The sequence below is a fragment of the Ningiella algicola genome (assembly GCF_028401415.2).
Lineage (GTDB): Bacteria > Pseudomonadota > Gammaproteobacteria > Enterobacterales > Alteromonadaceae > Glaciecola.
On sequence record NZ_CP171821.2, the window covers coordinates 1,845,204 to 1,902,874 of the forward strand.

Genomic DNA, 57,671 nt, shown 5'->3' on the forward strand with positions numbered 1-57,671 from the left:
AAAGATACGCATAAGGGCGTCGTCTAATGACAGGTAGAAACGTGATGAACCAGGGTCTCCCTGACGACCAGAACGACCACGCAGCTGGTTATCAATGCGTCGTGACTCATGTCGCTCTGTTCCAATAATATGGAGGCCACCGGCTTCGAGCACTGCGTCGTGTCTTTCTTGCCACTTGGCTTTTACTTTCTCGACTTTTTCTTCATTCGCATCTTTAAGCGCATCTAGCTCTACTTGAAGATTTCCGCCAAGCACAATATCTGTGCCGCGCCCCGCCATGTTAGTCGCAATGGTGACTGCACCAGGTAAGCCTGCATTGGCGACAATCTCTGCCTCCTGCTCGTGGAACTTAGCATTAAGGACTTTGTGTTTAATCTTCTCTTTTTTCAATATGCTTGATAAAAGCTCGGAGTTTTCAATAGACACTGTCCCCACAAGAGATGGCTGACCGCGTTCAACACAAGATTTTATATCTTCGATAATCGCTTCGTACTTTTCTTGTGCTGTGAGATATATTTTATCCGCACGGTCGTCGCGTATCATTGGTTTGTTGGTCGGAATCACGACCGTTTCAAGCCCGTAAATGGAGTTGAATTCAAACGCTTCTGTATCCGCGGTGCCGGTCATACCAGAAAGCTTTTCATAAAGGCGGAAGTAATTTTGAAAGGTGATTGATGCTAGGGTTTGATTCTCATTTTGAATCTTAACGCCTTCTTTAGCTTCAACTGCCTGGTGCAAGCCTTCAGACCAACGGCGGCCTTCCATTGTTCGCCCCGTGTGCTCATCAACAATGACAATTTCTTGGCCGTCTTTAACAATGTAGTCAACGTCTTTAGTGAATAACTTGTGCGCTCGCAACGCCGCATTTACATGATGAAGAAGCGGGATATTAGCGGCAGCGAATAATGATTCGCCCTCAGGGAGCAATTTTGCTTTTTGCAGAAGTTCCTCAACAAATAGCTGACCATTTTCAGTCAAATGTACTTGTTTACCCTTTTCGTCAACCGTGAAATGACCTTCGCCATGGTTGTCTTCTTCATCTTCCTTTTCTTGCTTTGTGAGCGAGGGAATAATCGTGTTTATCTTTTTATACAACTCAGAGCTGTCGTCTGCCGCACCGGATATAATCAGCGGCGTTCGCGCTTCATCAATCAGAATTGAGTCAACTTCATCGATGACGGCAAAATAAAGCGGACGCTGCACTCGATCGTTTGGACTAAATGCCATATTGTCGCGCAAATAATCAAAACCAAACTCATTATTGGTACCGTAAGTAATGTCTGCGGCATAGGCGCTTCGCTTTTCTTCTTGGCTGATCCCCGGGATATTACAACCCACGCTTAAGCCTAAATAACCAAACAGCTCTCTACTCCAATCGGCGTCACGCTTGGCAAGGTAATCATTTACGGTAATTACGTGAACGCCTTTACCCGTAAGTGCATTCAAGTATGTAGGTAAGGTTGATGTAAGTGTTTTACCCTCACCCGTGCGCATTTCGGCAATTTTGCCTTGATGCAGCACTAAACCACCCTTTAACTGCACATCAAATGGGCGCATGCCATAAACCCGCTTACTCGCTTCACGAACAACGGCAAAGGCCTCAACGATTAAAGAGTCAAGCGATTGACCATCTTCAAGACGTTGTTTAAATTCAGGAGTTTTAGCCTGCAAGTCTTCATCGCTTAGCGATTCGAAGTCCGCCTCGAGTGCGTTTATCGCTACGACTGATTTTCGAAGTTTTTTAAGTAAACGGTCATTGTGAGAGCCAAATACTTTTTTGAATATGCTTGCAAACATGCTGGGGATGATCCGATATTATGTGTCGATTAACACATGGGTTATAAAAAAGCCGTTATGATAGCAAATAAACTACCTGCATGACTAACTAGATGAGGTGTGAACAAAAAAAACCAACATATGAATGCATTTTATTTTATTCGTTTGTCTTATTGATAAATATATGGCAGCGGGTCAAGGTGCCTGCCGTGTTTAAGCACTTCGTAATGAACATGCACACCAGTAGACCGGCCAGAACTACCCATTGTTGCAATAGTTTGCCCTTTTGTAACGACATCACCTACTTTGACCTTAATCTCTTTATTATGACCGTATCTGGTCTTGTAACCGTTGCCATGGTCAATTTCCACTAAGTATCCATAAGCGGTACGCTTCGACGCCCAAACAACTATTCCGGCGCCCGTAGCAACAACATTGCTGCCCTCTTTGCCCGCAAAATCCACGCCCTTATGCATACTCACTTTTTCAGTGAGAGGGTGTTTACGCATACCATAATGCGACGAAAGCCAGCCTTTCTCGACTGGCCTTCCGGCTATTTTCAAATTGTATTCAACATTCAAGCCCAAGAGGATAGACTCAAGCGCTTCTAGCTGTTTAATTTTGTAATCCAGCGCTTTCGATGCTGTTTCTAATTTTTGCCTAAGCGGGAAGTCTGCATTAAGCTCACGTTGAATATCTTCATCCAAGACAAAATCTTCGGTCACAAGGTCGTTTTGTTCGGCTAAAGTTGCGCTCAAGGTATCCAAATAATGGAGTTTTGCCTGCATGTCACCGAGAATTGTGACCATACCGTCAACTTTTTCATCAGTGGCTTTTTGAAGCTGTGCCAGTAATCGAGCTTGCTCTTTGAGTCCGGTCGTAACGGTGTTTACACGAAGGTGATTTTCGTAAAGAGACTCGGTATGACGGCTTGATGCCAGAAGCATTACCGAAAGCAGCACACAGATACTAACCAAGCGCTTCATAGAGAAACGTTTGGCAATGCGAGTACTTCTTCCTTTGACTAAAATCGTGATTTTCATGTTAAATGACTAGAAATCCTATTGCTCTTCTCACTCGGCGATACATTCATTCGCCAAAAAATCTACGCGGCGTATCATCACAAACTTATTTGTGAAGCTATTTATGCCCGTGCATGCCTAAATATGCAGATTTTGTTCCACAAAATTATGCTTACAAACGCTGCTAAAAACCAAACACCTTAAACGACAAAAAGCGCCCATTTTTTCGGACGCTTTCAATTCTTTAAAATGAGCTTAACATCTAGGCAAATCTTGCACCCAAAGTTGCCACCGACTCAATGTACTTTATGGGCATACTTTCTTCGCTTTCAAATTCAACATATTCCCAAGCGTCTTTTGCTTCTAGAATCGCATTTAGCAGCTTATTATTAAGGCCATGACCGGTTTTGTATGCAACTAACTCCCCAATCAGATTATGCCCGCCCAAAAACAAATCACCCACGGCATCTAAAATCTTATGTTTCAAGAACTCATCTTGATAACGCAAACCCTCTGGATTAAGCACTCGAAATTCATCAAGTGCTACTGCATTATCCATGCTGCCGCCCAATGCAAGATTCATTGAATTCATCATTTCTAAGTCACGCATGAACCCGAAAGTTCTGGCTCGACTAACTTCATCAACATAGGAGTCTTTTGAAAAATCCAGTACGCAATGCTGCCTTGTTTGCGCAATCGCCGGATGCTCAAAATCAATCGCGAAATCGACTTTAAAGCCATTATATGGACGAAACTCTGCCCATTTATCGCCGTCTTCAACTCGGATTGTGCGGTTCACCTTTATGAACTTCTTCGGTACATCAAGTTCTTCAATGCCTGCGCTTTGAAGTAAAAATATGAACGGGCTTGCACTTCCATCAAGAATTGGCAATTCGTGACTGTCTACCTCAACAATAATGTTGTCGATACCCAATCCAGATAATGCGGAGGCTAAATGCTCTACGGTATGAATTGAATCGCCACTTTCATTTGTTATACAGGTACATAGCGTAGTATCTGCTACGTCTTTTGCATTTGCATGTATGTCAACTGCTGGCTCTAAGTCGATACGGCGAAAAATAATTCCGGTGTTAGCCGGCGCCGGCCGCAGAGTCATGCGCACTTTTCGTCCCTTGTGCAAACCTATGCCGGTTTCCGTAACGGCGGTCTTAATGGTTCGCTGCTTAAGCATGGAATATGCCTTCTGTAAAAGCTTGTCAAAAAAATTCGCGAGAGATTAACAGAAAACCCCCTGATCTTCAAGGGATTTTCAGATTTCAAGCACTTTTTAATGCCAGATGGACTGTTCAGACCAGTTAATCTGCTTGCCGACGCAAAAATGCAGGAATATCGAGATAGTCCTTTTCATCCGCCATCATCTCTTCTTCAGCCTTTTGCGGCTGTGCTGAGTCGACTACACCACTAAAGTTATCCGTACCTGTTGCTTTTTGAGGCACCCGCGAACCATCATTAACTAAAGTGATATCAGGCTTTCGTTCTGCACCTATCCCTGTTGCGACTACTGTTACACGCACTTCATCAGACATTTCTGGATCGATTACGGTCCCTACAACAACCGTTGCATTTTCAGATGCAAAGGCTTTGACGGCATTACCGATGGTTTCGTACTCGTCAATCGCGAAATCCATACCCGCCGTAATGTTGACTAAGATACCGCGTGCACCAGACAAATCAATGTCTTCTAGAAGTGGGCAAGCAATCGCTGCTTCCGCTGCTTCTTCTGCTCTGTCTTCGCCAGTACCTGAGCCACTGCCCATCATGGCTGTACCCATTTCTGACATGACCGTTTTAACGTCTGCAAAATCCACGTTCACCAAACCAGTACGGGTAATTAGCTCAGCAATACCCTGTACGGAACCGCGCAGAACATCATTTGCAGCGCTGAACGCTTGTAGTAAAGGCGTTCCGCGGCCCATGACTTTGAGCAGTTTTTCATTTGGAATGGTGATTAAGGAATCCACATATTTTGAAAGCTCTGTGATACCTTGCTGAGCGAATTCAGCGCGTTTTTTACCTTCAAATGGGAACGGCTTGGTGACAACAGCAACCGTTAGGATGCCCATGTCTTTTGCCAGTTTTGCAACTTCCGGCGCGGCACCAGTTCCGGTACCACCGCCCATACCGGCAGTAATAAAGACCATGTCAGCCCCTTCAAGGGTTTGACGAATTTTTTCTCTATCTTCGTGTGCGGCTTCGCGACCCACGTTTGGATCTGCACCTGCACCTAGGCCTTTGGTGAGTTCATTGCCTATTTGCAGCTTGACTGAAGCGGTTGAGTTTTTTAAAGCTTGAGCGTCGGTGTTCATAGCAATGAAGTCTACGCCTTCAATCACTTGCGACACCATATATTCAACAGCGTTGCCGCCGCCACCGCCCACGCCTACGACCTTTATGACCGCTTCGTCGCTTGGGTTATCCATCAGTTCGAACATGATAATTCTCCGATACCTAAATAGTCTGTGCGCACAGACTTATTATTAATTTAGCGCTTAAAGGTCCCCTAAAACTCACCTTTAAACCAACTTTGTATGCGTTTAAGCATGCTATCGTCATCACTCTTCGGTGATGCTTTCTTATTATTTGAATCTTGCTTCCCGTATTGCAAAAGCCCCACCGCAGTCGCGTAGCTTGGATCGTCTACGTACTCTGCAAGGCCTTTAACAGAATGAGGTTTTCCTACTCTTACTGGCATTTGAAAAACTTCTTCTGCAAACTCTACTGCTCCCTCCATTTTAGCAGTCCCGCCGGTAATCACTAGTCCGGCAGCTATTTGATCTTCTAATCCGCTGGCTTTAATTTGCTCATAGGCAATTTCGAGCACCTCATGATAGCGCGGCTCAATCACTTCGGCTAAGGTATGACGCGACATTCCTCTTGATGGGCGTCCGCCAACACTTGGCACTTCAATCGTTTCTTCCATACTTACCATATCTTTGAGGGCGCAGGCATAGTTGACTTTTATTTGCTCTGCGTTGTTCATCGGAGTTCTAAATATCTTCGCGATATCTCCGGTGATTTGATTCCCCCCCAAAGGAATTACGGCAGTATGACGGATTGCACCATCAGTATACATGACAATATCAACGGTACCGCCGCCAATATCAGCCACACACACGCCTAATTCTTTTTCATCTTCGGTGAGTACTGCATAGCTTGAAGCAAGCGCACTGAATATGGTTTTATCCACTATGAGATCACAATTCTCAATGCATTTCACCATATTTTTTGCCATGTCGTCAGCGCAGGTAATAATATGCGCCGAGGCGGTCATTCGCACGCCCGACATACCAATCGGATTTTTAATCCCTTCTTGAACATCTATGTTAAATTCTTGAGCTAGTACATGGAGCAATTTGCGTTCTGCTGGCATGGGCACAGAGCGTGCTGCATGAATCACGTTATCAACGTCATCTTGAGTCACTTCTTGATTATTAATCGGCACCATGCCCGTCTCGTTTTGACACTGTACGTGACGGCCACTAATCGACATAAACACACTGGATACATGGCAGTCGGCCATAAGCTCCATTTGTTCCATTGCGCTTCGCACTGACTGCACGACAAGATTAAGATCGTTCACACCGCCTTTTTCCATGCCGCGAGACTTGTGCTCGCCCACACCTACGATGCTAATGTCGCCATCAGGCAATATCTCACCCACCACAGCTTTGACCATGCTAGTGCCAATATCTAAGCCAACGATGAGATCTCTTTCTAACGCTTTAGACACGCTGAATAACCACCTTAATTGTTAATATTGTTTTCGGTTTCAGCTTGAGAAGTTGGGTCGCTTTCTCCCCACCCAACTGCCAAGCCTGTATCATACCGCAAATCCACGTAATTTATCGCTTTTTTTTCCTCTTTTAAAAGCGGGTAAACATCGATAAAACGTTGTAATCGCTTAATATATTCTTCACGCCCTAAATACAGGGTAATGTTACTTTTTAACTGTACCGTCCAGGCAAAGCGCTCACTAAGTACAAGCTGCGCAATGCTGTGATCTGCCGAGCTATTTTTTAATAGCGAACTCATATGCTGGTAGCCTTTCAATGCAGTCCCCTCGCTGCCTCCAGGCCCGAACAATACAGGCAGTTGCGAATCTGCTTGTTCATCTGTTGTTAACTTACCTGCAAAGCTGTCTGCATATTGATTTAGCAGAAGGTCATCATTCCATCTTGCTACCGCTTCTTGCTCAACTATGTGAATGTAAAGGCTACTGGGCCACCGTTTCCGAATGGACGCGCTATACACCCAAGGTTGTTGCTCGACTAAGTTGTGCACATGATTTACATCGATGGCAAAAAAGCTACCTTGATGTCTATCTCGAATGAGTGCCTCCAGTGTCATTGAATCGAGCATGTGCAGTTGCCCCGTAAACACAATGTTTTGAACCGGCAAACGCTGTTCATCTTGCAACCACTCATACGCCTTATAAGCGCCGAATGCCAATAAAGTCAGCACAATAAAAAATACGGTAAGTCCAATGGGCATTGGCACTTTTTCATAGTCTTGCTTATCATTTGCGTCTTCTAACTGGACGGGTAAAGCTGCCTTTTCAGAAGTCGCAAGCGCATGCTTACCCGAGCCTGTCTTTTTGCGCTTGTAGGCAGGCTTTTTGCGGTCGCTAGGCTCTATGGCGTCACCTATTGACATATTGTCATCCCAAGCGAGTGTCTGCATGGTCAAGACTCTGCTCCAATATCTTAATGACTAATTCTCCAAAGCTCATGCCAGCCTGTTTTGCAGCCATGGGGACTAATGACTTTTTCGTCATTCCCGGTACCGTGTTTGACTCCAGCAAGTAAAAAGTGCCGTTAGCGTGTTTCATTGCATCGACACGCCCCCAACCTCTTCCCGAAAGTGCTTCAAATGCGGTTAAGGATATTCGCGCAAGCTCCTGCTCTTGCGCAAGGCTTAAACCGGATGGACAAAAATATTCGGTGGTATCGGTTTTGTATTTGGCATCATAATCATAAAAACCATTAGGAGAGGTCATGCGAATTGCAGGAAGCGCTTGGCCATTTAAAATCGCTACTGTGTACTCGGGACCATCAATGTACGTTTCTACCAATACCGTTTCGTCATAATCAAAGGCTTGCTGAACAGCACTAGCAAGCTCATCAGCGCAAGATGCTCTGGCCATCCCGATGCTGCTGCCTTCATGCGAGGGTTTTACCATAACGCTGCCGCCCAAGTCGTTGAGAATGTGTTCACACTCACTAGCATTAAAGCTCTGCTTGTCTAATACCCTGTATTCCGCAGTAGGAATATGCCGCGCTGACCACACCAGTTTGGATAAGACTTTATCCATTGCCAAAGCCGAGCCCATGACGCCAGAGCCCGTGTAGGGAATCTTTAGCTGCTGCAAAGTCCCCTGGATCACGCCGTCTTCTCCGCCGCGTCCATGTAAAATGATAAACGCGCGGTTGAATTTCTCGTTGAGCAACTCATGTATCGCCCGTTCAGAGGGGTCAAATGGATGCGCATCCACGCCTTGTTCAATTAGCGCGCTTAGCACACAATGCCCTGATGCAAGGCTGACTTCTCGCTCTGCTGAATCGCCGCCCATCAATACAGCCACTTTACCAAAGCGCTGTTGGTTGAGTTTTTGCTGTTCGCTCAGACTCATTCTCGTGTGTCCCCATTGGCGTTTTGTTCAAGCTCAGTTTTAAGTTGCTGCGCTAGCTGACCGATGTTGCCAGCCCCCTGCATAAATAAGACATCACCCTCTTTGACAACGTCCGCTAAGATATGAAATAGATCTGGTGCAGAACCAACATATACAGGGTCCACTTTTCCCCGTTGCCTAATCGACCGACATAGTGCTTTACTGTCGATGCCGTCGATGGGTGATTCACTTGCAGCATAAATATCTAACAACAGTAAACAGTCAACTTCTGATAGCGCTTCTACAAATTCTTCATATAAATCCCGCGTGCGCGAATATCGATGGGGTTGATACACCATGACTAATCGTCGCTCAGGCCAATTGTTTTTTGCCGCTTTTATGGTCATCGCAACTTCGGTAGGGTGATGACCATAGTCGTCCATCAGAGTAATGTTGGTTGGGCCGGCTTTTTCACGCTCGACAACTGAAACGTCAAGATTAAAGGCGTAATCCCCCAAATGTTGAAAGCGTCGACCGATACCATCGAATGAGCTTAATGCGTCTAAAACGTCTTGATCGTTTATTCCCTCATCCCATGCCACAGCAATTGCCGCGCATGCATTAAGCACGTTGTGAATGCCAGGCAAACGTAGCGATACACTTAAGCGGCTGTCATCTGGTCGAGTTACCGTAAATCGACTTTGATTAACCGAATAAGACACATCTGAAATCACAAAATCGTTATGTGGAGCTAAGCCATAACTCAAGGTTTTACGCTCAACTTGTTTAAGCAAGGCTTGAATATTTTGGTCGTCACCGCACATAACCGCCAAACCGTAAAAAGGAAGATTGTGCAGAAACTCTAAGTACGCTTGCTTCATCTTGTTGAAGTCGCCCTCATAAGCTTCAAGATGATCTGCTTCGATATTGGTGATGACGGACACCGTTGGCTGTAAATGAAGAAACGACGCATCTGACTCATCAGCCTCTGCAATGAGATACTTGCTAGACCCTAATTTTGCATTTGTTCCGGCGCTGTTGAGCAAACCACCAATCACGAAGGTTGGGTCCAATCCTGCTTGGGAATAAATGGTGGCAAGTAGGCTAGTCGTTGTGGTTTTGCCGTGCGTACCGGCGATGGCGATGCCGTAGCGAAAGCGCATTAATTCAGCCAGCATTTGCGCGCGTCGAATGACTGGGATTCTTAATTGTGATGCACGCACAAGCTCTGGATTACTTGGGTCAATGGCACTTGATACCACAACAAGATCTGTCCCTTCAACATGCTTTTGATCGTGTGAAAACATGACCTCAGCGCCCAAAGAAACAAGACGCTCTGTCATCGCGCTTGCGTGTTTATCTGAGCCGCTGACTTGGTAACCCAGATTAAGCATTACTTCGGCGATACCGCCCATACCGGCGCCGCCTATTCCGACAAAATGAATCCTGTCTACCGCGCGCATTTTATGTTGGCTAGCCTGAATATTGGCATGTATTTCACGTTTCGCCGTTTGAGTTTTATTGCTTTTCGGCCTGTTAGGAGAATTCATGTGCACCCCCTTGCAACAAGGATACGCAGTAATCTGCAACCAATACGCTGGCGTCTGCCTTTGCGAGCTTTGAGGCTTTTTCGGCCATTTGCCGACGTGCTTCAATATCCGAAAGCAAGCCCTCTAGTGCATTCGGGAGTTCATCTTCTAATGTTGATTGTGGAATAATCATTGCCGCGCCCTGTGCACAAAGATTGGATGCGTTGATTGTTTGATGGTCATCAACAGCAATGGGCAGCGGAACAAAAATGGCCGTCTTGCCAGATATGGCCACTTCTGCCACAGTCAACGCGCCAGCGCGACAAATAACAATATCTGCCCACTCATAGGCTTGATGCACATCATCTATGAAATCTCTTACACTGACATCAAAGCCTTTTTCGATAAGCGGTATATAGGCTTTGTTAACTGGCGACTCTTTTGTTTTACCAGCCTGGTGCATAACTGCAAAATGATATTTATCGCTAAGCCTTATCAATGCTTTGGGTACGATTTCGTTAAGCGCCTGCGCACCCAAGCTGCCGCCCGTTATCAAAATGTTTGCTGATTTAGCATTCTCACTTTCACTTGCTTCCAGTTCAATCGCTGAACCCTTTTCGTTTTGCTGACTTAAGAAAGCACGACGGAGCGGGTTACCAACAAAAATGGTATTGCTGGGTGCTTTACTTTTTTCAGGATGAATAGTCACATCAAAACCGCACAAAACATGCTTAGCCAGTTTAGAAAGGTATCGGTTGGTCATTCCAAAGACCGCGTTTTGTTCATGCACTATTAAAGGAATGCCCAATGTATAAGCGGCTATCCCGCCCGGCCCACTTGCATATCCTCCCATTCCTAGCACCATGTCAGGTTGAAGTTCTTTTAGTATTTTTCTGGCCTGTAGTACAGCTTTAATCAAGCGAAAAGGCGTGACGAGCTTTCTTAGAATGCCTTTGCCTCTTAGCCCTGAAATATCTAAGAAATGGATAGCAAAGCCGTGTTTAGGCACGGTTTGCGCCTCCATTTTATCGGCGGTTCCAAACCAGTCTATCCGCCAACCGCGATCTTTAAGCTCTTGAGCAACAGCCAGACCCGGAAAGACGTGTCCGCCGGTGCCGCCTGCCATAATGACAATGTGAGGAGAATTACTTGTTATACATTGGTCGATGCTGTGCTCAGGCATGGCTTTCCCCTAAGCTTTCTTCTTTTTTACCGCTTGTTTTTGCTTTACTTGCGGATTTTGCTTTTGTTCGCTTTTGTCCTCGTGAAATAGCTTGGACACCATCTACTCGCATTTCAAAATCAATTCGAATAAGGATTGCCACCGCAATCGTCATAATGATGAGCGAAGATCCGCCGTAACTTACCAACGGCAAGGTTAATCCTTTGGTAGGCAGTATTCCCGAGCTAGCGCCGATATTGACAGCCGTTTGAAAGCTAAACCATACGCCTATACTGTACGCCAAGAAGCCGTCAAATGGGCGCTCGCTAGAAAGCGCTTTGCTTCCAATGCGAAGCGATATGATGACCATACCTAAAATCAACAAAAGCACACAGAGCACGCCGCTAAAACCAAGTTCTTCTGCCAAAATGGCAACGATAAAATCCGTGTGCGCTTCTGGCAAAAATTCTAATTTCTGTACGCTATTTCCAAGCCCTTGGCCAAACCATGAACCACGACCAAAAGCCATCAAAGACTGCGTTAACTGATATCCTGTCCCAAAAGGGTCTGCCCAAGGATCTAAGAAAGCCGTTATCCGCTTCATACGATATTCGGAAACAACAATCAACATAACCACCGCGCTTAAGCCAGCAAAAGCGACCGCAAAAAACTGCCATAATTTGGCACCGGCTAAAAACAAAAGCGCCATGGTGGTCGCAAGCATGACAATCACGGTACCAAGATCTGGTTGAAACAATAGCAATACAGCAAACACAAAAAGCACCGCAATTGGCTTAAAGAAGCCCTTCACATTTTCAGTCACTTGTTGGTAGCGGCGGACCATGTATCCGGCCAAGTAGCAAAAAAAGAACAACTTAGCTGGTTCCGCCGCCTGCACAGTGATAGGGCCTACTACCAACCAACGAGTGCTGCCATTAACGGTTCGCCCAACGAGCAATACGGCAATCAACAAGGCAATGGCAAGTAACAATAGGTAAGGATTAGCGACCCGCCAAAACTGCATGGGAATTCTTAGAACCACTAGACCACATATTACAGCAGCAACAATGTATACACCGTGACGCAGAGCAAAGTAGAAGGGATTATCGTGCAAACGCTCGGCTATTGGCATGGATGCAGAAGTCACAATAACAAAACCAATCGAAAACAAGGCGATGGAGATAAGTACCAATGCCAAATTATAAGGTCGTTGAATTTTATTGCTGGTCGCAGTGCTTTTAGCACCATCGTGTTTGCTTGAAAATAGCGCCGCGAGGGATTCAGTAGCTTGGCTCATGCGCACTCCCTCAACACGGCGTCTTTAAAACGCTCACCACGCTCAGCATAATTGCTGAACATGTCGATGCTCGCGCATGCAGGCGAAAGTAGAATAACCACATCGCCGTCAAGTTTGCTAGCAACATTCTGCGCGCTGTGAACTGCCTGTTCGAGTGATTGTACTTTTTTAACAAATGGCGAGAGTTGGACAAACTCATCCGCATCTTTGCCCAACACAAAGCAGGCCACAAGCAGTTGATTGAAGACCTCCTTTAGTGCTGACAAATCAGCACCTTTTGCATCGCCACCTGCAATCAATATGACTTGCCAACCTAATGATGTCGCGCAGTGTATGGCAGATACACATGCGCCGACATTAGTTGCTTTTGAGTCGTTCACGTAATGGATATTGCCTTTTTGGTGCACTATCTCAAATCGATGCGGCAAGCCTGTATAGTCTTTAAATACCTCTAGCGCAGGCTCCAACGGGACACCTAAAGCCTGATGAATCGCTAACACGAACTGCATATTCAACAGCGTATGCGCTAGCGCGAGCGGAACTTTGTCACTCGCTAATATTTTATTACCGTTAAGATAAATACCCTCTTTGTCACTTGAAAACTGATACGCAGACGCCTCTTGGCCATTTAGGGGTCGCGATGCACTGCTGACCCGCGAATTTACGGTAATTGGCGTCATGGCGGGCGAGCGAGCTGGTATGGTATTGAGGTCGTCTACATTCGTTACTGCAAACTCAGCCGAATTAAAAATACGATGCTTGGCTAATGCGTATGCATCAAAACTTCCGTGTCGGTCAACATGATCCTCAGTAATATTAAGGATGCAGGCAACTTTTAATGGTAACTCCCGGGTAATCGCCAATTGAAAACTAGATAGCTCTAACACGATATACTTCGCATCTTGCCCCAATAAATCGAGCACCGGAACGCCAAAATTCCCGCCTAGCAATACCTTACCTTTACCACAGGCTTGCAAGGTTTTCGAAAGCATATCTACCACAGTGCTTTTGCCGTTAGAACCTGTAATGCCAATACATTGCGCAGTATTAAATGCGGCAAAAATATCTAAGTCGCTTATCGTGCTTGTGCGATCGACTACGACCTTGATCGCATCGAGCTGAGGATTAACCCCTGGGCTAAGCACAACAAAATCAAAGCAATTGAGTTTTGTTGAATTGTCTAAAAGCTTGACTTGAAATCTAGATGCCATTGAATTGAATGATGCTTTAAATTCAATGCCTGCCAAAGACCTTTTGAGCACGTCGTCGCGATGCAACACTTTTTTATCAAATGCACATACATTTGCCCCAAGCGCCAGCAAAAACCTGACACAAGACTGACCTGTGACTCCCATGCCTACAACCGCAATTCGCTTATTGCAAAAGCGCGCGGCATTTGGGTGAGAAAATAAGTCTTGAGCGTACACGTATTTCTGCCCTATCTCAGCTTCAAGGTGGCAAGGCCAACCAGCACTAAAATCAAGGATATGATCCAAAAACGCACAATTACGCGTGGTTCAGGCCAACCTTTAAGCTCGTAGTGATGATGGATGGGTGCCATTCTAAAGATTCGTTTACCGCGCATTTTAAAACTGCCAACTTGCAAAATGACTGACAAGGTTTCAATGACAAAGATACCGCCCATGATAATCAGTACAATTTCTTGTCTCACTAATACCGCCAGTACACCAAGCGTAGCACCCAATGAGAGCGAACCTACATCGCCCATGAAGACCTGTGCTGGATAAGTGTTAAACCATAAAAAGCCTAAGCCCGCTCCGACAATTGCAGTACACACAATCACCAGCTCACTGGTAAGTGGAATGAAAGGAATGTTCAAATAGTCTGAAAAGTTCGCATTACCGGTCACATAGGCAAAAATTGATAGCGCACCGGCCACTAAAATTGTGGGCACAATGGCAAGGCCATCAAGCCCATCCGTTAAATTTACCGCGTTACTGGTGCCGACAATGGTAAAGTAGGCAACTACCATAAAAAAGATACCCAATTGCGGCAGTACATCTTTAAAAAACGGTACGATAAGAGAGGTCTCTTGGGGCAAAGTAGCGCTTGAGTACATGAAAAAGGCAACGGCTATGGCGATTGCAGACTGCCAAAAGTATTTCCAGCGAGCGATTAATCCTTGTGGGTCTTTACGCACGACTTTACGATAATCATCCACAAAGCCTAAAATACCATAGCTGACCACCACAAAAAGTGTGACTTGAACGTAGCGATTAGCTAAATCGGCCCATAGCAAACAGCTCGTTATAATAGCCGCGAGAATAAGCACGCCTCCCATAGTAGGCGTGCCTGATTTTGATAAATGACTTTGTGGTCCATCATCTCTTACGGTTTGTCCAATTTGCATGCGCTGCAACCACAAAATCATTCTTGGTCCAATTAAGATGGCGATCAAAAGCGCAGTTAAGGTACTTAAGATTGCTCGCAAGGTCAGATACGAAAATACGTTAAACGCACTTTCGAACTGAGTGAGCCATTCTGCTAACCAAATTAACATGGGTCAGACTCCTGTGCGTTTTTTCGTAGAGGAATGTCTTTTGAAGGTGCTTGCTCTGTATTAGAGGCAGGGATGTTCGCTTTATGAGCGTTGTCTAATTTGGCGATAGCATCCACCACGCGTTCCATTTTTGCGCTTCGAGAACCTTTTACCAATACATTAAGCGGCAACTTATCTGCGTTTACTGCAGCATCTAGCAGCACATTGAACTGCTTCATTAACGAATCGATATCGTCACAATGCATACCCGTTTCGGCAAAAATATCGCTGGCGTTGCGGCTGAAGGTGCCCACAGTGAGCAAGGCATCAACACCGCTTTGCTTGGCATATTCACCAATTTGCTTGTGATAGCTTAGGCTTTGGTCACCTAACTCTCCCATGTCGCCAAAGATGAAAACACGCGGCCCTTCGTAGGTCACTAACAAGTCAATGGCGGCCTTTACTGACGCGACATTTGCGTTGTAAGTATCATCTATTAGCCTAATATTAGTGCCAATACTGCTTACATTTAGCCGACCACTAACCGCTCGCATGTTAAATAGACCTTTTTGAACATCTTCCAGAGACGCACCAACTTGCATACAAAGCGCGGCACAAAGCACTGCGTTACCAATATTATGAGCGCCTGGGATCCGTAAACGAATGGCCACTTTTCCATACGGACTTACAAGCTCAAACTCACCACAGCCATCACTATTGATAAATCGATTTATCGCATGATAATCGCCTATCTCAGAGTCTGGAGAAAAGCTCACCACACGCTGATTATCGGTTTTGCCTTGCCAAAAGTCATAGAACTGGCTGTCGGTGTTGAGCACCGAAACACCGTCATCATTCAAGCCTTTAAAAATTTCGCTCTTTGCGCGAGCAACACCAAACAGGCTACCAAACCCTTGTAGATGTGAAGGTGCAGCATTAACTATCGTTGCTGCATCAGGCCTCACAAGCATCGTCGTGTAGTCAATCTCGCCTTGGTGATTTGCTCCCATTTCAACTACCGCGTATTTATGCTGGCGTTTCAAGGCTAGCAGTGTCAATGGAACGCCAATGTCATTGTTCAGATTACCGTGAGTTGCGAGTACTTTGCCTTTTTGCGCAAGCACCGAGGCAACCATCTCTTTTACCGTGGTTTTGCCACTGCTTCCGGTGATGCCAATCGTTTTTGGGTTTACCTCTTTACGAACGGCGGCTCCAAGCATACCCAATGCTTTGTGGGTATCGGCAACTTGAATCGAAGGTAAGGGGCAGTCAACAAGCTCACTGATAATCAGTGCACTAGCGCCCCGCTCTAGCGCTTTTATAACGTGATCATGGCCATTGAAATGTGGCCCTTTTAGCGCGATAAATACATCACCGGTTTGCAATGTGCGAGTATCGGTAGACACGGACGAAATCACCATATCCTTGACACTGTCTGTGTTAAGTGTGCCCTCTACGGCATTTGCTATCCAAGCAAGCGTCACGTCTATCATGCAATTGCTCCAGATAGGCTTTTGGGCGTGTTAGCGCACAAAGACATGGCAAATTTGCGCTCACTGTAATGAATGCGCTCACCTTGCTTTTCGATGTAATTTTCGTGTCCTTTGCCTGCCAATAGAATTAGGTCGTTGGGCGTACTTTGTTCATATGTCCATACAATTGCCGTTTTGCGATCGTGCTCTATGTGCACACTTAAGCTTGTATTATGCATTTGCATTTGCTCATCAATACCTTGCTTGATATCTGCGATAATGCTTTCAACCGACTCGTCTCGGTTATTGTCTTCTGTCAATGTAATGCTGTCTGAATACTGTGCAGCTACTTCACCCATAAGCTTGCGCTTCGCTTTATCGCGATTTCCTCCACAACCGAATACGCAGAACAATGTTCCAGAAGTATGTGCGCGGCTGGCTTTTAAAGCCTGAGCAAGGGCGTCAGGAGTGTGAGCGTAATCCACAATGAAGTTACCGCGAGACTTAGCGCCGACGAACAGCTCCATTCGACCTGCCACTCCAGAAAGCCTCTGAGACTGTTTGACCAACGCTGCGAAGTGTGACGCGCCATCGTCGCTAGCGGTTGGCAAGCTTTTTTGTACACTCTCTATTAAATGCGCACTAAGCGCCGCAAGATAATTTGCGACATTAAAACGGCCTAGTAAAGCCAGATTAATACGCGTACTTCCCCAAGTGCTTTCGAGCGTGAATTGCAGCCCATCTTTTGTGCATGATATATCGTTTGCCACACAGTAAAATTCTGCATCTGCTGGAATATTCGTTTTGTCAGTGGCGTACCACAGGCATTTTAGACTTGGTCTAGCGTGCGTTTGCCACACTTTCGACTGTGGATCGTCAGCATTCAAAATCAGATGCTGCAAAGTATCAAAATTCAATAAGCGCCTTTTTGCTGCTCCGTAAGCGGCCATGGATTGATGATAATCAAGATGATCCTGGCTTAAATTGGTAAAAATTGCGGTGTTGATATTGAGGCCTTGTAAGCGGCCTTGCTCTAGTCCATGAGATGACGCTTCTAGGCAATATGAGCCCACATCATGCGTCTGCAACAGCGCTAAAACCTTGTGATGCGTAATGATATCGGGCGTTGTATTGTTACTGTCTTCAATATGGTCTTGCCGATGCTGAGCATCTTGTTTCTCGTCATTAGAGAATGACTCGCTGCGCGCTAATATATTTAAGCCCAACGTTCCTAAAGATGCATTTTTCTCATGAAGCGCGAGACCTAACTGAGCATAAAACGAGGCAACTGAGGTTTTCCCGTTAGTGCCAGTGACCGCACAAATTCTGTTGCTCAGGCTAGTTTTTTGCGGATAAAGTTGCTGCAATAAATCAGGCAAGAGTTGCTTTAAGTCCGATTTCACTAAGACTGCACAAACTCGCTTGCCCTTGCTATCAATGCATTGACTTAACACGCTGCTACTGACAGGTTTTTCACATAAAATCAGCGAACATCCATTTTTGAGTGCGTCTTCGATATAGTCATATCCGTCGCCCACAGCACCCTTTAGCGCAATAAACGCAGTACTCTTGCTGGCTTGCCTGCTGTTCAGGCTAATGTCATTAACGTGCTTGACACATTTTGACATTCCCGCAAGCCTTGCTTGATCGACCAACAACAGTAAAGCAGCGCTTAAATTTTCTTGAGAAAAGCGAATCGCCGATAAATTATAAGATGCTTCTCGCTTATCCATCCCCATGCTATTGTCCCTCACTAGCATGAGCTTGAGCAGTTAAAAGCGCCGCAGAATCGCTGCTGTTGTGCCCATTTGCGTTGTTGGATGCCGTCTGTGACCGGCGGGGTTTAGCCGAATTCGCATCAACGGCACTCACCGCGTCTGGGGCAATATTCAGCATATGCAATGCGCCAGACACAATTGATGAAAATGTAGGCGCCGCGGTGTCGCCCGCATAATATTTATCACCGCCAGGTTCATTAATTAACACTACAACTGCAATTTGCGGATTCGATACGGGTGCAACCCCTGCGAAAATATTGACGTATTCCTCGCCGTATCCGCCTGCCACTGCTTTTCGACTGGTGCCTGTTTTACCTGCAATGCGGTATCCAGGAACAGCCGCTTTGGTGCCTGAGCCGCCTTTTTGCGTGACGGTCTCCATCATTTCAAGCACCGCATACGCGTTTTCTTCACTTAGTACGCGTTCTGGCTGCTCAAAGGTATCCATACCTTTGATAATTTTAAGCGGCATCTTCATACCACCATTTGCAATAGTGGCGTACATTCGCGCAAGTTGTGCGGTGGTAACCGAAATGCCATAACCAAACGACAGCGTTGACAGTTCGAAGTTAGACCAACGCTGGCGTTCGTGAAAGATACCGTTAGACTCGCCAATCATGCTAGTGCCTGTGTCTGACATCAATCCCATGTTGTAATAAAGGTCCATCAGAAACTCTTTTTTGACTGACAAAGCAAGTTTAGACGTGCCCATGTTTGAAGACTTCTGGATTATTTGAGTCAGCGATATTTCCCCAAGGTTACGCGAGTCTGATATGCGACTGCCGCCCATGCGCGTCCAACCCGGATTAGTATCAATAATGCTATCTTTTTGAGCCGTGCCGAACTCCAGCGCAGCCAGCACTGCCAGCGGCTTCAACGACGAGCCTGGCTCATAGGCATCGGTGATTGCGCGATTACGCACTCGGAAACTTTTAACAGAATCTCGATTATTTGGATTGTAGGAGGGGGTATTTGCCATTGCCAGCACTTCACCACTGTGCACATCAACTATAACCACTGATGCTGACGTGGCCTGATATATCATGGTGGCTTCTTTGATTTCTCGGTATGCCAAGGCCTGAATGCGCTGATCAATCGTCAGCGTCAAGTCCTGTGCTTTTTTACCAGACTCCTGTTCAATAATTTCGATTTGCCGGCCTTGTCCATCTCGGCGGATTTTGCGCTTATCAGGCGTACCTGTCAGGTATTCATTATACAAACGCTCGATGCCCTCTAAGCCTTTGTCATCTACATCGGTAAAGCCGATAACGTGTGCTGAGACCTCACCCGATGGATAATAGCGTTTAGACTCTTCCCGCAAATACACGCCAGGGATCGCAAGTTTGTCGACAAAACGCGCCATCGCGGGCGTAATTTGACGCTGCAAATACACAAATCGCTGTTTTGGATTATCGACTCGGTCAACAAGTCTATCTAAGTCAGTTTCAAGCACATCGGCGAGGGCTTTCCAGCGCCTAACGTCATCAAGCGCGCCTTTGTCATTGATGATTTTTGGGTCTGCATAGATGGCCTGCGCGGGCACTGACACTGCAAGCTGTTGACCGTGTCGGTCGGTAACCAAACCACGATAGCTCGCGTTGTCTCGCACTCGCACCGTTCGATTATCCCCTTGTTCAATCAAGCGATCTGGCTGAATCACTTGTATAAAGGCCGCACGCGCTGCTAAACACACAAACACGGTAATGACACAAAACAAAACGACATAAAAGCGCCACTGCACTAACGCAGGAGACACCTTGGCCTTCGCTTGACGCTTTTTGTTCGTTTTAGCGTTTGCGCGTTTACGTCTGGGTTTTTGAATGGTTGCAGCGACTGTCATTAGGGTTTCACCCTAACGAGTTTTTCGTCCGCTTGCGTTGGACGGCGCATGTCGAGTTTTTCCTGCATCATTCGCTCAATACGATTGTGCTCTGTCAGCGCAGTTTGCTCGATAATTAAATGACGCCACTCTATATCCAGCGCATCTTTTTGTTGAATTAATTGTTCGTGAGAAATAATGAGCTGACGGTTTTTATGCGTACTAACCACTACTGCAAGTGCACTGGCAATAACACATAAATATAAGGCGACCAAAAACAAATGACGACCGAGGTCGGTCGCGAGTATTTTTACCAAATTAAAGTTAGCAGCTGGTTTGGTCATAGCTTCTCGGCCACCCTCAATACCGAGCTTCGAGACCGCACATTCGCGGCAATTTCGCGCTCGCTGGGTTTAATTGCTCGTCCAATAGTTTTGAGTACTTTTCCTTCGTCCAGTTCACTTTGCATGACTGGCAGATGCTTAGGGACCGACTTGCCTTGACTCATTTTGCGCATAAAGCGCTTGACCATTCTATCTTCGAGAGAATGAAAACTAATCACCGCAAGCCTGCCGCCCGATTTCAAAACATTAGTCGCACCGACTAAGCCATGCTCGAGCTGTTCAAGCTCCCCGTTGATAAAAATTCGTACTCCCTGAAATGCGCGAGTAGCGGGGTGCTTATATTTGTCTTTTACGGGTACCGCTTTGTCGATAATTTGTGCAAATTCTAAGGTGCTTGTAATCGGCTTACGTTCTCGTTCTTCAAGCACCGCATGGGCAATGCGTTTACCGAACTTTTCTTCTCCATATTCTTTCAATACAAAGGTGATCTCATCTAAGGAAGCGCTGTTTAACCACTGAGCAGCACTTAGCCCCTTGCTAGTATCCATTCTCATATCGAGAGGACCGTCTTGCATAAAGCTGAAACCGCGGTCTGCCTCGTCTATTTGTGGAGACGATACACCAATGTCCATCAATATGCCGTCAATGTGATTGGCAATACCTAATCGGGCAGCCACATCCTCAAGTTCAGCAAATGCAATGTGATGAATACTAAAGCGTTTATCGGCAATCATGCTGTTAGCCGATTCGATGGCACTGGGGTCGCGGTCAAAGGCTATAAGTCGGCCATTGTCACCCAAGCGCTGCAAAATAGCTCGGCTGTGCCCGCCTCGGCCAAACGTTGCATCAATATAGATGCCATCAGTTTTGATGTTCAAGCCATCAATAGTTTCGGTGAGCAGTACGGAAGTATGCGCAGATACAGCAACATTCATAGAGAAAATTCCTGAAGACGCTCAGTGAGTTCAAACTCACCTTGTTTCTCAACAGCGATATCTTCAGAAATTTGTTGACCCCAAGCAGCGTCGCTCCAAATTTCAAATTTATTCAACTGACCCACGAGCATAATCTGCTTTTCGAGTGCGGCGTGCTGGCGTAAGGTAGGTGCAAGCAGTATGCGGCCGCTTTTGTCCATTTCACCTTCGCTGGCATAACCTAGCAGGAGTCGAAGTAAGCGACGTTCGTGTGGATTGGTTGAGGAGAGCTTGCGGAGTTTAAGTTCGATTTCTTCCCATTCGGGAAGTGGGTAAAGCAGCAAACAACTTTGAGAGATATCAATAGTGCAGACCAGTTGTCCCTGACAATCATCCATTAAAGACTGTCGATACTTCGTCGGTATCGTTAATCTGCCTTTACTGTCAAGATTGATTGCGTTAGCGCCGCGGAACATTTCCCCTAGCCTATTTTTCTTGTTAGTAGCTTATTATTTTTTTTATTAGCTGGTTACACCTGATAAAAACCCTTTTTCGCCACTTTTCCCCACTTTTTGACAGTTTATGTATGTTTCACCCCACCTGTCAAGCAATTACAAGAATTAATCGCATCTTTTTTAAGCAGAGTTTTAAAGGGCTGTACGCCTATACAGGGGTTTGGTAAGAAGACATTTTGAGCAAGACAAAACTGCGCGGCATCTAATTAAGAAACTGCGCGCAGTGCCATAATCAAGGCGTTTCCACCAGGCGCAGTAGGTCGTTACGCTTGCAAGAGGGTAAGCTTTCTCTATCTTGAAAAACAAATAGGGCTTCAATTCAGCTATACTTGGCAGCAGCAATTGTCTCAATAGTACGCAGCAGATGGCGCACAAGCTTTTATAGGTGTTTGATGACGCTATCGCATGTTCGCGACGCTATATATCTGGCTTAAAATTTTGCGGAGAATCCTGCGTACCATGTGCCTTCGTAAAATTCGTCAGCAAGCAAGCGTTGATCCGCGTGAAGGCTTGCGAAGCCAATGTTGACCTCTAGTTCATTCGCTTGGACATAACCAAGGAGAACGCTGTAGGCTGATTCTGGCCTCGGGTCAGATGTTTGCGAGACGCCCCATCTAAACCCCAGTTGCGCAGAACGATTCATAAGCGGGGCTCGCATGACTGCGTCATTCATAGATGAGAGGTTTTGCGTAGGATTTTGTGCAAGCTGAAACGGTGCCTCGCCAGCGCGCTCAAGTAGTATCAAATCGAAAGTTTGAGCATTGTTTAGCACGCTTTTCAGGAAGGCGTTTATTTCGAAAGACTCTCCCGCGAATGCAGAGGTGTTGAACCCTACTGACAACAACATTGCGCAATACACAGCCGAAAAGCGAGGTATTCTATGCGGCGTCGTAGGTAAGCATGTGCGCACTATGAGTCGTCTCAAAAAATTTATCGTGTCGCAACACTATCAATGCCTCTATTGCTTGGCAATACTGTTTAGGTATGCTTAACAATAACGCATATTAAAATGCATACCTGCAACACAAAAAAGCCAATCGCGAGGGAGCAATTGGCTTTCAGTTGAATCGAGCCTGCGGTGAAATATATAGCGCTTAGCTTTGAGCAGGGGCTTGCTCCGCTTGCTGTTTATCAGCTGGAGATATTTGCAGCGACTGAATAGGGTTATCAGTCTTATTCGAAAGCTCTACCAAACGGTTTAGTTGACCTAAAGACAACATCATCGAGTATGCCGCCCCTAAGTACCCGGCTTTGTGCATCGCGAGTACTTTATCGTCATCAAGGTCGAGTAACTTTTTCTCAGCAATCGATAAAATACCTGTTACGTTGCGCACTTGACCCGACTTATAGTTGACACGGATGAGAATTTCTTCAAATAAGTCGAGTTCCTTCAGCATTTTGATAAAACGCTGGTTTTGCACTTCACTATTTGCTAGTTCACCTAGGAACTGCTGTCTATTTTGAAGATACTCCGTGGCCTCACCTTCTCCAGTGAATAGCGCCACACCTTCTTCTGAAATTTTATCACTATTTTCATCAATGAAAACGCCTAGCTTGTCACCGTCTGGGCGAATATCGAATGGATATCGCTGAATGTTTAATGGTACATGAGGACCTTGCCATTTATCTTCGGCATAAAACAAATTGCTACCTTGCTCGAGACCTAGCATTGCTACCGAATGCACATTTTTGGTATTTGGGTCTTCAATAAACACGAGCGGCATTGAACCCGAAAGCTGTGCATATTCGCGTATCGTTGCTGCGGCAAGATGGGTTGTTGCGGCATATGCAAAGTCGGGTTGATTGTTAACTTTTAAACTGCCGTGTTTATTTTTGTCCAAGGGAATATAGTTTATAGCCATTAAATTGTTTCTCTGTTGTGGTTGTCCGTATGGGGGCTTAACGCGCCGCGTATTATGTGACAAAGCAAGTTAATTGTCACCCGTCAGTCCTGCAATTGTTGCACGCAGTACATGACCAAATGACAGATAGATATGTGCACAATTATGCATTTTACAAGGACAAATCGCAGTTAATTGCGCTATAGTGATGAAATTCAGATACTTAGCTTTTAGTCCCCGATTGCATATCACTATTTTTAAGAATGCGGGTTAGAGCAATAGCGCGACTGTATGCAAGGAACCAAGATGACCAAGCTTTTACAAACCTATACATTTTTGTGCAAAAAATCGTGTGCCCTTGTTGGCATATCTGCCTGTTTAGTATTCACTGGATGTGCAAGCAGTGATCAGGTGCCGCAAGGAACTGAATCAAACGCACAAAAAGCCGCACGTTTGGTTCAAGAGAATATTATTGTTGATGGGCACATTGATGTGCCCTACCGTGTCGAGAAATCATGGGTCGACGTAACGCAAGCGACATCAGGTGGAGATTTTGACTATCCAAGAGCACGCGCAGGAGGCCTTGATGCTCCTTTTATGTCAATCTACGTGCCTGCCAGCTTAGATAATTCAGACGCATCTACCGCACTCGCTCACGACTTAATTGACTCTGTTGAAGCAATTGTAGGCAGAGCGCCTGATAAGTTTGCCCTTGCCTACAGCGTTCAAGATGTTCAGGACAATTTTGACAAAGGGCTAATATCATTACCAATGGGAATGGAAAACGGCTCGCCGGTGCAAGGAAGCCTAGACACGCTCAAGACATTTTATGAGCGTGGCATTCGCTATATTACCCTTGCCCACTCGCAATCGAACCATATTAGTGATTCCTCATATGATATCAGGCGACAGTGGAAAGGACTCAGCCCCTTTGGAAAAGAAATGGTGCAGGAAATGAATCGCCTAGGTATCATTGTTGATATTTCACACGTGTCAGATGCTGCCTTCTATCAGAGCGTGGAAATAAGCGCAGCGCCGGTTATCGCTTCTCATTCATCTCTACGTCAGTTTACGCCAGGGTTTGAAAGGAACATGAGTGATGAGATGATCAAGGCGCTTGCAGAAAACGAAGGCGTTATCATGATTAATTTTGGCTCCGGGTTCGTCAGCCCCGTTGCACGAACTTGGCGCGATAGATTAGGCGAGCAGCGCCAGTCACTGATAGATACTTACGGAGAAGACAGTGAGCAGGTAAGCGACTTCAATCAAAAATACGCCGAGCAAAATCCTTACCCTTTCGCTACTTTAGATATGGTACTTGACCATATCGACCATGTGCGAGACTTGGTCGGCATCGATTATATTGGTATTGGCTCTGATTATGATGGCGTGGGCGACTCTCTTCCCGCGGGCCTTAAAGACGTTTCAAGCTTTCCCAATTTAGTAGAAGGTTTACTTGAGCGAGGCTACAGTGAAGACGATATCAAGAAAATCTTAAATGAAAATGTACTTAGGGTTTGGCGTGAAGTAGAGCGTGTTGCCGCCCAAAACTAGGCGGCTGTGAGGTGATTGCTTCAAGCGCTCACACGTTTTCATCTAAAAAATGCACCAATACGCTCAACATGTTTTGATGCAGAGGATTAGCCTGGGGCACTTTACAACGCTCTGACTGATTCACTTGCGACTTATCAAAGTTCATAGCAATAAGTTGTGGCGCACTCACCACCAAGTCTGCATGGCAAACTTCAAATTCTTCATCAATCTTGAAGCGCGTATGATCACCATCAACTTTATTCAACAAGTCCTCCACTCCTTCATACAAAGTGGTGGTGTCGGCTAAGGAATGCGCGGCAAAAATAGGTTTTTTAAGTGGAGTTTGCTCCAAAGTGTCCAGTTGGAAACGAATATCTTTAATAACATCCATCAGCACAAGTGCTGAATAAGTGGCCACGCTGGGATATTTGTACGGGTTTGGGCCTTGCGTTTGATAGTCACCGTCTAACCATTCGGCCAATGCCTTACTTCCCCAGATGTTCGACAAGGTTTCGGCGCTGTCTGAAAGCTGCAGCGCGCCCGAGAACAGAAGTAAGCCTTGCACGTCTTCTGAATTAGATAAGGTAAATTGTGTTGCCAGAGCACCGCCGGTAGAAAATCCGCCAATAAACACTTTTTCATGGCTCGCATTAGCAAGGTCCATAATCTCATCCACATGCTCATACCAGCGCATTTGTAAGCTTTCATCTTGCATATCCGCATCAGCCTCTTTTTTGCCGTGTCCGGGCGTAAGCGGCGCTACTACTGCGTAGCCTTTGCTTGCCAAATGTGTCGCGATAGAGCGCAAAAAGTAAGGAGAGTCACTTAAGCCATGAAACAATACGACAAGCGCTTTAGGCTGACTTGGAAATAAAGCAAAGGGTGCATTGCCCTCATTTCGCAAGGTATCTGAACACACTTTAATCTCATCAATTGCAGGAATGATCGTTTGCTCGGTGCATGGACGAATACTGGAGAGTTGTCTGGCGTAGATGCTGTTAAAAGCAGCGTTAAATTCATTTAAGGACGCAGCTCTTTTGCTTATCACTGACTCTATTTGAGCCTCAATCGACGTATTAGTCTCGTCGCTGACTGTATTACTTTGGAGGGCTAGCGCGCTAGGCACTAGCCACCCAATGAATACACATACTGCGAATCTACTCATGAATACCTTTTAGCTAATAAAGCGTTCTGTTGGGATTGAGCAGATCTTATCAGAATTAAGCAAAGTAGGCTTCTAGATCATCGCTTCCGCCTATGTGCTTACCTCCAATATATACTTGCGGCACAGTTTCTCTACCAGTAATCGCTTTTAATGAAGCCAGACTTGCATCTTTGCCCAAGGAAATTTCCTCATAATCAAAGCCTTTTTCCGTTAGTAGCGCTTTAGCTTTTGCGCAAAAGGGGCAACCTGGTTTAGTGAACAAAGATACCTCTTGCGGTGCGGCTGCTTCAGGGTCGAGATAGTTCAACATGGTATCCGCGTCTGAGACTTCAAATGGGTCGCCGGGTACATTTGGCTCAATAAACATTTTTTCAATGACACCATCGTTTACCAACATAGAATAACGCCAAGAGCGCTTGCCAAAACCTAGGTCAGCCTTATCAACAAGCATGCCCATAGCTTCTGTAAATTCGCCATTTCCATCCGGCACCACGGTAATGTTTTCAGCCTCTTGATCGGCTAACCATGCATTCATTACGAAGGTATCGTTGACCGAGACGCAGCAAATTTCATCCACGCCTTTCGCCTTGAAAACACCTGCAAGTTGATTAAAGCGCGGCAAGTGAGTGGATGAACACGTTGGCGTAAACGCACCCGGTAAAGAAAAAACAATCACTTTCTTGCCATCAAAAATATCTTTTGAATGTAGGGTTTTCCACTCCTCCCCCGCGCGTGTTTGCCAACTTACGTCTGGAATTTTTTGTCCTTCTTTGCTTTGTAATTCTGTGCTCATGCTCATGTTTTCCTTTTAAGGTCAGTTAAAGAGAGGAGAAGCTCGGTTATACATACATATTAATAGGTATGAATAGATACGCTAGTTGAATTAGCAATATTTGTTAAGGTTAGCGCATAAATTAGTAAATCCTCGCGATAATTTTATATTTAAAGCGACCTTTACGGTAACGCTTGAGCGAGAAAACGGGGCAAAGCGCCCTTCGGAGTGAGTATGATTATTTTAGTTGGTGGTGAAAAGGGCGGTAGCGGCAAAAGCTGCTTAGCTCAAAATTTAGCCGTGCATTTGGTCGCAGAACAAAAAGCCTCTTTATTGATGGTAGATTGCGACCCTCAGCGCACGACATCTGACTGGATCCAAGAGCGCAATAGTCAGCCACAGCTACCGAGCATTAATTGCGTCCAGCTGTATGGCAAAATTCGCAATGAGTTGGTCAGTTTTGAGCAACACTACGACTACGTAATCATCGATTGCGGCGGCCAAGACAACCTGGCCTTGCGTTCCTCGCTATCAGTTGCTGACCTAGCGCTGCTTCCACTTAGACCTAAGCGTCGCGACTTAAAAACCGTTGTGCATATGGAAGATTTGCTAAGCACCTGTCGAATGGTAAATCCCAAAATGCATGCAAGCTTTGTTATCACTCAGTGCCCATCGTTACCGAACCAAGCGAATCGCATTCTTGAAGCCAAAGATGTGTGTAACTCTTTTGGCATTCATACACTTGATGCGGTGACTTACGCCAGAAACATTTATGACGACAGCGAAGAAGATGGATTGTCCGTCATTGAGCGCGATCCAAATGGAAAAGCGGCAAATGAGCTGCGCCAAGTATTCAACGAACTAATTGTATCAGCAGGAGCACAAGCTAATGAGCCTACGAGATCTCAAAAAGTCTACGCCATCAAGTGATGAATGCGTAAGCGCTCTTGATATAGACGCGTTTATTGAAGGAGCGCATACCTACGCTTATGGATTAGGGGCTGCACGAGCTGAAATTGATGATAATGGCCGAACTAAAAACGCCACCTTTTCGCTCACCGAGCAAAGCACGAACGAGCTTCAAACGATAAGTAAACGAACGGGTATTTGTAAATCTAGACTGCTTAGACTATTGGTGCATGACCAATACTACAGCGATGATCAGTGGCTGTTTCAACAGTCAATCAAATAAGCAAAAAGATCGGCTTAGGGCACTGTGCGCCCTAGGCTTGGTTTTTCAAATCGTCCAATCGATATTTATCTATTAGAGAGTACAAAGTGGGGCGCGTCACACCGAGTAATTCTGCCGCTTTTGAAATGTTTTGCTCAGCTTGATGATACGCTTGCCTAATCGCTTTACTCTCTGCAATTTCACGTACCTCCCTTAAGTTGAAAACGCGATGTTCACCATTATCTTGCACCACATTCAAACCTAAGTCTTCCGCTTGAATCAGACTACCTTCTGCCAACACGACAGCTGATTTAAGTTTGTTCTGCAACTCTCTAATGTTTCCTGGCCATCTGTGCCCGAGCATCGCTTTAACAGCATCTTCAGAGAAACCTTTTACTTTTGCAGAGTATTCTTCTCGGTACTGATTTAAAAACGTTTTTGCAAGCAGGACTACATCATCATCGCGATCGCGAAGCGGCGGGATTAAAATGCTGATTTCACCTATTCGATAATACAAGTCTTCGCGAAATGTTTCCTCAGCCACCATGTTTTGTAGATCTCGGTGGGTAGCGCAAACGACTCTTACATCCACGGCTATCTCGCTTCGCCCACCCACTCGCTCAATCACGCGTTCTTGTAAAAAGCGCAGCATTTTAGCTTGGAGGCCCAGCGGCATATCGCCAATCTCATCTAGAAATAGCGTGCCACCTTGGGCGGTTTCAATTTTTCCTAAGGTGGTTTTGTTGGCGCCGGTAAAGGCCCCTTTTTCGTAACCAAAAAGCTCACTTTCCAGTAAGTTTTCAGGAATCGACGCACAGTTTATAGCAACGAATGCCTTGTCTTTTCGAGCGCTGTGTTCGTGAATACTGCGAGCGAATACCTCTTTACCCGTGCCGCTTTCACCTAACAGCAGCGCGCTAATGTCGGTTTGGGCGATTTTCTCTGCTTTTCGACTCGCTCCTTGAATAGCACCGCTATTACCGATGATCCGGCCCATAGCAGTGTTAGCTTTCGACAGCATCAGATTTTCACGTTCGAGCTTAGCAAGATTCATTGCCCGCTCAATGATCAAGTTGATAGTGTCGGTATCAATGGGTTTTTGGTAATAGTCGTAGGCACCAAGTCCAATCGCTTTTAAGGCGTTGTCTTTGTCATCATTGCCAGTGACAACGATGACTTTGGTGTTAGGAGCCAAGGTGAGGATTTCTTTTAATGCAGCTAAACCTTCAGAAGCATTTGCGGGATCTGGTGGCAAACCTAAGTCAAGCGTTACTACAGTAGGTTCAAAGCGACGCAACTGTGTAATTGCAGACTCTCGATCCGCAGCAAAAACCACTTCTACGGAGCTCAAGGCCCACTTTAACTGCTTTTGAATACCTAAATCATCATCAACTACGAGTATTTTTTCCATTTGTTTTCCAATTGTGTTCCGCTTAATCGTGTGCTTTTAGATTAATCGGTAAGCGAACAACAAACTCTGTGCCTTTTTCGAGTTCACTGTGCACTTCAATAGAGCCGCCTATTTCTTCTATGTAATGCTTAGCGTCATATGCTCCAATGCCCATCCCTGCATTGCCTTTAGTGGTATCAAAAGGCTTAAATAGACGCTGTTGAATAAACTGCTGACTCATACCAACGCCATCGTCTTTAATACTTATGATGATACTTTCGCTACTGAGTTGGGCCTGCACATCTACGCGACCGTCTTCACTTGTCGCTTGTTGTGCATTATGGATTAAATGATACATCACATTAGTAAATTTATCGGTATCTATTTTAATCTCAATAGGGTCGCTCGATAATAAAGTTGGATGCGGCTTCTGCGCCGCACACTTTGTCGATATTAGCCTTTGCAGCACGTCCTGTATGTTACTTGTTTTGTCTGATCCTGCGCTAGGTGAAGCCTCTTTTGTTTTGTTGGTAAGCTGTTTAAGCATTTTGTCCATACGCTCTTGGGTATATTCGAGCGTTTCAAAGGTATCGGCGATAAACTCTGGGTTGTCTTTATGCTGCTGGGCGTTAGACAAAATTAGATTGATTTGCGCTAGCACATTTTTTAAATCGTGCACAACAAACGCGGACATGCGGTTAAATGCAGCAAACTGCGCATTTTCAGCAAGCGCAGAAGAGCTTTCGGCATGGAAAATAAAATGCGAAATTTGATCGGTTAGCGCGCTAATGTAATCTCGAAGCTCCCAATTAAGGCTGCGTTTTTCATGTTCTAAGGCTCTCATGAAGACCATTCCCCACAACACCTCGTTCTGATAAATGGGCACCGCTAGTTGATAGTCAAAGCCCTTTATGTATTCTTCGCGCTTTGTCATTTTCTCGTATAAATCGGGCTTGGCTTTTAATTCATCAAAGTCAATCACCCAATGTTGTTGCTCGCAAAATGACAAAATTGGGCCGAGCATGGATAACAGTTCTGCGTTGTCTATCTTTTTGTCACCTTTTAGCTCAGCCACAATCTGTGCTTTGTGCTCGCCCAAAGGCGTTTTTTGGACTTTTACAATGCAGCCCTGGGCATATCCTATTCCTTCAAGGTAACCCTCTAAGGCTGTCTGGTATACTGAGTCAATATCATCGTCGCTGCTGGCAAGCCGCTTTGTCAGCTTGACCCACTGCGCTCGATAATCGTACTGATTCGCATAGAAGTTTTTGGTGATAAATACCTTAATCGTGTTTCTAAACTGATGAGACATAAACACGCTGACCAACAGCACCAGCGATACTAGGCCTAAAGCCATTTGTACCGGTAAACTCCAACTACCTCCTAGGTATTTAACCACGTAGCCAAGCGCCGCCATAGCGAGCAAATAAAAGCCTGCAACGAGTAACAGCGTGCTATTAAGAACCACTTCTCTTGACACAAAAATATCAATACCCCAGTGCTTGATGCGGCGAATTGCAAGCACTAAAAAGGGCATCATGGCGACGTAAATATATCCACGGGCGGCAAAAAAGTTCCAACTCAGTTCGTCAACCATGGTGGCGTTTGCATAGGTAACGAAATCGAACAAGCTAAGCGCACCCAAATATAACACTAGTGGTTTAAAGGCCCACTTTTCTTTGTCTGCCTGCCGATAAACCAATTCCAACAAAACAAGCGACTGTAGGGCAAGCACGGTATGCAAGCTAAACTGCCAAGTACTGGGGAGAAATTCGAATACTGCGCTGACGATGACTAAGGTAGGCAGTGCCATAATGGCAAGCGTTTCAGGGCGTGAAATAAAACGCAGAAAACCACTAAATTGATTGCGCAGACATGCCGCAATAAACAGCATCCATACCCACTGCCTAATGCCATCATACTTAAGAAGATTTTCTTGCCCTAATTCTAGGTTCAGATATCCCAAATGCGTGAGCGACCATAGGCAGGTCATCAGTGTAGCAAACATCAGTAGGTATTTTGCTAAGCCTGCATTACGCACGGCAAAGAGCATCAGCAATAATAGCCCGTAGGCTAGCGCACTTAAGCCATAGCCTAGATTAAAAAACATTTGAAAATTCCATGTTCAGCGAAACACTACCTTTTTTGAACAAGTAAACTACCAATTGAGTATCCCGCCCCAAATGAACACAAAATGCCGTAGTCACCTTGCGTCAAGTCTTGATGATGCAGGGCAAATGCGATAACTGAGCCTGCCGAAGCTGTATTCGCATACGTGTCTAAGACAATTGGTGCCTCTTCGCGAGTAGCGTCGCGCCCGAGCAGCTTTTTACTGATAAGGGTATTCATATTGATATTGGCTTGATGTAGCCACCATCGTGTTAAGTCTTGTGGAGTGAGGTCATGGGAAGCTAGATGTTCTATTATGTGCTGTGCGGCCATGGGGCATACTTCTTTAAAAACTTTGCGTCCTTCCTGATGAAAAAGCTTGTCGGGGCCATATGGGTCTGCGTCTGTCGCGTGAGTGATATATCCAAAATTTGAACGAATGTTGTTGGAGTATTTGGTTACTGCCTTTGTGCTGAGCAATGTGAATCCGTGCCCCGCTTTTGCTGTATCACTAGACTCAATCACGGTTGCTGTTGCCACGTCACCAAAAATGAAATGACTGTCACGGTCTGTGTAGTTTATTTGCGGGGAAACCAACTCTGGATTGATCACCAATACCGCTTTTGCTGTGCCCGCGCTTACCATTTCATACGCTCGGTGCATCCCAAAGGTTGCGGCAGAACAGGCTACTAACATATCGAAACCAAAACCGTCGATTCCTAATGCTTCTTGCACTTCAATCGCAATCGCGGGATATGAGCGCTGAGTATAGGCACACGAAACAATCACCGCGTCAATGTCAGATGCATTTTTCCCTGCATTTTCAAGCGCTTTTTTGGCGGCTTCGACAGCTATTTCCGCCTGCTGAGACAATTCATCATCAGCGCGCTCTTCCAAAACTGGGCGCATTCTATTGACATCTAACACGCCCTCTTTTTCATAAATATAGCGACTCTTTATCCCGGAAGCTTTTTCGACAAACTCCGCACTTGAATGCGGCTTAGCAGCAATATTGCCAGCTTCAATTTCTGCGCTGTTTTCTAAATTAAATTTGTCGGCAAAAGCATTGTAAGCAGACACTAACTCTTCATTAGTAATGGTGTGTGCAGGTGTCCATAAGCCGACACCACTTAATATGATGTTTTCTTGTATTTTGTTATTCATATTGTGTCCTGTTACGCTCTGTGTTGAGGTGCTTGTGCCTTTAAAAGCCAATAGCCGCAGTCTATCACCACGGGCGTGGGAATTCCCACGTAGCGTTGAGCGAATAATTAAGCAAGTTTCTCTATAGTAGAGTGCGCGCAAAGATACTTCAATACATAAGAAGTGCGCTGATATTCATATTTTGAAGTAAAAGAAATACAAAATTTGTTTATGCTCTTTATTAATAGAAGTATTTGAGTTTACGATGACATCAATCAATCTTGGGTTTGTATCCTTTACACTGTCGCCAGTCTTGCTTTTAATCAGCATCCTTATTGGTCTGGTCGTTACGGGCATCCTTGCAAAAAAACATAAGCAGTATCGTAAGTCGTTGTTATCTGGCGCGTTTACGGCGATTGGCACTTATGCTGTGTTTGCTTTGATTATTTCCGTTGCTAGCTCACATGCCGTACTCCCAAATACGTCTTTTGCACAATTAAACGGTGAGCCCACACAGATTAGCGATATTAGCGCCGGGAGACTCACTGTCGTCAACCTATGGGCGACTACCTGCCCACCATGTCGACGCGAAATGCCTATTTTTGAAGCGGCACAGAAACGGTATAGCGATGTTGCATTCATTTCCTTAAATCAACGCGAGTCGATACAAAGCGTCGAGCAGTTTTTTAAACGTGAAGGGATTAAGCTGGAGCATGTACTCCTCGACAGCAAAGGAGAAATAGCGACAAACAAAGGCGTGTTTAGCCTTCCTGTAACGCTATTTTTCGACGGCAATGGCCAATTAGTATATAGCCATACCGGGCCGGTTACGCAAACTAGTTTGACGCAAGCTATTGAGCAATATTTATAAGGATACGAGCCTTCACCATTTAGCCCGGGCCTTGAATGCTTATCATGAGCTTTGTAGCGTTACGCCAACACATCCGACACGATTTCACAAACCCGTGCAAACAATTGGCGTCGAGTAGTGCCTACTCTCCACACTAACCCTATCTCGCGAAACGCTTGGTCCTCTGCAGGTAATGCAACAACGTCTGTTCCGGCAAGTACGCCTTGATTCAGTGCCATCTCTGGCATAAATGAAAAACCCATTTTGCTATTAACTAAGGCAACTAAGGTATGTAAACTGCTTGCGGTTAAAGAGCTTACCTGAGCTTTATGCGCTAATCCACATGCACTCACTGCATGCTCAGTTAAGCAGTGTTCCTTTTGTAGCAAAAAAATACTATTACTGGGTAAGTCATCAATATCAAAAGATGACTTGAGCTCCTTGGCTCTATCTTCGTGCGCAACCAAGTGAAAAGGATCTTTGCCTAGAACGTGTTGCTGACATCCCGGCGTTTTCATTGGCAGCGCCAGGAGCAATAAATCAAGCTCGCCATCGCCCAAACGGTCGAGCAAGTTATCGGTGGTGTCTTCGGTAAGCTGAAGCTGAACATCGGGCAAATGTGTATGCATTGCGTTAATGAGGCTTTCAAACATGAACGGTGCAATGGTAGGAATGACACCCAATTTTAAGACACCGGTTTTCCAATCTCCCGCGCTATCGGCAAAGTGTTCCCACTCTTGAGCGTGCGCTAGTAAAGTGTTAGAGCGTGCTACCAGCTGCTCACCAAACTCAGTAAAGACGAAGCTCTTGTGCTCTCGCTCAAGGAGTTGCTGCCCAATGTTATCTTCTAGATTTTGAATGGCGGTACTTAGTGTAGACTGGCTCACATTGCATTTTTGAGCCGCCTTTAAGAAGTGCTTTTCTTTGTGAAGCACCGATAAATAATGCAGGTGCTTTAGATTGGGAAAGCGCATGGCTTTAAACCCCAAAAATCGCCTTTAAGATGAAGAAAATAATAATAGAGAATGCTGCGCCTGCAGGCAATGTGACCACCCATGATGCAACAATATTGCGCACTATTTTACCGTTTAAAGCAGCAACACCCTGAACCATCCCTACACCAAGCACCGCGCCCACGAGGGTTTGTGTGGTCGATATGGGTAAGCCGGTTCCAGATGCAATAAGCACTGTGGTTGCTGCCGCTAGCTCAGCAGCAAAACCTCGACTGGGAGTAAGGTGCGTAATCCCCTCACCAATTGTTTTCATTACGCGTTTTCCAAAGAGAGCTAAGCCCATGACGATCCCAAAACCACCCAAGGGCAGAATCCACCAAGCCAAGGGTGAGTTATCAAGAATAACGCCATCATTTGATACCACGCTCACCACTGCAGCAAGCGGGCCAATTGCGTTAGCCACGTCGTTTGAACCATGCGCAAATGCCATACAACATGCGGTTAGCACCATCAACACGGCAAACACGCGCTCTACCTTTAGCTGTTGTTCTTCAAGGCTCAAATTTGGCAGTTGGCCATTACTTTCACCGGAATCGATAAGCAGCAGCTTCTTACTGTTTCTATTATTGATATATCGAATAGCAATTGCACCGATGATTGCAACCCCAACCCCAATGCTAATGGCCAGTATGTATCCTTGAGTGGCCGGCAGCCCAAGACCTACGTGCTTGAGGCCTTTTTTGATAGTCACCAGCGACATAATAAATCCGGCCATTCCCATGTAAATCGGCACAAAACGCACTGCTTCTTGGAAGGGATGTTCCCTATCTAGAATAAGCTTTTTCGCGCTTAAAAATATCAGCACTGCCACAAAGCCTGATATAGCAGGAGTGACCACCCAACTGCCCACAATGCCGAGTATTTTCCCCCACTCTACCGCCTCTGTGCTTACACCCACCGCAGTAAAGCCAACAATCGCTCCAATAATTGAATGCGTGGTAGAGACAGGCCAACCATAAAAAGACGCTATTACCAGCCATGTGCCAGCTGCAAGCAGCGATGCAATCATGCCAAGGACAAGGTATTCGGGGATGCTTTGGAAATATCCAGCATCGATGATGCCTTTGCGGATTGTAGAGGTCACTTCACCGCCCGCTAAATATGCACCTGCGAATTCAAAGACCATTGCAATAAGAATAGCTTGTTTCAAGGTGATTGCTTTAGAGCCAACGGAAGTTCCCATTGCATTTGCAACGTCGTTCGCACCAATACCCCACGCCATGATAAACCCGAAGGTAGCCGCGAGTATAACCAGTATTAGGCTATAGCTTTGTATAATGTCCATCGGGAGAAATTGCCTTTTTGGGGTAGTGAAATCTGTGGATGTCGAGCTGGACAAAAATATAAACGGATTCGCAGAGCGGTGCAACCGTCCAGCGCTTATTAAATCTCATTCATCTCCAAAATATAGTTAAACAACTCTTATTTAAGAAGTTTTTTGACTGTCTTTTTCATCGATGCGCTGTTCATATCTCGGCCATATGTTAGGTAAATCACATACTCACATATATTTTTGCAGCGATCGCCAATTCGTTCAAAGGCTCTGATAGCCCAAAGAACATCCATCCAATGATTAATGTTCTCAGGGCTCATCTGAATTTCAGCCGCTGTCTGTTCCAGCACTTTTTTATATACCCTATCAATATCGTGGTCTTGATGATGCGCCAAAATTGCTGCCTTGTCGTCTTGACGAGCGAAAGCATCAAAGGTGGCTCGCATCATCGATACGTTTCGATTACCAATATCCAGCATGCCTGAAAACACCAGCTCAGAGTCTGGTATTTTATTCAGCGTAACTAAACGCGCAACCCGTGCAATTTCATCCCCTATGCGCTCCAAGTCAGTTGCTGTTTTCGAAACGGTCATAATCAAACGTAAATCGCCCGCCGTTGGGTTACGTTTTGCAATGATGCGCATGCACTCTTGTTCAACTTGCGTTTCCATGCTGTCAACTTTCGCATCGTTTAGCGCGACTCTTTCGGCCAAGCTCGGTGCTTTCTCTTGCAGCGCGACAAGCGTATTCACTAATTGCTGCTCAATCACTCCTCCCATTGTCAACACAGAGTGTTTTAAGTTTTCCAATTCTTGGTTAAATCTTGCAGAAATGTGAGTATTAAGCTGTATTTGTCTGCGCATAAGCCTATCCGTAACGTCCGGTAATATAGTCTTCGGTTTGTTGCTTCGCTGGCATAGTAAACAGTGAGTCACTGTCAGAGTATTCGATTAACTCACCTTTGTGCATGAAAGCGGCATAGTCGGAAACGCGAGCGGCCTGCTGCATGTTGTGCGTGACGATCACGAGCGTGCACTGTTTTTTCAGCTCGTTAATTAATTCTTCAATATACAGAGTAGTTAAGGGATCAAGCGCAGATGTTGGCTCGTCTAACAACAGTATTTCAGGCTCAAGGGCAAGGGCGCGCGCAATCATCAGACGCTGCTGCTGACCGCCTGATAATAATAACGCAGAGTCAAAAAGGCGATCTTTCACCTCATCCCACAGTGCAGCGTTTTTAAGCGCTCGCTCAACACTATCGTCGAGCTTTCGGCGGTTTTTTTCCCCTTGAATACGAAGGCCAAAGCAAACGTTTTCGTAAATACTCATGGGAAAGGGATTAGGCCGCTGAAACACCATCCCTATTTGCGTGCGTAAACTCGACACCCGCTCCTTACGATGATAAATGTTGCGTCCATTAATCCAAACCTCCCCAGAATAGTGGTAATTTCGATTGAGCTCATTCATGCGGTTAAAGCTATTTAGAAGAGTGGTTTTTCCACAACCGCTTTGACCAATAAGCGCCGTTATTTTGTGCTTTGGGATCCTGATACTAATATTGTTTAAGACCAACTTAGCGTTTAAATGCACGCTTAAATTTCGCACATCTATACCGGTTTGTGCTTTTGATATTTCATCAACCGACAACATTTGGCGTTCAAAAAGTTTTAGCATGCAGGTGTTCCAAATTTCCTATTTTCTTTACTCAAAGCTACAAGCGCTCATACTTGTTGCGCAACTTATGACGAAACATAATTGCTGATACATTTAGCAAGAATACAATAATCAGTAGCAACATACAGGTAGCAAACATGAGTGATGCGGATTGCGTTTGCGTCTGATTGTGAAACGCCCCGTCGTAAATAAATACACCAAGGTGCATAAATTGTCGCTCCAAATGCACAAAAGGATATTCCCCATCTATAGGTAAGTTCGGCGCAAATTTCACAGCGCCGACCAAAATAAGTGGTGCCACCTCGCCTGCTGCTCTGGCAACCGCTAAAATAACACCAGTCAGCATGCCTGGACTCGCCATCGGGATAACGACTCGTACAATCGTTTCAAATTTGGTCGCCCCTAGGGCATAGCTGCCCGCACGCAGACCGCGAGGAACTCTTTGCAGGCCCTCTTCTGCCGAAACGATTACCACCGGTAATGTCAACAAACCCATTGTTAAACTTGCCCACAGCAAACCTGGTGTTCCAAAAGTCGGCGCAGGTAGGGTCTGTGGATAAAACAAGGCGTCAATTGAGCCTCCAAGAAAGTAGACAAAAAAACCTAAGCCAAATACGCCATACACTATTGAGGGCACTGCAGCCATATTGCTAATGCCTATGCGAATTAACTGTGTTGTGCGGTTGTTAGGCGCATACTCATGCAAATAAATTGCGGCAATAATGCCAAAGGGTGCAACAACAACCGCCATGAGTATCACCATTAAAAGCGTCCCAAAAATGGCAGGAAAAACGCCTCCGGTGGTCGATGCTTGTTTAGGATTGTCGGACAAAAACTGCCAGATTTTATCCAAAGAATAGTTTAGCTTGTCTACAAAACTAAGCTGATTGGGTTGGGTGAGTCTGTCGAGTTGATGAAGCGAAATGGTTATCAGCTCTTCATTTGCTTGTTTAAACACGATTACATATTGCGCGATTTGCCTTTCCAATTCATTCGCATAACCCTGCCACTTTTCAAACTCAAGCATAAGGGCGCTTCTAGCTGGTGTGTCGGCCGATACACCACTTTTATCTAAATTTGCAATGTTTTGATGAATCGCTTGAAGCTTTCCTTGTTGAATCTGAGATAGGTTGTTTTGTAAAAGTGCTACTGTGTTAAGTAGATTATTTAGCTCTTTTAGTGGCAATACGCCTTGACTCTCACTACTTTGCGCGGTGTCTTGCGTAATCGCATTTCCCGCATCCTTCCGCGGTCCGATCAAAGCATAGAATTCTCCAAAGTGAGTTTTACCTGATTTGGTAACAACTTGATACACTTGTTCAGCGAGTTGAACCGTAAGCACTGGACGACTTTGCGGATGAGCTAGAAACTGCTCTTTGTAACGCTTTTCATATTGCAAAGCCAATTCAGCTGCGCTTAAGCTACTCACTTCATAGGCGACACTTTGACTTTCATCGCTAAAGGATATGCTCACCTTATATGCGGATTTTGGAATAAAATATTCGCTGCCTTTAAGTGCAATAAATAAAACCATTGCACTTAAAAAAATCAACAATATAGACACGCAAAGCAAAGACACCGTTTGCGCCAAAGATTGCATAAATTTGATTGGCAGGCTCTTAAGCATCGTTCTCTACATTTTGTAATCGACGCTTTAGCAGCGCAGCAACCGTGTTGATGGCAAAGGTAAAAGCAAAAAGGATGGCCGCCGTTAAAAATAGAATATGATAATGGGCGCTTGAAACGCGGCTCTCTTGCAACTCGATGGTCAAATTAGAAGTCAACGATCGTAAGCCTGACAACAAATCCCAATCCGCAATCGGCGTATTGCCCGTCACCATAAGCACAATCATAGTTTCACCAAACGCTCTTCCAAGTCCCAACATAATGGCCGATATAATGCTCGGCAGCGCGACCACCAACACGACTTTGCTCAAGGTCTGTAATTGCGTTGCACCTAGCGCAAAAGAAGCCTGTTTTACGCCTTCTGGAACTTCAAATAGAGCGTCATCCACCAAAGAATAAATCGTTGGAGCAACGGCTATACCTAAAGCGAGCGCAACTACAACTGTGGTTTTACTGATGGTTAGCTCTCCCAGCACTGACAAAAAACCAAACAATTGCGCTTCGGCTAGCATCGCTTGGGCAAATGAGCTTAGATGAAAAACCGACACCATTACCAGCAAAAACACAAGCGTAACTGCAAGCAAATAATAGTGTCTAAATACTTGGTACAAGTCAGTTTGCTTAATCACACCATGTATCCATGCCATCAATATAATCACAAAGGGCAAGCTAATCATTACCATCAGCAAAGAAAACAGCGACCGCTCGGCGAAGGGTGCGAGCCATATTGCGGCGACAAAACCGATAATGACAGAAGGAATAGCTTCGATCATTTCAATACTTGGTTTTACCCAATTTCTGAGGCGACTCGGTGCGAAATAAGCCGTATAAATCGCCGCGCCAAGTGCGAGTGGAATGGCAACAAATAGCGCAAGTACGGCTGCTTTAAGGCTGCCAATAATCAGCGGGAAAAGGGAAAATTTCGGTTCAGCGTACTGTGCAGAGTTACTCGTCTGCCAGATATATTCAGAGTCTTTGTAACCGGAGTAATTTAGCTCTGAAAATAAGCTTTTATAGGTAGTAATACCCGCGGCATTCTCAAGTTGAAAAACGTGAATGGCATCAGCTGTGCTGACGTATAGCATTTGATTGTGCCAGTGAAGCAGTTTTGACAAGGCCTCGCTTTCATTGGGCTTGCCAAGTTGGATATCGCTAGCTTGCACATTAAGGACTTGTGAACTGGCACGATTGAACACAATTAAATTGGCGTCGGTATCAATAGCAATGCCCACTAAAGTTTGCCGATCAAACACAATATCGATGATTTTTCGCGAGCCGATGCCTTCCAAAAGGCTGGCTGGTGAAAATAAAAACGCTCCATCAATATTGGCGTTTCGCCACACCTGAGTGAAATCGTCACTTACGATGCTCGTATCATCAATAGCTAAGTCAAGCGTATCTGATATCGTACTTTCAGCTAGTTTATCCCTTCCGAAATGCTGGTCACTGCCGATGTGCGCGTCAGTTGGAAAATAAAGGGCTCTCTGATCGGGTGAAAGAACAATGTTACCATTTTCGGTGCTAAGCTTGGCCAGAGTTTGAATGGTCTCGCCATGCTGGTTAACGAGGCGCGGCTGATTTTGATAAATCACGATTGCTTGGCTAAATCTGCTTAAGGGCAGCAGATAGTCGACGCGATCGATAAGCGAAATGAAAGGTTCATCCAATGAGTTTAGCTTGTGCCACAACAACGCACTGGTTCCATGCTCTGGATGCGCTTGACTGATCACTAGATCATTCTGATATTTGTAGACTTGCCAGTCACCCTTTGATGCTGAAGGCAAAGCGTCAATAAAAGATGAAACATTAAAAGACCCTACTAGGGCACGCTGTGGACCGCTTGCCGTATGACTAATTTTATACAATTCGATTAAGTTGTCATTTCTGAGATGGGCATAGTGACTGTGGTATCCGTGCGCATCATTTATTGGGAGAAGTGTTGATGTGCACGGGTGATGGTAGGCCGCTAAAGTAGCTAGTTCTGTGCTATTTGCATTTGAATTAGTATTGCCTGAGTTTGCCCCCTGCTGGTTTGTTGCTGTTTGGAGGCTTTCCAGTCTAATTTCGCAAGGCGTAAATGAGAGGCGGACAACATCGTTGCCAAGTTGTTTAATTTGCGCAAATTGCGCGCGTTCGTCTGGATTTTCCGACAGGCTGATACTTGTTTTTAAACTTAATGCGGGGGTATTGAGCAAGGGAATAGCATTGCCGAAAATATGGGCGATTAACAACAAAAACATGGCAAGCACGAGCAAGCCGAACAACACAACAATATGCCTCGCAAAGGCATCAATTCTTAATCGCTTTGCGCTGGTGCCTTTAGAGATGCTTTGTTGAGATGATGCGTGCTCTGATGATTGCATAGGAGAAGTTTTGATTTATGATTCATTAGCATGCAATATTGTTAGCAATAATGATAGTCGAATCAAACAAAAAGGTGGTGTATATGCAAGCGATGGTATTGTCTGTTGTAGGTAAAGATAGACCGGGACTGGTTGAAGACATTGCCAAGTGTGTAAACAAAGCGGATGGGAATTGGCTGAAAAGCAGCTTTTGTCACCTAAGCGGACATTTTGCCGGATTTGTTGAAGTGATGCTGCCCTCGGCACAGCATAATGCCTTGGTTCAGGCCTGTCATGCCCTATCGAGCCTGCAAATTACGCTTATGCCAGCCTCTGTTGAGAGTCAACAAGATGCACAAGAGTTAGTCATGACATTAACGGCGAATGATAGAAAGGGCATCATCAATGACATTAGTCATTGCTTGGCAAGCCTTAATATTAATATCACAGAAATGGAAACCACCTGTGAGAGCGCACCCAACTGGGGGAATCAAATCTTCAGCGCAAAAATTAAACTTGCTGCGCCACCGTCACTATCTAGTGATGATGTAAAAGAGTCTATTGAGCAAATTACCGACGATTTAGTAGTCGAATTCAGCGCAAGCTAATCAAGGATCGGGGAAAAACGTGCCAAATAAAAACTTATATTTTCCAAAAGAATTGAGTTGGCTCTCGTTCAATGAGCGAGTATTACAGGAAGCTGCCGACACCAACACCCCATTAATCGAAAGAATTCGGTTTTTAGGGATTTATAGCAACAATTTAGATGAGTTTTATCGTGTTCGCGTTGCCGATGTTAAGCGCTTAATTACTATTTCGCAAAACGAAGGCGATTTAAGCACTGCTGATGAGCTTGTTGAGCTATTACAACAAATTCAATACCGGGTTAAAGGTTTATCCAAACAGTTTGATCGCGTCCATAAAACCATCACTAAAGAACTTAAACGCTACAACATTTATATTCTTAATTACACGCAGTTAAATGAAGCTCAGATAGACTGGGTAACGAACTACTTTCGCAATCATGTCCTTTTGCATGTGGCGCCCATTCTGCTAGACAACAAAGTCCAGCTGATACAGCGCTTGAATGATTCCTCTGTTTATCTCAATGTTGCATTGTATCGGCCTGGGCGCAATACCAAATATGCTGTTGTAGAGATCCCAACCAATCAAACCAGCCGTTTTGTGGTACTTCCAAGCGAGCAAGGAAAAAAGAAGAAGCAGATAGTACTGCTCGATGATGTAATCAAGCTTTGTGTGGAAGAGATTTTTAAAGGCTTTGTGAAATTTGAAACGGCCGAGGCTTTCTCATTTAAAATCACGCGCGATGCCGAGTACTCCATAAATGATGAAATTGACGAAAGCTACGTAGAGAAAATGTCAGAAAGCATGAAGCAACGTTTGAGCGCCGAGCCTGTTCGGATTATTCATGATACAGGCATGCCTAATGAGATGATTAACGATCTTCGAAAACGCCTGCGCATTTCAAACATCGATACCATTCAATCAGCAGGTCATTATCGCAATTTTAAAGACTTTATCGGTTTTCCAAATGTAGGGCGTGCCTATTTAGAGCATTCGCCTTTACCGAAACTGCGCAATCAGGCCTTTGTGCAGCACGACACTGTATTTGATGCCATTGCCGAGCGCGATATTCTGCTGTATTACCCCTACCACGACTTTCTGCATTTCACTGAATTTGTGCGCCAGGCAGCATTTGACCCACAGGTTAAACACATACGCTTGAATATTTACCGAGTCGCCTCGCAATCTCGAATCATTAGTTCACTTGTGGATGCTGTTGATAACGGTAAAAAAGTCACTGTCGTGGTGGAACTGCGCGCACGATTTGACGAAGAGAATAATATTGCTTGGTCAAAGCGTATGACTGACGCAGGGATAAAAGTGGTGTTAGGTAATCCGAGTGTGAAAATTCATAGCAAACTTTGTATCGTAAGCCGTGAAGAACGGGGAAAAATCCGGCACTACACCCATTTTGGCACCGGCAATTTCAATGAAAAAACCGCTAAGATATACACCGATTTGTCTTTGTTTACTTGCGACGAAGAGTTGTCTCTTGAAGGAATTCAAGTCTTCGACATGATCCAAAACCCCTATCGAAAAGTCAGATTTAATCAACTCCAAGTATCGCCAATCAATGCCCGCAGTAAAATTCAGTCACTCATCAGGCAAGAGATCCAACGCGGCACAGAAGGGCATCATGCACAAATAACTTTTAAAATTAACAATTTAGTAGATCCTGAGTTAATAGACGATTTGTATCGAGCCTCGCAATCTGGTGTAAAAATAAGGGGCATTATTCGGGGAATGTGTTCTTTGATCCCGGGAGTCGAGGGCTTAAGTGAAAACATTGAGATTATCAGCATTGTCGATCGCTTTTTAGAGCACCCGCGGATCATGATGTTTGAAAACGGCGGCGACCGAAAGATTTATATCTCGTCTGCCGATTGGATGACCAGAAACATGGACTATCGCATTGAAGTTGGCTGCCCGGTGAACGACCCTGATGCCCGCCAAATGATAGTAGACTTGCTTGAGCTTCAGTTTAAGGACACGCTTAAAGCAAGAGTTATTGATGAATCTCAATCTAATCAATACGTTAAACGTGGTAACCGAAGAAAGCTGCGCTCCCAAATTCAAATACATCAATACTTATCCCACCGAGAGGCCGACTCTGATGCAAACACCAACAAGTGATAGCTAATTGCAGAACTTATATCAAATTTTCGACAACAGCGAACAGCGGCAAACGGAAACCATTGCCGCTTTGGATATTGGCTCTAACAGCTTTCATTTAGTGGTTGCTCGGGTGGTCGCCGATGCTATTCAAGTGACGCAAAGGGTCAAACACAAGGTGCGTTTAGCTGATGGTTTGGATGATAAAAACATCCTATCCAAAGAAGCTATGCAGCGAGGCGTTGACACGCTCGAAAGCATGCTAGATAGCCTTGCCGGTGTGTCTACGCACTCCGTTCGAATTGTTGCGACTCACACACTGCGGCGGGCAAAGAATACCCAGAGCTTCTTGAGAATGGCGCGAAAAGTCTTTCCTTATCCAATCGAGGTAATATCAGGTGCTGAAGAGGCGAGGCTTATTTATACGGGAATTGCCAATCATACGGATATTGAAGGCAGTCGCTTAATTATTGACATTGGCGGAGGCTCTACGGAATTTGCTGTAGGCAAAGAAGCTGAACCTGAGCTTTGCAAAAGCGTTCAAATGGGTTGTGTGAGCTATCAAAAGCGCTTTTTTTGCGATGGTAAGATCACTCGAACTGCCGTGGAAAAAGCCATAACGGCTGCCCAGCAAGATCTCGAATTAGCATGTACGAATTTACGGCAAACGTCTTGGCAGCATAACCTAGCAAGCTCCGGAACTGCCAAAGCGATTGCATTAGTGGCGCATCCGAACGAAGAGAACAAAGCGCAGCCTTTTAATCAACATGATCTGCAGCTACTGCTTGCGCGGTGTATTGAAAAGGGTGAATCCTCAGCCCTCGATTTTGATGGGCTTACCGAAGATCGAAAGCCCGTTTTTGTGCCTGGCCTCTGTATTATGCTGGCGGTTTTCCAATCGCTTAATTTAAGTAGCGTTAGCATTTCTCAAGCTGCTTTGCGTGAAGGCGTATTGTCAGAACTTCAAGGAAAGCAAACCTCGCAAAGCGTACGAGTGAGAAGTGCTCAAAGCTTGGCAACTCGATACGATGTCGACACTCAATATGCCCATAAAGTGTTAAATACTTGTATGAACTTGTATGGGCAAGTGAAACACGATTGGGAACTTGAAGCAGCCAAATATCGCTTTATGTTAGGCTGGTCAGCCTTGCTGCATGAGGTTGGGCTTCAGGTAAACTCACGCGGCATACAAAAACACTCTAGCTATATATTGCTCAATTCAGACTTGCCTGGTTTCAACCAAGATCAGCAAAAAGCAATGGGTTACTTGGTGCGCTATCACCGAAAGAAAATACAAACTGAAGATGCGCCCGCCACGTTAGAGTTTTCTCAGATTTGTCTTGCTCGCATGCTCGTTATCCTGCGTTTGAGCATATTGCTAAATATTAATCGTCAAGTTGTGAGCGAAACCTCAGTCACATGCACGGTGAAAGACGCAAAGTTAAAACTCAGGTTTGAACACGACTATTTAGCAAACAATTCGCTGCTAATGGCAGACTTGCTCAAGGAGCAAAAGTATCTTGAGACGCTTAATATCAATCTAAGCTTTAAGGAAGGCGCCACGGCGACTTGATAAAGCAAGACCATTCACTCCGATTTTTTTAAGTAAGCTGAATCCTGTCTAAGTACCTCGTCAATCGAGGACGCTCTCTTATACATTCTCAATGCCCGTGGTTCACGGTAAAATTTTCGATACCAGCCATCCGTTTTGCAATCTATTTTCCGTCCTAATTAATCTGAATTAACGAAATAAATTGTACGATATTTCTTACACAAAAGAATCTATTGCTTACCTGTTTGTATACTTTTTAGTCTATTTTTCCCTTTTTTGTTTATTTTATGACCTATTTTGAGGTTTTTTTGATTTCAGTATTTTTTTCCATAGACTACCGCCCCCAATAACAAGAAAGTCGAATTAAGTACTCCGTTTAATACTGTGATTCAAAGGCTTCTTTTACGTTTTTTAATTACTCGCATTGTGATGCTCTGGTCGTTTTAGAGCTCTGATGCTATGCATCTATCACTTCCGTTGGCGGAGAGTAATCCGCCGTTATTGCCGAATGACGATCGGCATTTATTAAGGTAGCAATTTACATGAAACTTAACTCCCTAGTTATCGGATTCTCTATTTTTGCGACAGGAAGTCTTCAATTAATGTCAGGACAAGCGATGGCGCATGGCTGGTCCGAATTTCCGGCGGCACGCCAACAAGTTTGTTACGAACAAGGCGGTCTATGGAGTGGTACGCCTCCAAATGCAGCCTGTGCAGAAGCAAAAGCTATTTCAGGCTCATACCCTTGGGTACAAAGGAACGAGTTCTCAATCAATATCCCTGATTACAACAATCAAGCAACGGTAAGAGCCGCCGTACCCGATGGCACAATTTGTTATGCAAACGACAGCCAGAAGCAAGGCTTTGGCATTGGACGCTCGGACTGGACTCGTACTGAACTGAGCACTGGCACCTTTGAATATGTATTTAACGCAACTGCACCACATAATCCGTCTTTCTGGGAGTTCTATTTGACTACTGAAGATGCAGATCTAAACCAGCCACTCGCTTGGAGTGACCTTGAGCTTATTCATACCGAAGGCAATGTTCCAGTAGTAAGTGGTAAATATAGAATGGATGTTACTATTCCCGCAGACCGTGAAGGCGAAGCAGTGCTATTTGTTCGCTGGCAGCGCATTGATGCAGTAGGCGAAGGCTTCTATAACTGTAGTGATATTTCAATAGTTAACGGCGGCGGTGAAAACCCAGAACCACCTGAAGAGCCTGAAGAACCCACTGGTCCTTACTTAGTGCAAGGCACCCAGTTTATTCCGTCTGACATCGCTTTAGACTCAGTCAACATCGGTGATACGGTCAATTTCGCGGTATTTAACAAAAATGGCGAACAGCACAGCTCATTCTCTGTTGAGATTAATGCAGACAACCTAAACGATTGGGACAGATTGTTAGCGGCTGAAGTAAATGGTTACTACGAAAGCTTCTTCAACGGAAATGTTTTTATCGGCCGATGGCATGCAGAAATGAATCACTACATGTACTTCAGAAACGACCTTTATGGTAATTACTTTAACTCGCGTGATTCAAGAGCCAGCGGTGTGTTCTCAATTACGCCTGCTGATCAAGTGTCAGATGTGAGCATCAGTATTGATGCTAAAATTCTATCAGATTTAATTATGGACGAAGTTGCCTACGGTCAATCGGTTATTCTCTCGCCGATGATTGAGGGTGCCGAGGTATCTGAAGCCATATGGGAGCAAACTGACGGCGAAGCGATTACGCTTATGGTCAATGAGCACAACGAACTCGTCATAGATACGTCTTTACTCAGTAGCCAAAACGAGAACCTTGCATTTAGGCTTTCTCTGCCTGACTTATCAGTGCAAGCTCAGTTTAGCTTTAGAGTCGTAGGTGACACTGCAACAGGCGATGCTCCAGCATGGGACATCAACGCAGTTTATACTCAAGGCGACCGAGTCATGCACAATGGTGCACTTTGGACAGCTCAGTGGTGGACAAGGGGTGAAGAACCTGGCACCACGGGCGAATGGGGGGTTTGGAGATAAACCTTAGTTTGAAAATATAAAAAAGGGCGTAAGAATTATTTCTTACGCCCTTTTTACTTTAAAGATGAAGGTATTTGACTAAAAGCCGGAAACCTCAAGCCGAGGCAATGGTCTAGGTGGCTGACGCGTTATAAATCTCTTGAATAGTGGCATCCAAGGTTGTGTCAAAGTCAGCATCTGATTGTTTTGCATTTAAACCTTCGGTAAGCGCTCGAGAGAAGCTCGCAATCATACCTTTGTTTTGGCTTAGTTTTGCATTTGCATCGTCTCTTGAGTATCCGCCAGATAACGCGACAACTTTTAATACGCGCGGATGATCGATGCACTCTTTGTAAAAGTTGGCTTGGTTAGGAATAGTGAGCTTGAGCATCACGTTTTGGTCATCACTTAAGGCATCTAAATGCTTTAAAATTGACGCTTTTAATAAGGCTTCTGCTTCTGATTTTTCAGGACTATTAATGTCGACTTCAGGCTCGATAATTGGCACAAGGCCCGCTGCAATAATTTGCTTTCCTATTTCAAACTGCTGAGCAACTACCGCATCAACGCCTGCCTTATTTGCAAGTTTAATTACCGAACGCATTTTAGTGCCAAAGACATCTTGGGCATTTGCTTTTGCGAGCAAGGCATCAAGCTCAGGCATTGGCTTCATCACTTGTGCGCCGTTTTCCTCGTCCGCTAAGCCTTTATCCACTTTCAAAAACGGCACAACATGTTTCACTTGCCATAGATAATGCGCGCTCGATTTGCCTTCAATATCTCTATCGAGCGTATTTTCAAACAAAATGGCGCCTAAAACTCTCTCCCCATCAAAGGCTGAGCTTGTTACAATTCGAGAGCGCATGTCATGGACGCAGGTAAACATTTCTTCGTCGGTGGAATACTCGTTTTCTTCAACGCCGTATAGCTTCAGGGCTTTTGGCGTGCTGCCTCCGCTTTGGTCAAGCGCTGCAATAAATCCAACCTTCGATTTTACTTTTGCCAGCATGTCTTGTTGTGCTTGCGTTGTCATTATGTGTATTTCCTCTGTTTTATCCCAAACTTTGAATTATTTACTGCATGTGAGCCACGTAACACTAATACGCGCTAGTCTCGGTTTAATATTGCCACAGCAGGTAGCTCTTTTCCTTCTAAAAATTCTAAGAACGCGCCGCCTCCGGTAGAAATATAGGAGATTTTATCTGCAATTGAGTATTTATCCACCGCTGCTAGTGTATCGCCACCGCCTGCAATAGAAAACGCATCACTTTGCGCAATCGCCTCGCCAATTGCTTTGGTTCCATTGCCAAACTGATCAAATTCAAATACGCCAACCGGCCCATTCCACACAATCGTACCTGCGTTTTTTAAAATATTAGCGAGGTAATCCGCCGTTTGCGGACCAATATCAAACACCATGTCATCATCAGCAATATTATCTACTGACTTAGTTTGCGCAGGCGTTGATGCCGAGAACGCTTTCCCTACAACTACATCGGTGGGAATGGGAATTTCGCCGCCTTGTGCGCCAGCTAAATCCGTTAAGCGTTTAGCTTCATCAATCAAGCTTTCTTCCACTAATGATTTACCCACTGCATGACCTTGCGCTGCAATAAAGGTGTTTGCAATACCACCACCTACAATCAACTGATCGACTTTTTCAGCAAGTGATGCCAGCACCGTCAATTTGGTCGAGACTTTTGAACCGCCAACGATAGCTACCAGTGGGCGTTTAGGATTGTACAGTGCCTGTGAAAGTGCTTTAAGCTCTGCATCCAAAAGTGGGCCAGCGCAGGCTTGCGAGGCAAACTTTGCTACGCCGTGTGTGCTCGCTTGAGCGCGATGTGCTGTGCCAAATGCATCCATTACAAATACATCGCATAATTTGGCATAGTGTTTTGCTAGATGCTCGTCGTTAGATTTTTCACCCTTATTAAAACGCACGTTTTCAAGTAAGGTCACTTCGCCCACTTTTGCTTCAGGTGCTTGAGAGCTGAGGTAATCCCTTACAAAAGTGACCTCTGCGTCGAGGTGCTCTGACAAATACTCAGCAATGGGGGCGAGCGAAAATTCTTCGGCACTTTCACCCTCCGTCGGACGACCAAGATGAGACATAACAAGTACTGCCGCACCTTGTTTTAAAGCTTGTTTAATGGTTGGAATCGACGCTCTGAGGCGAGCATCAGACGTGATTTCACCTGCTTTGATTGGCACATTGAGATCTTGACGAATCAATACTCTCTTATTGCTCAAATCTAAGTCCGTCATAGCCTTAATTGGCATAAAAATCTCCTTGTAGCTTAGCTAAATTCTTGGGCATTAGTGATGGCTACGATAATGAATGTGTTAGGACACCATGTGCATTTTTATCGCAGTATCCAACATACGATTTGCAAAACCCCATTCGTTGTCGCACCACACTAACGTTTTTACGAGTTGCTTGTGACTTACGCGTGTTTGCGTTGCATCGACAATACATGAATGTGGGTCATGATTAAAATCGACAGATACCAATGGCGCATCAGTATAGTCAAAAATCTTTGCCGTTTTAAAGGTATGGGCCGCCTGCTTAAAGACCTCGTTAACCTCAGCCACGCTGACTTTATCACGTAAGGTAACACTTAAGTCCATTGCTGTGACGTTGATGGTTGGCACTCGCACGGCAATCGCCTCAAATTTACCCGCAAACTTGGGCAAAATTCGCTCTATTCCACGAGCAAGCTTGGTATCAACGGGGATAATGGATTGACTCGCCGCTCTGGTACGCCTCAAATCAGGGTGATATGCATCGATGACTTGTTGATCGTGCATTGAGGAATGAATCGTGGTGATAGTGCCACTTTCCACGCCAAAAGCTTCGTCTAATACACGAATAACCGGCACAATGCAGTTAGTTGTGCACGAGCCGTTTGAGACGATTTTATGCTCGGGCAGTAGCTCATGGTCATTCACGCCAAAGATGATGGTCTTATCCATGTCTTGACCACATGGTTGCGAAAAAAGCACCTTTTTGGCACCTTGAATAATGTGCTGGTTTGCATCGTCAGCGCTTGAAAATACCCCCGTACACTCTAAAACGATATCAACACTATGAGCTGCCCAATCAATATTGCAGATCCTCTGTTCGTGAAAAAGCGCGATCTTATCTACATGTTTATCGTCAGGATTTTCATCGCGAAGAGGGGCGCGCGCGACGCACAGACTGTTTTGTTTTGACTTGTTTTGGGTAAACGAAATTTTATTTGGAAACCGGCCGTGAGTGCTATCAAACTGCAGCAAATGCGACATAGCCTCTGGCTCGGCTATTTCATTTATTGCGACCACTTCCACTTGCTCGCGAAAGCCACTTTCGTACAGGGCTCTTAAAACACTTCTGCCAATGCGGCCAAAGCCATTTATTCCAATTCGAAGCACTACAAGCTAACCCAATTTAAGCGCACAAAAATGCCCTAGTTCGCCCCCCGATAATATAAACCAGAGGCGCACAAAAAAAGACATTATAGCTTTTTTCCTCTTGCTTTATAAAGCCATTGATTTATAAAGCCATTTTTTATAGAGATAAAGCGGCATCTACAACCGCTTGAGTCGTAATATTGAAATGCTTAAATAAGTCGCCTGCTGGCGCTGATTCACCAAAGGTGTCCATGCCAACTACAGCGCCGTTTAATCCAACATACTTGTACCAAGCGTCTTTTGAAAGTGCTTCTACCGCCACACGTTTTGTCACGCCAGCAGGTAAAACAGACTCTTTATAGCTTTCAGACTGCCTATCAAATAAATCACAGCACGGCATAGATACAACGCGTACAGCCTTGCTCTGTGCACTGAGTTGCTCAGCGGCGTCGACCGCTAGATGCACTTCTGAACCCGTTGCAATGAGAATGATATCAGGCGTATCTTCACTATCAACTAGCACATATGCGCCACGCTCTGCATCAATCAATTGCTCAGGTGAGCGTGACTGTTGCGGTAAGCCCTGACGAGTGAAAATAAGTGTGGTAGGTCCGTCAGTTCGTTCAATTGCCGCTTTCCACGCAATTGCCGACTCAACTTGGTCGCAAGGACGCCAGTTATCTAGATTAGGCGTACTTCGAAGGGCAACTAATTGCTCAACAGGTTGGTGCGTAGGGCCATCTTCACCTAGGCCAATAGAATCGTGGGTATACACAAAAATAGCGGGTTGTTTCATAATTGCCGCCATCCGAACGGCGTTTCGCGCATATTCCATGAACATCAAGAAAGTCGCGCCATAGGCTTTGAAACCACCATACAAAGTAATGCCATTCATCATTGCCGACATACCGAATTCGCGCACGCCATAATAAATATAGTTACCGTTTGCATCATCTGCGCTCACGCCTTTCGAGCCGTCCCATATCGTGAGGTTTGAACCTGCTAAATCGGCAGAGCCACCTAACAGCTCCGGCAATAATGGACCATATGCGTTAAGGGTATTTTGTGAGGCTTTACGGGTGGCAATATTTTGTGGATTGTCCTGTAGGGAATTAATGTATTTCGACACCTCTTTATGCCAGTTGTCAGGCAGTACATTTGTTTTACGGCGAACAAATTCAGACGCTAATTGTGGATGACTCTGCTGATAGCTGGCAAAAAGTGCATTCCATTGTTCTTGCGCAGCCTGTCCTTTTTCAGATGCATCCCAAGCAGAATATATGTTACCTGGCACTTCAAACGGAGGATGAGTCCAACCGAGTGCTTCTCGGGTCAAGGTGATTTCATCTTCTCCAAGCGGAGCGCCGTGCGATTCCTCCTTACCTTGTTTGTTTGGTGAACCAAAGCCAATGGTGGTTTTACAGCAAATCAAACTTGGCTTGCCGGTTTCTTGCTGGGCTTGCTCAATTGCAGCAGCAAGCTGCTCTGGATCGTGGCCATCCACATCAGCAATAACGTGCCAGCCATAGGCTTTGAAACGCGCGGGGGTATCATCGCTAAACCAACCCTCAACTTCACCATCAATCGAAATACCGTTGTCATCCCAAAAGGTAATGAGCTTGCCAAGTCCAAGCGTGCCCGCCAGCGAGCAGGTCTCGTGCGAAATCCCTTCCATCATGCAGCCGTCACCCATGAATGCGTAGGTAAAATGATCAACAATATCGAAACCTTCTTTGTTGAACTGAGCCGCTAGCACTTTTTCGGCTAATGCCATGCCAACCGCATTTGATATCCCTTGGCCAAGTGGACCAGTGGTTGTTTCAACGCCTGGCGCATAACCATACTCAGGGTGCCCTGGCGTTTTTGAATGCAGTTGACGGAACTGTTTTAGCTCTTCAATGGGTAATTCATAGCCCGTAAGGTGTAACAAAGAGTATAAAAGCATTGACCCATGACCGTTAGATAATACAAAGCGATCTCTGTTAGCCCACGTCGGATCTTTTGGGTTGTGCGACAAGTAGTCACACCATAGAACTTGTGCAATATCAGCCATTCCCATAGGTGCGCCAGGGTGACCTGATTTAGCTTGCTGAACAGCGTCCATACTGAGCGCTCTAATTGCATTGGCGAGTTCGCGGCGTGATGACATGTATTCTCCTTTTTATAGACTTGGGCGATTATTGTGGGCCCACATTAAGTTCGACATTGTGGCGTAGGGCCTGAAGCACTTCAATCATTAATTAACATATTTGAATTGTTTTTTTTCATCTGCATCAAGCAACTAAATTCGGGCATTGTTTGTATGAATATTGGTGGTTTTGCTGATCCATTTGTGTGTGAATAAAGATCGCATAGAAATTCAAATAGACTTTTAGACGTCTAGATGGAAATATACTATAATCGCCCCTTAGCTAGCGGTACTTACTGCCGATTTCAGGCAAAGTCAGCCGCAGTTGGCGTAATTTGACGCCAGATATCACAATAATTTTTGTTTTAGGATCATGTATGACCTCACGCTTATTTACATCGGAATCTGTCTCAGAAGGCCATCCAGATAAGATTGCTGATCAAATCTCAGACGCAGTGCTAGATGCAATATTAACCGAAGACCCGAAAGCTAGGGTTGCTTGCGAAACATTTGTCAAGACTGGCATGGTATTGGTTGGCGGTGAAATTAATACGACCGCATGGGTCGATATTGAAGAGCTAACAAGAAAAACGGTAAAAGATATCGGATATACGCACTCCGACATGGGTTTTGATGGCGAGTCTTGCGCGGTACTAAACGCAATTGGCAAACAATCGTCAGATATCAATCAAGGCGTTGACCGCGCTTCACCTGAAGAGCAAGGAGCGGGAGACCAAGGCTTGATGTTTGGCTATGCCAGCGATGAAACCGACGTGCTCATGCCTGCACCCATCACGTACTCCCATCGCTTAGTGCAACAGCAAGCTAAAATGCGCAAAAGCAAGCAACTAGAGTGGTTGCGTCCAGATGCTAAAAGCCAGGTAACCTTCATATATGAAGACGGCAAACCCGTGGCGATTGATGCAATAGTGCTATCTACCCAACACTGCGACAGCGTGAGTATCGAAGCACTTCGGGAAGCCGTAATGGAAGAAATTATTAAACCCGTAATTCCATCGCAATGGCTAACGTCCAATACTAAGTATCACATTAATCCTACTGGTCGTTTTGTGATTGGTGGGCCAATGGGCGATTGTGGATTGACTGGTCGTAAAATTATCGTTGATACCTACGGCGGTATGGCACGCCACGGCGGCGGCGCGTTTTCAGGTAAAGACCCTTCCAAGGTCGACAGAAGTGCGGCATACGCTGGCCGATATGTGGCGAAGAATATAGTCGCGGCTGGTTTGGCGAAGCGCTGCGAAATCCAAATTTCGTATGCAATTGGGGTTGCTGAGCCAACATCTATTGCCGTGGATACTTTCGGCACGGGCAAAGTCAGTGAAGAAGCGCTAACAGCTTTGGTCAAACAACATTTTGATTTACGTCCATACGGCCTCATTCAAATGCTTGATTTAGAACGCCCAATCTACAAGCCCACTGCTGCATATGGTCACTTTGGCAGAGAGGAATTCCCTTGGGAACAAACTGACAAAGCCGCTGTATTGCGAGAAGACGCTAAGCTATAATCAATGCAAGATTGATAGGGGCGCGTAGCCACTGGCACGCGCCCTTTTTGCGTTACTTCTTGCGTCAATAATGGAACTTAAGTTATGAATAACCGCCTTTTAAAGATGAGTGTGCTGCTCGTCGCCTGCATCTATCTCACGGCCTGCGCCACCTCTCCAACCGGTCGCAATCAAGTACTGCTATATTCAGACCAACAGCTAGCGCAATCCGGTATGCAAGCCTTTGCGGGAATGAAGCAAGAAATTCCGATATCAAGAACGCAAGTCACTAATCGATTTGTGCAGTGCATAGCCGATAACATTATTCGCCAGCTTGACGAGGATGCATCGCCTGAGCAGTGGGAAGTGGTCGTATTTGATTCAGACCAAGTGAACGCTTTTGCTCTGCCTGGCAAGAAGATTGGCGTGTATACCGGATTACTAGGCGTAGCAGAAAACCAAGACCAGGTCGCGGCGGTCATCGGACATGAGATAGGGCATGTATTAGCCCAACATGGTAACGAGCGAATGAGTCATTCGACACTAATTGGGATCAGTCAAGAACTGGTGAATCAAGCCTTGCGTGCAAACAACGTCGCGCAAAGCGGCGCAATCATGTCTGCCTTAGGCTTAGGTGCGCAGGTAGGTGTTGCCCTGCCCTTTAGTCGCGCACATGAAAGCGAAGCGGATATTATTGGCTTAGATCTTATGGCAAGAGCCGGCTTTGACCCTCGACAGTCTGTTAATCTCTGGCAGAACATGAGTAAGGCGAGCAATGGCGCAAGACCTTCAGAAATACTCTCGACTCACCCTGCGCCTCAAACGCGAATTAACAACTTGAAGGCAAATATGGAGCCGGCAATGAAAACGTATAGCGCCGTCAAAAATAAACCCGTATGTCGAGGTTAAAGCGCTTTCACACTGGGTACTTGAACGTGCATATGACGTAGCAATCGAAAAGACAATATAAAAACCCAGCGACAAATGCTGGGTTTTTTAATGTGTGTCAAAAGCAAAAAGCTGCCTATGACAGGTTTACTTACTCGCCTTCTTTGTGAACGTGAACGTCCATCTGAGGGAAGGGAATTGAAATGCCTTCTTGGTCAAAACGAAGTTTAACGGCTTCGGTAAAGTCAAACATCACGCCCCAGTAGTCAGCCGACTTAACCCAAGGACGAACCACAAAGTTGACACTGCTATCACCAAGCTCAGACACTGCAACCGTAGGCGCTGGATCTTTCAGTACTCGTTCTTCCGCAGCTACCATTTCTTCCAGAATAGTTTTGGCTTTTTTCAAATCGTCACCATAACCAATACCAAATACCATATCCACACGACGCGTCTCTTTTGCTGAGTAATTAGTGATCGCGCCACTATAGATAAGACCATTTGGCACAATAATTTCTTTATTGTCTGGCGTGTTCATAGTAGTGGTGAAAATACTGATGCCCTTGACTGTGCCCGATACGCCACCAGCATCTACAAAGTCACCTGATTTGAAAGGCTTGAACACAAGTAGCATGACACCTGCGGCAAAGTTTTGTAGTGAGCCTTGTAACGACAAACCGATAGCTAAACCTGCTGCACCCAATATGGCGACTAACGAGGTTGTATCAACGCCTAACTGGTCAAGCGCGGCGATAATGACAAACAGCAGTAGTATTGATCGTACAATGCCCATAATAAAATCGACGAGCATTTCGTCATAGCTACTTTTTGCTAATAATTTGCCGACAATTTTAACGATGATATTAACGACTATTCGACCAACGACAAATATAACAATCGCAATGAGCAAATTAATTGCAAACGGAATGATGTATAAATCTAAATATTTTGATGCTTCATCTGTACTGAATTCTGGCATGATGACATGTCCTTTGTATGGGTGGTTTGGTAATATACTTTTTATCAGAAACCTTATTGAATGTATTTTAAGGATCATAATAAACATAGCCTAAGCGCTTAGGATTCGCTGAAAGCTTGATTTTGATAGGCGATTTCCGACCGCTATTGCAGATTGGCTAAATAAAACATAACAAGCACGCGGAAGAAAAATCAAATTATTTTTATAAAAAATACACAGACTTACGAAATGTGTATCAAATTTGCAACACATTTACTTGCAATGGCAACTTGCTAGGTGTATAAAATTCGTCCAATGGAATTTCGGAGTTTCTCAGATGGACTTATCTATCATCATTTTAGCAGTGCTCTTTATATCTGTTTTAGGGCTTTTTGCATACTGCTTAACGGAGCCAAAAGGCAAGCATACGGTGCATGCTCGTAAGAATCATCGAGGCATTAAAGTTAACGACACTAACGCTGCTTCAATCACTGAGCAAACCTTGTCATAGAACAAATTTTCACGCCAAAGGCTTGTAACGGTCTTTAACGGAGGCAATAATGCTTCCGTTTTTTTTGCCTAATACTTTTAAACTGCTAATCCATAATCCTAGTGAGCTGAATGCGCATTTCAAGATTTTACACCCCACAGATATTAAATGCAGACAGAGAAGTCACTCTGGAAGCTGCAACCTCACACTATATTTCGAATGTATTGAGGCTCAAGGAGCACGCGCCAATTGTACTGTTTAATGGTGATGGTGCCGACTACCCAGCTGAAATATCTCAAATACATAAAAAACAAACCTTAGCTTTTGTTAACGCACAGATTAGTTTAAATGTGGAGTCTCCCTTAAGGATTCATCTTGCCCAGGGCATTTCCAAA

General features: G+C 45.1%; 48 protein-coding genes (2 of these 48 cut by a window edge). 12 read left to right on the top strand and 36 right to left on the bottom strand.

The annotated features are described in order from the left end of the window. The 20 genes from secA to PN836_RS08185 all read right to left on the bottom strand — a co-directional run. Positions 1–1,797: the 5' portion of a preprotein translocase subunit SecA gene (gene secA, locus PN836_RS08090; RefSeq protein WP_395344736.1), read on the bottom strand. Its footprint begins 933 nt before the window's first position; only the first 1,797 of its 2,730 coding nucleotides appear in the window; its start codon is at positions 1,795–1,797; the stop codon falls past the left edge of the window. Between the two features lie 149 nt (positions 1,798–1,946). Continuing rightward, positions 1,947–2,819, bottom strand: a complete 873-nt coding sequence (locus PN836_RS08095) for a peptidoglycan DD-metalloendopeptidase family protein (RefSeq protein WP_395344737.1) — start codon at positions 2,817–2,819, stop codon at positions 1,947–1,949. 241 nt (positions 2,820–3,060) lie between these two features. After that, positions 3,061–3,990 carry a UDP-3-O-acyl-N-acetylglucosamine deacetylase gene (gene lpxC / locus PN836_RS08100; protein ID WP_395344738.1) on the bottom strand — a complete coding sequence of 310 codons (930 nt, stop codon included), beginning with the start codon at positions 3,988–3,990 and terminating at the stop codon, positions 3,061–3,063. Positions 3,991–4,114: 124 nt separating this feature from the next. Then, positions 4,115–5,251: a cell division protein FtsZ gene (gene ftsZ / locus PN836_RS08105; RefSeq protein ID WP_395344739.1), complete on the bottom strand. Its 1,137-nt coding sequence runs from the start codon at positions 5,249–5,251 to the stop codon at positions 4,115–4,117. Between the two features lie 68 nt (positions 5,252–5,319). After that, entirely contained in the window at positions 5,320–6,549 is a 1,230-nt protein-coding gene (gene ftsA, locus PN836_RS08110; protein ID WP_395344740.1) for a cell division protein FtsA, read from the bottom strand. A gap of 14 nt (positions 6,550–6,563) precedes the next feature. Continuing rightward, complete coding sequence (locus PN836_RS08115; RefSeq protein ID WP_395345543.1) at positions 6,564–7,310, bottom strand: cell division protein FtsQ/DivIB; 747 nt, start codon at positions 7,308–7,310, stop codon at positions 6,564–6,566. 166 nt (positions 7,311–7,476) lie between these two features. Beyond that, complete coding sequence (locus PN836_RS08120) at positions 7,477–8,448, bottom strand: D-alanine--D-alanine ligase (protein ID WP_395344741.1); 972 nt, start codon at positions 8,446–8,448, stop codon at positions 7,477–7,479. Next, positions 8,445–9,890, bottom strand: coding sequence for a UDP-N-acetylmuramate--L-alanine ligase (gene murC, locus PN836_RS08125; protein WP_395345546.1), 1,446 nt, complete (start codon positions 9,888–9,890; stop codon positions 8,445–8,447). Before murC ends, PN836_RS08120 begins: the two co-directional genes overlap by 4 nt. A gap of 73 nt (positions 9,891–9,963) precedes the next feature. Further along, positions 9,964–11,139 carry an undecaprenyldiphospho-muramoylpentapeptide beta-N-acetylglucosaminyltransferase gene (gene murG / locus PN836_RS08130; RefSeq protein WP_395344742.1) on the bottom strand — a complete coding sequence of 392 codons (1,176 nt, stop codon included), beginning with the start codon at positions 11,137–11,139 and terminating at the stop codon, positions 9,964–9,966. Further along, complete coding sequence (gene ftsW, locus PN836_RS08135) at positions 11,132–12,415, bottom strand: cell division protein FtsW (protein ID WP_395344743.1); 1,284 nt, start codon at positions 12,413–12,415, stop codon at positions 11,132–11,134. The genes murG and ftsW overlap by 8 nt, the downstream gene beginning before the upstream one ends. Next, positions 12,412–13,842: a UDP-N-acetylmuramoyl-L-alanine--D-glutamate ligase gene (gene murD, locus PN836_RS08140; protein WP_395344744.1), complete on the bottom strand. Its 1,431-nt coding sequence runs from the start codon at positions 13,840–13,842 to the stop codon at positions 12,412–12,414. The genes ftsW and murD overlap by 4 nt, the downstream gene beginning before the upstream one ends. An 11-nt stretch (positions 13,843–13,853) precedes the next feature. Further along, positions 13,854–14,936 carry a phospho-N-acetylmuramoyl-pentapeptide-transferase gene (gene mraY / locus PN836_RS08145; protein WP_395344745.1) on the bottom strand — a complete coding sequence of 361 codons (1,083 nt, stop codon included), beginning with the start codon at positions 14,934–14,936 and terminating at the stop codon, positions 13,854–13,856. After that, a complete protein-coding gene (locus PN836_RS08150; RefSeq protein WP_395344746.1) occupies positions 14,930–16,408 on the bottom strand; it encodes a UDP-N-acetylmuramoyl-tripeptide--D-alanyl-D-alanine ligase in 1,479 nt (492 codons plus the stop codon). Before PN836_RS08150 ends, mraY begins: the two co-directional genes overlap by 7 nt. Further along, positions 16,405–18,126, bottom strand: coding sequence for a Mur ligase family protein (locus PN836_RS08155; protein ID WP_395344747.1), 1,722 nt, complete (start codon positions 18,124–18,126; stop codon positions 16,405–16,407). Before PN836_RS08155 ends, PN836_RS08150 begins: the two co-directional genes overlap by 4 nt. Position 18,127: 1 nt before the next feature. Then, positions 18,128–20,005 carry a penicillin-binding transpeptidase domain-containing protein gene (locus tag PN836_RS08160; RefSeq protein WP_395344748.1) on the bottom strand — a complete coding sequence of 626 codons (1,878 nt, stop codon included), beginning with the start codon at positions 20,003–20,005 and terminating at the stop codon, positions 18,128–18,130. Beyond that, positions 20,005–20,328: a cell division protein FtsL gene (ftsL, locus tag PN836_RS08165; protein WP_395344749.1), complete on the bottom strand. Its 324-nt coding sequence runs from the start codon at positions 20,326–20,328 to the stop codon at positions 20,005–20,007. The genes PN836_RS08160 and ftsL overlap by 1 nt, the downstream gene beginning before the upstream one ends. Further along, entirely contained in the window at positions 20,325–21,263 is a 939-nt protein-coding gene (gene rsmH, locus PN836_RS08170; protein ID WP_395344750.1) for a 16S rRNA (cytosine(1402)-N(4))-methyltransferase RsmH, read from the bottom strand. Before rsmH ends, ftsL begins: the two co-directional genes overlap by 4 nt. After that, positions 21,260–21,718 (bottom strand): division/cell wall cluster transcriptional repressor MraZ, encoded by a 459-nt coding sequence (gene mraZ / locus PN836_RS08175; protein ID WP_395344751.1) that lies wholly within the window; start codon positions 21,716–21,718, stop codon positions 21,260–21,262. Before mraZ ends, rsmH begins: the two co-directional genes overlap by 4 nt. Positions 21,719–22,187: 469 nt before the next feature. Then, positions 22,188–22,604 carry a hypothetical protein gene (locus tag PN836_RS08180; protein WP_395344752.1) on the bottom strand — a complete coding sequence of 139 codons (417 nt, stop codon included), beginning with the start codon at positions 22,602–22,604 and terminating at the stop codon, positions 22,188–22,190. Positions 22,605–22,851: 247 nt separating this feature from the next. Further along, the gene (locus PN836_RS08185; RefSeq protein WP_395344753.1) at positions 22,852–23,619 is read right to left on the bottom strand and encodes a SapC family protein; all 768 of its coding nucleotides are present in this window, start codon (positions 23,617–23,619) and stop codon (positions 22,852–22,854) included. 285 nt (positions 23,620–23,904) lie between these two features. On the opposite strand from PN836_RS08185, the gene PN836_RS08190 reads away from it, so the two are divergent. Next, on the top strand, positions 23,905–25,152 hold the full coding sequence (locus PN836_RS08190; RefSeq protein WP_395344754.1) for a dipeptidase: 1,248 nt from the start codon (positions 23,905–23,907) through the stop codon (positions 25,150–25,152). A 28-nt stretch (positions 25,153–25,180) separates the two neighbouring features. Here PN836_RS08190 and PN836_RS08195 read toward each other — a convergent pair whose 3' ends face one another. Both PN836_RS08195 and PN836_RS08200 read right to left on the bottom strand, forming a co-directional pair. Next, positions 25,181–26,296 carry an alpha/beta hydrolase gene (locus PN836_RS08195; RefSeq protein WP_395344755.1) on the bottom strand — a complete coding sequence of 372 codons (1,116 nt, stop codon included), beginning with the start codon at positions 26,294–26,296 and terminating at the stop codon, positions 25,181–25,183. 55 nt (positions 26,297–26,351) lie between these two features. Further along, on the bottom strand, positions 26,352–27,095 hold the full coding sequence (locus PN836_RS08200; RefSeq protein WP_395344756.1) for a glutathione peroxidase: 744 nt from the start codon (positions 27,093–27,095) through the stop codon (positions 26,352–26,354). 207 nt (positions 27,096–27,302) lie between these two features. On the opposite strand from PN836_RS08200, the gene PN836_RS08205 reads away from it, so the two are divergent. Beyond that, positions 27,303–27,998 (top strand): AAA family ATPase, encoded by a 696-nt coding sequence (locus PN836_RS08205; RefSeq protein WP_395344757.1) that lies wholly within the window; start codon positions 27,303–27,305, stop codon positions 27,996–27,998. Beyond that, a complete protein-coding gene (locus PN836_RS08210) occupies positions 27,958–28,260 on the top strand; it encodes a ribbon-helix-helix domain-containing protein (protein WP_395344758.1) in 303 nt (100 codons plus the stop codon). The genes PN836_RS08205 and PN836_RS08210 overlap by 41 nt, the downstream gene beginning before the upstream one ends. A gap of 31 nt (positions 28,261–28,291) precedes the next feature. Here PN836_RS08210 and prsR read toward each other — a convergent pair whose 3' ends face one another. Genes prsR through PN836_RS08225 form a run of 3 tightly spaced genes read right to left on the bottom strand, consistent with a single transcriptional unit; the run spans position 28,292 to position 32,902 of the window. After that, positions 28,292–29,650: a PEP-CTERM-box response regulator transcription factor gene (gene prsR, locus PN836_RS08215; RefSeq protein WP_395344759.1), complete on the bottom strand. Its 1,359-nt coding sequence runs from the start codon at positions 29,648–29,650 to the stop codon at positions 28,292–28,294. Positions 29,651–29,672: 22 nt separating this feature from the next. Next, positions 29,673–31,739, bottom strand: a complete 2,067-nt coding sequence (gene prsK / locus PN836_RS08220) for an XrtA/PEP-CTERM system histidine kinase PrsK (RefSeq protein WP_395344760.1) — start codon at positions 31,737–31,739, stop codon at positions 29,673–29,675. Positions 31,740–31,765: 26 nt separating this feature from the next. Continuing rightward, positions 31,766–32,902, bottom strand: coding sequence for a beta-ketoacyl-ACP synthase III (locus tag PN836_RS08225; protein ID WP_395344761.1), 1,137 nt, complete (start codon positions 32,900–32,902; stop codon positions 31,766–31,768). 244 nt (positions 32,903–33,146) lie between these two features. On the opposite strand from PN836_RS08225, the gene PN836_RS08230 reads away from it, so the two are divergent. Continuing rightward, positions 33,147–33,752 (top strand): TlpA family protein disulfide reductase, encoded by a 606-nt coding sequence (locus PN836_RS08230; RefSeq protein ID WP_395344762.1) that lies wholly within the window; start codon positions 33,147–33,149, stop codon positions 33,750–33,752. A 59-nt stretch (positions 33,753–33,811) separates the two neighbouring features. On the opposite strand, the gene PN836_RS08235 is transcribed toward PN836_RS08230, so the two are convergent. From PN836_RS08235 to PN836_RS08260, 6 genes are all read right to left on the bottom strand, one after another. After that, positions 33,812–34,705 carry a hydrogen peroxide-inducible genes activator gene (locus PN836_RS08235; RefSeq protein WP_395345549.1) on the bottom strand — a complete coding sequence of 298 codons (894 nt, stop codon included), beginning with the start codon at positions 34,703–34,705 and terminating at the stop codon, positions 33,812–33,814. A gap of 4 nt (positions 34,706–34,709) precedes the next feature. After that, entirely contained in the window at positions 34,710–36,029 is a 1,320-nt protein-coding gene (locus PN836_RS08240; RefSeq protein ID WP_395344763.1) for an inorganic phosphate transporter, read from the bottom strand. A gap of 137 nt (positions 36,030–36,166) precedes the next feature. Beyond that, complete coding sequence (gene phoU, locus PN836_RS08245) at positions 36,167–36,880, bottom strand: phosphate signaling complex protein PhoU (protein WP_395344764.1); 714 nt, start codon at positions 36,878–36,880, stop codon at positions 36,167–36,169. Between the two features lie 4 nt (positions 36,881–36,884). Next, positions 36,885–37,691 (bottom strand): phosphate ABC transporter ATP-binding protein PstB, encoded by an 807-nt coding sequence (gene pstB, locus PN836_RS08250; protein ID WP_395344765.1) that lies wholly within the window; start codon positions 37,689–37,691, stop codon positions 36,885–36,887. Between the two features lie 37 nt (positions 37,692–37,728). Further along, positions 37,729–39,318 carry a phosphate ABC transporter permease PstA gene (gene pstA / locus PN836_RS08255; protein WP_415926393.1) on the bottom strand — a complete coding sequence of 530 codons (1,590 nt, stop codon included), beginning with the start codon at positions 39,316–39,318 and terminating at the stop codon, positions 37,729–37,731. Then, positions 39,311–41,680, bottom strand: a complete 2,370-nt coding sequence (locus PN836_RS08260; RefSeq protein ID WP_395344767.1) for an ABC transporter permease subunit — start codon at positions 41,678–41,680, stop codon at positions 39,311–39,313. Before PN836_RS08260 ends, pstA begins: the two co-directional genes overlap by 8 nt. A 50-nt stretch (positions 41,681–41,730) precedes the next feature. Between PN836_RS08260 and PN836_RS08265 the strand changes: the two genes are divergently transcribed. The 4 genes from PN836_RS08265 (at position 41,731) to PN836_RS08280 (ending at position 47,932) form a co-directional block, all read left to right on the top strand. Beyond that, positions 41,731–42,267 (top strand): glycine cleavage system protein R, encoded by a 537-nt coding sequence (locus tag PN836_RS08265; protein ID WP_415926394.1) that lies wholly within the window; start codon positions 41,731–41,733, stop codon positions 42,265–42,267. A gap of 19 nt (positions 42,268–42,286) precedes the next feature. Further along, positions 42,287–44,377 carry a polyphosphate kinase 1 gene (gene ppk1 / locus PN836_RS08270; RefSeq protein WP_395344769.1) on the top strand — a complete coding sequence of 697 codons (2,091 nt, stop codon included), beginning with the start codon at positions 42,287–42,289 and terminating at the stop codon, positions 44,375–44,377. 7 nt (positions 44,378–44,384) lie between these two features. Further along, positions 44,385–45,929 carry an exopolyphosphatase gene (locus PN836_RS08275; RefSeq protein ID WP_395344770.1) on the top strand — a complete coding sequence of 515 codons (1,545 nt, stop codon included), beginning with the start codon at positions 44,385–44,387 and terminating at the stop codon, positions 45,927–45,929. A gap of 521 nt (positions 45,930–46,450) precedes the next feature. Next, positions 46,451–47,932, top strand: a complete 1,482-nt coding sequence (locus PN836_RS08280; protein ID WP_395344771.1) for a lytic polysaccharide monooxygenase — start codon at positions 46,451–46,453, stop codon at positions 47,930–47,932. Positions 47,933–48,044: 112 nt separating this feature from the next. Here PN836_RS08280 and PN836_RS08285 read toward each other — a convergent pair whose 3' ends face one another. The 4 genes from PN836_RS08285 to tkt all read right to left on the bottom strand — a co-directional run bounded on the left by PN836_RS08285 (position 48,045) and on the right by tkt (position 53,453). Continuing rightward, positions 48,045–48,944, bottom strand: a complete 900-nt coding sequence (locus PN836_RS08285; protein ID WP_395344772.1) for a fructose bisphosphate aldolase — start codon at positions 48,942–48,944, stop codon at positions 48,045–48,047. 74 nt (positions 48,945–49,018) lie between these two features. Further along, complete coding sequence (locus tag PN836_RS08290; RefSeq protein WP_395344773.1) at positions 49,019–50,194, bottom strand: phosphoglycerate kinase; 1,176 nt, start codon at positions 50,192–50,194, stop codon at positions 49,019–49,021. 63 nt (positions 50,195–50,257) lie between these two features. Next, positions 50,258–51,325, bottom strand: a complete 1,068-nt coding sequence (gene epd / locus PN836_RS08295; protein WP_395344774.1) for an erythrose-4-phosphate dehydrogenase — start codon at positions 51,323–51,325, stop codon at positions 50,258–50,260. 136 nt (positions 51,326–51,461) lie between these two features. After that, positions 51,462–53,453 (bottom strand): transketolase, encoded by a 1,992-nt coding sequence (gene tkt / locus PN836_RS08300; protein ID WP_395344775.1) that lies wholly within the window; start codon positions 53,451–53,453, stop codon positions 51,462–51,464. Between the two features lie 356 nt (positions 53,454–53,809). Between tkt and metK the strand changes: the two genes are divergently transcribed. Together metK and PN836_RS08310 are read left to right on the top strand one after the other, a co-directional pair. Beyond that, a complete protein-coding gene (gene metK / locus PN836_RS08305) occupies positions 53,810–54,961 on the top strand; it encodes a methionine adenosyltransferase (RefSeq protein WP_395344776.1) in 1,152 nt (383 codons plus the stop codon). An 84-nt stretch (positions 54,962–55,045) separates the two neighbouring features. Further along, on the top strand, positions 55,046–55,849 hold the full coding sequence (locus PN836_RS08310; RefSeq protein WP_395344777.1) for a M48 family metallopeptidase: 804 nt from the start codon (positions 55,046–55,048) through the stop codon (positions 55,847–55,849). A 130-nt stretch (positions 55,850–55,979) separates the two neighbouring features. On the opposite strand, the gene PN836_RS08315 is transcribed toward PN836_RS08310, so the two are convergent. After that, on the bottom strand, positions 55,980–56,807 hold the full coding sequence (locus tag PN836_RS08315) for a mechanosensitive ion channel family protein (RefSeq protein WP_395344778.1): 828 nt from the start codon (positions 56,805–56,807) through the stop codon (positions 55,980–55,982). 316 nt (positions 56,808–57,123) lie between these two features. Here PN836_RS08315 and PN836_RS08320 point away from each other — a divergent pair, with 316 nt between their 5' ends. Continuing rightward, positions 57,124–57,297 carry a hypothetical protein gene (locus tag PN836_RS08320; RefSeq protein WP_395344779.1) on the top strand — a complete coding sequence of 58 codons (174 nt, stop codon included), beginning with the start codon at positions 57,124–57,126 and terminating at the stop codon, positions 57,295–57,297. A 110-nt stretch (positions 57,298–57,407) separates the two neighbouring features. Then, a protein-coding gene (locus tag PN836_RS08325) for a 16S rRNA (uracil(1498)-N(3))-methyltransferase (RefSeq protein WP_395344780.1) crosses the window boundary here: on the top strand, positions 57,408–57,671 show its start. The gene runs 465 nt beyond the window's last position; the window shows 264 of its 729 coding nt (coding positions 1–264); it begins with the start codon at positions 57,408–57,410; the stop codon falls past the right edge of the window.

Excerpts from the sequence above, each read along its gene's own strand:
- PN836_RS08095 (WP_395344737.1), bottom strand. The coding sequence starts at position 2,819 with ATGAAAATCACGATTTTAGTCAAAGGAAGAAGTACTCGCATTGCCAAA.
- lpxC (WP_395344738.1), bottom strand. The coding sequence starts at position 3,990 with ATGCTTAAGCAGCGAACCATTAAGACCGCCGTTACGGAAACCGGCATA.
- ftsZ (WP_395344739.1), bottom strand. The coding sequence starts at position 5,251 with ATGTTCGAACTGATGGATAACCCAAGCGACGAAGCGGTCATAAAGGTC.
- PN836_RS08115 (WP_395345543.1), bottom strand. The coding sequence starts at position 7,310 with ATGCCCATTGGACTTACCGTATTTTTTATTGTGCTGACTTTATTGGCA.
- PN836_RS08120 (WP_395344741.1), bottom strand. The coding sequence starts at position 8,448 with ATGAGTCTGAGCGAACAGCAAAAACTCAACCAACAGCGCTTTGGTAAA.
- murC (WP_395345546.1), bottom strand. The coding sequence starts at position 9,890 with ATGCGCGCGGTAGACAGGATTCATTTTGTCGGAATAGGCGGCGCCGGT.
- murG (WP_395344742.1), bottom strand. The coding sequence starts at position 11,139 with ATGCCTGAGCACAGCATCGACCAATGTATAACAAGTAATTCTCCTCAC.
- ftsW (WP_395344743.1), bottom strand. The coding sequence starts at position 12,415 with ATGAGCCAAGCTACTGAATCCCTCGCGGCGCTATTTTCAAGCAAACAC.
- mraY (WP_395344745.1), bottom strand. The coding sequence starts at position 14,936 with ATGTTAATTTGGTTAGCAGAATGGCTCACTCAGTTCGAAAGTGCGTTT.
- PN836_RS08150 (WP_395344746.1), bottom strand. The coding sequence starts at position 16,408 with ATGATAGACGTGACGCTTGCTTGGATAGCAAATGCCGTAGAGGGCACA.
- PN836_RS08155 (WP_395344747.1), bottom strand. The coding sequence starts at position 18,126 with ATGGGGATGGATAAGCGAGAAGCATCTTATAATTTATCGGCGATTCGC.
- PN836_RS08160 (WP_395344748.1), bottom strand. The coding sequence starts at position 20,005 with ATGACAGTCGCTGCAACCATTCAAAAACCCAGACGTAAACGCGCAAAC.
- ftsL (WP_395344749.1), bottom strand. The coding sequence starts at position 20,328 with ATGACCAAACCAGCTGCTAACTTTAATTTGGTAAAAATACTCGCGACC.
- rsmH (WP_395344750.1), bottom strand. The coding sequence starts at position 21,263 with ATGAATGTTGCTGTATCTGCGCATACTTCCGTACTGCTCACCGAAACT.
- mraZ (WP_395344751.1), bottom strand. The coding sequence starts at position 21,718 with ATGTTCCGCGGCGCTAACGCAATCAATCTTGACAGTAAAGGCAGATTA.
- PN836_RS08180 (WP_395344752.1), bottom strand. The coding sequence starts at position 22,604 with ATGTTGTTGTCAGTAGGGTTCAACACCTCTGCATTCGCGGGAGAGTCT.
- PN836_RS08185 (WP_395344753.1), bottom strand. The coding sequence starts at position 23,619 with ATGGCTATAAACTATATTCCCTTGGACAAAAATAAACACGGCAGTTTA.
- PN836_RS08190 (WP_395344754.1), top strand. The coding sequence starts at position 23,905 with ATGACCAAGCTTTTACAAACCTATACATTTTTGTGCAAAAAATCGTGT.
- PN836_RS08195 (WP_395344755.1), bottom strand. The coding sequence starts at position 26,296 with ATGAGTAGATTCGCAGTATGTGTATTCATTGGGTGGCTAGTGCCTAGC.
- PN836_RS08200 (WP_395344756.1), bottom strand. The coding sequence starts at position 27,095 with ATGAGCATGAGCACAGAATTACAAAGCAAAGAAGGACAAAAAATTCCA.
- PN836_RS08205 (WP_395344757.1), top strand. The coding sequence starts at position 27,303 with ATGATTATTTTAGTTGGTGGTGAAAAGGGCGGTAGCGGCAAAAGCTGC.
- PN836_RS08210 (WP_395344758.1), top strand. The coding sequence starts at position 27,958 with ATGAGCCTACGAGATCTCAAAAAGTCTACGCCATCAAGTGATGAATGC.
- prsR (WP_395344759.1), bottom strand. The coding sequence starts at position 29,650 with ATGGAAAAAATACTCGTAGTTGATGATGATTTAGGTATTCAAAAGCAG.
- prsK (WP_395344760.1), bottom strand. The coding sequence starts at position 31,739 with ATGTTTTTTAATCTAGGCTATGGCTTAAGTGCGCTAGCCTACGGGCTA.
- PN836_RS08225 (WP_395344761.1), bottom strand. The coding sequence starts at position 32,902 with ATGAATAACAAAATACAAGAAAACATCATATTAAGTGGTGTCGGCTTA.
- PN836_RS08230 (WP_395344762.1), top strand. The coding sequence starts at position 33,147 with ATGACATCAATCAATCTTGGGTTTGTATCCTTTACACTGTCGCCAGTC.
- PN836_RS08235 (WP_395345549.1), bottom strand. The coding sequence starts at position 34,705 with ATGCGCTTTCCCAATCTAAAGCACCTGCATTATTTATCGGTGCTTCAC.
- PN836_RS08240 (WP_395344763.1), bottom strand. The coding sequence starts at position 36,029 with ATGGACATTATACAAAGCTATAGCCTAATACTGGTTATACTCGCGGCT.
- phoU (WP_395344764.1), bottom strand. The coding sequence starts at position 36,880 with ATGCGCAGACAAATACAGCTTAATACTCACATTTCTGCAAGATTTAAC.
- pstB (WP_395344765.1), bottom strand. The coding sequence starts at position 37,691 with ATGCTAAAACTTTTTGAACGCCAAATGTTGTCGGTTGATGAAATATCA.
- pstA (WP_415926393.1), bottom strand. The coding sequence starts at position 39,318 with ATGCTTAAGAGCCTGCCAATCAAATTTATGCAATCTTTGGCGCAAACG.
- PN836_RS08260 (WP_395344767.1), bottom strand. The coding sequence starts at position 41,680 with ATGCAATCATCAGAGCACGCATCATCTCAACAAAGCATCTCTAAAGGC.
- PN836_RS08265 (WP_415926394.1), top strand. The coding sequence starts at position 41,731 with ATGATAGTCGAATCAAACAAAAAGGTGGTGTATATGCAAGCGATGGTA.
- PN836_RS08280 (WP_395344771.1), top strand. The coding sequence starts at position 46,451 with ATGAAACTTAACTCCCTAGTTATCGGATTCTCTATTTTTGCGACAGGA.
- PN836_RS08285 (WP_395344772.1), bottom strand. The coding sequence starts at position 48,944 with ATGACAACGCAAGCACAACAAGACATGCTGGCAAAAGTAAAATCGAAG.
- PN836_RS08290 (WP_395344773.1), bottom strand. The coding sequence starts at position 50,194 with ATGCCAATTAAGGCTATGACGGACTTAGATTTGAGCAATAAGAGAGTA.
- tkt (WP_395344775.1), bottom strand. The coding sequence starts at position 53,453 with ATGTCATCACGCCGCGAACTCGCCAATGCAATTAGAGCGCTCAGTATG.
- metK (WP_395344776.1), top strand. The coding sequence starts at position 53,810 with ATGACCTCACGCTTATTTACATCGGAATCTGTCTCAGAAGGCCATCCA.
- PN836_RS08310 (WP_395344777.1), top strand. The coding sequence starts at position 55,046 with ATGAATAACCGCCTTTTAAAGATGAGTGTGCTGCTCGTCGCCTGCATC.
- PN836_RS08315 (WP_395344778.1), bottom strand. The coding sequence starts at position 56,807 with ATGCCAGAATTCAGTACAGATGAAGCATCAAAATATTTAGATTTATAC.
- PN836_RS08320 (WP_395344779.1), top strand. The coding sequence starts at position 57,124 with ATGGACTTATCTATCATCATTTTAGCAGTGCTCTTTATATCTGTTTTA.